Origin of the sequence: Microbacterium sp. zg.B48 (genome assembly GCF_024623505.1) — a bacterium.
In the GTDB taxonomy this organism is placed as follows: domain Bacteria; phylum Actinomycetota; class Actinomycetes; order Actinomycetales; family Microbacteriaceae; genus Microbacterium.
In genome coordinates, this window is sequence record NZ_JANJFE010000010.1 from 1 (window position 1) to 56194 (window position 56194).

Genomic DNA, 56194 nt, shown 5'->3' on the forward strand with positions numbered 1-56194 from the left:
AGCTAAGCCTCACAGCGCCGATGGTACTGCAGGGGGGACCCTGTGGGAGAGTAGGACACCGCCGGACTTCTTTCGTGAAATGGCCACCCATCGCTGGGTGGCCATTTCTCGTTAACGCACCGACCCGGGAGGATCAAGGACATGGCAGACGACGATCCGACCCGACGCTCACGCGAGGGCGAACCTCCGCAGCGCCGGCGCAGCACCCCAGACGGCTCGCGCCACGAATCGAGTGGCCGCGCCGAGCGCGCTCCGCGCGCCGGCGACAAGAAGCCGTACGTCAAGCGCGACGCCGATCGACCCGCGTATCCGAAGCGCGACGGCGAGAAGAAGCCTTACGCCGCCCGTGAGGGTGAGCGCAAGTCCTACCCACCGCGTGATGGTGAGCGGAAGCCGTACGTCAAGCGTGACGGCGACCGACCCGCGTATCCGAAGCGCGACGGCGAGAAGAAGCCTTACGCCGCCCGTGAGGGTGAGCGCAAGTCCTACCCGCCGCGTGATGGTGAGCGGAAGCCGTACGTCAAGCGCGACGGCGACCGACCCTCCTACCCGCCCCGCGACGGCGAGCGCAAGTCGTACCCGCCGCGTGATGGCGAGCGGAAGCCGTACGTCAAGCGCGACGGCGAGCGACCCTCGTACCCGCCGCGCGACAGCGAGCGCAAGTCGTACCCGCCCCGCGACGGTGAACGCAGGTCGTTCACCCCGCGCGACGGCAGTAGCCGACCGCCCCGCGCCGGCACCGGGCGCGACGAGCGACGAGACGATCGTCAGTCCCGTCCCGAAGAACTCCGTGCGGTCCGTTCCTCATTCGAGGAGCCCGTCGTTCCGGACGAGGTCGTGGCGACCGATCTGAACGCGGCCGCGCGCAACCAGCTGAAGACACTGAGCAAAGAGAATGCTGACGCCGTCGCCCGACACCTGGCGATGGCAGCCGAGGTGATCGACGCTGATCCGCAGCTGGCGCATCAGCACGCAATCGCCGCCACGCGCCGCGCGGGACGTATCGGAGTGGTCCGGGAGACGGCGGCGATCACTGCCTACGCGATCGGCGACTACGCCCTCGCGCTGCGCGAGCTGCGCACGTACCGTCGCATCTCGGGCAGTGACGATCAGATCGCGCTGATGGTCGACAGCGAGCGCGGTGTCGGGCGACCCGATCGTGCGCTCGAGGTCGGTCGCGCTGTCGACCGGGCTTCCCTCGCCCAGTCCGTCCGGGTCGAGCTCGCGATTGCGATGTCCGGCGCCCGCCTGGACCTCGGCGAGACCGAGCGCGCACTCCAGGAGCTGGACATTCCCGAGCTGGACCCGGATCGCGCGTTCGAGTGGAGCCCTGCGCTGTTCTCCGCACGCGCGACGGTTTTGGAAGATCTCGGCCGAGACGACGAAGCGCGCGAATGGCACCGACGGGCCGACGTGGCGCAGGCGGCGCTTGACGCGGCTGACGGATCCGACGACCTCGAGGTGCTGTATGTCGAAGAGGTGCTCGAGGACCCCCGCTTCGCCGAGGATGAGGGCACCACGCAGGGCCAGCTCGTCGAGGACGAGCCCGTCGAGGGGGACCTCTCGGTCGAGGATCTCGCCGAGGGTGAACTCCCCGCCGAGGAACCCTCTGTTGAGGACGAGCCCGTCGACGAGGAGCTTCCCGTCCCGGACGCTCGGAATGCCGCGTCCCCGGACGAGGAGGCAGCCGACTCCGAGAGCCAGGACTGATGGCGCTGTTCGCCCGCCGGTCGCCGGAGCGCACACCGCTTGACGGTGTCGACGTCGTCCTGGCAGATCTGGACGGCGTCGTCTATGCGGGCGACGGCGCACTGCCTCATGCGGTCGAGAGCCTGAATCTCAGTCGTCCCGGACGCCGCATCGGCTACATCACGAACAACGCGTCCCGCACCGACGTCTCCGTCGCAGCCCACCTCAGCGCCTTGGGCCTGGCCACAGCGCCCACCGACGTGGTGACCAGCCCACAGGCCGCGGTGCGGCTGCTCACCGACCGGGTGGCAGCCGGTTCCACCGTGCTCGTCGTCGGCGGCGACGGGCTGGTCGACGAACTTCAGAAGGCCGGCTTCGTGGTCACCCGCAGCTCCGCCGACGACCCCGCCGCGGTCATTCAGGGGTTCGCCCCCGAAGTGGGCTGGACGCAGCTCGCTGAAGCGTCCTACGCACTTGCTCTTCCTGAAGAGGAGGGCGGCATCCCCTGGATCGCGACGAACACGGACTGGACGATCCCGCAAGCACGGGGGATCGCCCCGGGAAACGGCACCCTGGTGTCGGCCGTCCACACCGCCGTCGGCCGACTGGCCACTGTCGCGGGCAAACCCGAAGTGCCGATCTTCGACGAGGCGGTGGCGCGCTTCGCCGCACAGCATCCGCTCTTCCTCGGAGACCGGCTGGACACGGACATCCTCGGAGCAAACCGTGCCGGCATCCCCTCCGCGCTCGTGCTGACCGGGATAGACCGGCCCAAGCACGTGCTGGCAGCACCGGCCGGGTCGCAGCCGACCTACATCCTCCGTGATCTGAGGGAGCTGCACGTGCCCTACCCTCACGCCGTGGTCAGCGACGGCGTCGTCACGGTCCGCGGCGCCAAGGTGCGGGTGGACGGCGCCGATGTGCGCATCCTCGCGGAGGGTGACGATCCCGTTGATCTGCTCCGCGCCGGAGCGAAGGCGATCTGGGACACCGGTCGGGCCATCTACGGGTTCCGAGTGCCGGAGCGGCTGTACGCGGATCCGTTCCGTCGTCCCTGACCTTCGCGGGATCTCCCGCTCCGGGACATATCCTGAGGGCATGGAACAGACCGCACCGCAGGACGAGGAGCAGGATGACCTGCTCTCGACGCTTGAGGTGATCGAGGCGCAACCTCTGGCGTCTCGCGCGGCCGCATACGAGGGTCTGCACGACGCGATCGCGCGCCGCCTCGAGTCCGGCCCGGCGGGCATCACCGCGCAGTCATGAGCACGCGCCTGGACGCTGCTCTGCCGGCGCGAGGTCTGGCCCGCTCGCGCACCCACGCGGCCACCCTCATCGCGGACGGACTCGTCAGCGTGGACGGACGAACGGTGGTCAAGGCGTCCACGCAGGTCGACGACGATGCGCTCATCGAAGTCGCGGCCACCGACCACTACGTCAGCCGGGCGGCGCACAAACTGATCGCGGCGCTCGACGCGTTCGCTCTGCCGGTGGCGGGGCGTCTCGCGCTGGACATGGGCGCATCGACCGGCGGGTTCACTCAGGTGCTTCGTGAACGAGGCGCCGACCCCGTGATCGCCGTCGATGTCGGTCACGGTCAGCTCGCAGCATCCGTGCGTGCCGATCCGGGCGTGATCGTGATCGAGGGATTCAACGTCCGCTACATGACTGCCGAGGACCTCGCGCAACAGAGCGGCATCCGCGAGCGCCCGCAGATCGTGACCGGTGATCTGTCCTTCATCTCCCTCACGCACGTTCTGCCTGCGGCGAAGGCCGTCGCGGCGCCGGATGCAGATCTCGTGCTGCTGATCAAGCCGCAGTTCGAGGTGGGCAGGACCGCGGTCAAGGGCGGCCTCGTGACGGATGCCGCGTCCCGAGCCGACGCGGTGGCGGGCGTGCTCTGGTCGGCGTGGGACGCGGGTCTCGGCACGTGCGGTGTGATCGCCTCGCCGATCGTCGGCACGCACGGCAACGCCGAGTACATCGCGCACTTCCGAGCAGTACCTGACGGCACGGGCCGGGGGGCGAATCCGACAGAATGGTTGAGCACCGTGAACCGACTGACGGGAAGTCCATGAACGAGGCAGAACGCAGCATCCTGGTCGTGGTGCACGCGCGCCGCGACGACACGGTCGCGGCGGCCGCGCGGGTGGTCTCTGCGCTTCGCGAGGCCGGCGCCCGACCCGTCCTGTCGATCGACGACCGCGAGGAGCTGGGCGACTCCCTGGCGCTGCTCGGCGACGTGGCGACGCTGGAGGTCGATGTGCCCGTGCAGGACATCGAGCTGGCGATCGTGCTGGGCGGGGACGGGTCGATTCTGCGCGCGGCCGAACTGGTCCGCGAGGGCACCGCGCCGGTGCTCGGCATCAATATGGGGCACGTCGGCTTCCTGGCCGAGATCGAGCGTGACGACATGGACTACGCGGTGCGCCGCGCCATCGATCGCGACTACGCGGTCGAGGAGCGTCTCGCCCTGCAGGTGCGCGTGAAGGATGCTTCGGACGAAGTGATCTTCGACACATGGGCGCTGAACGAAGCCACCGTCGAGAAGGCCAGCCGGGAACGGATGCTCGAAGTCGTCATCGAGATCGACGGCAGGCCGCTGTCCTCGTTCGGATGCGACGGAGTGGTGGTGTCCACGCCGACGGGGTCCACCGCGTACAACTTCTCCGCGGGGGGACCGGTGATCTGGCCGACGGTCCAGGCCATCGCGGTCGTCCCGCTGTCCGCGCATGCGCTGTTCGCCAAACCGCTGGTCGTCGGACCCGAGCACGCCGTTGCGATCGAAGTGCTCGAGCGCACGAACGGAACGGGCGTGCTGTGGTGCGACGGTCGGCGCTCCCACGATCTGCCCCCGGGCGCGCGCGTGGTCGTGCGGCGCTCGGAGCGCCCGGTTCGCCTCGCCCGACTGCACCCGGCGGCGTTCACCGACCGGCTCGTCCGCAAGTTCCGCCTCCCCGTCGAAGGATGGCGCGGACCGGCACCCTCCCACGGCGTGAACGGCCAGGCTCCGTGATCGAGGAGATGCGCCTCCGCGATCTCGGCGTCATCGCCGAGGCCACGCTGCCCATCGGGTCAGGGTTCACGGCGATCACCGGCGAGACCGGCGCGGGCAAGACGATGGTCGTCACCGGGCTCGGGCTGCTGCTCGGTCAGCGCGCGGACTCCGGAGCGGTGCGGGCCGGCGCGCCGCAGGCGTCGGTGGACGGCACCTGGATCGTGCCGGAGCGGGGACCTGTCGTCGATCGTGTCCGTGAGGCCGGCGGCGATGTCGAATCGATCGGCAGCGGCCTGGCCGAGCTCCTGGTCGGACGATCGCTCTCCAGCGAAGGCCGCAGCCGGGCGACGGTCGGCGGTCGTGCCGCTCCGGCCACGGTGCTGGCCGACCTCGCCGATCATCTCGTCGTCGTGCACGGGCAATCCGACCAGCTGCGCCTGCGCACCGCCGCAGCCCAGCGGGAGGCGCTCGACCGTTTTGGCGGCGCACCCGTGGACAGCGCGCTGCAGCAGTACCGCGTTGCGTACGAGCGTGTCCGCGAACTGGGCCGCGAGCTGACGATGCTCACCGACGACCGCGACGCCCGCATGCGCGAGGCCGAGGAACTTCGCGTCGCGCTCGCCGAGATCGAGCGGGTGGAGCCGCAGCCGGGCGAAGACGCCGAACTCTCGCTGCGCGCCGAGCGGCTCGCGAACGCCGAGGAGCTCCGTTCCGCGGCGGCCACGGCTCACGAGCTGCTGTCCGGTGAGCTGGACGCACCCGATGTCGGAATGCTGCTGGCCGAGGCGCGGCGCGCCCTCGAGCGAGGTCACGATCCCGCGCTGGACGACCTCGCCGCCCAGGTGGCCGACCTGGGCTATCGCTCCGCAGACCTGGCCCAATCCATCGCCGGCTACCTGGCCGACCTCGATGAGACCGGACCCCACGAGCTGGCCGCCGTCGAGGACCGACGAGCGGTGCTCGGAGGGCTGATCCGCGCCCACGGATCGCTGGACGCGGCGATCGAGCTGCTTCAGACCGGCTCCGCCCGCCTCGCCGAACTCGACGACGACGGCGCGCGGATCGAACGCCTGACCAGCGAACGGGATGCCGCGGCATCCGCCCTGGACGAGCGAGCCGCCGCACTCACCGCCGCCCGCAGCGAAGCCGCCGCCCGCCTCGGCGACGCGGTCACCGAGGAGCTGCACGCGCTCGCGATGCCGGATGCGCACGTCGTCGTCGCGGTCACGCCCGGCGCCGAATCGGCGACCGGTCGCGACGACGTCGCCATACTGCTCGCCCCCCACATCGGCGCCGACCCGCGTCCGGTGGCCAAGAGCGCCTCGGGTGGCGAACTCAGTCGCGTCATGCTGGCGATCGAAGTCGTGATCGCATCCGTCGATCCCGTGCCCACGTTCGTCTTCGACGAGGTGGATGCCGGGATCGGCGGCGCCGCCGCCATCGAGGTGGGCCGCCGCCTCGCACGGCTGGCCCGATCGTCGCAGGTCATCGCCGTCACACACCTCGCCCAAGTCGCCGCGTTCGCCAACAACCACCTGTCGGTCGTCAAAGCCAACGACGGGTCGGTCACCGCATCCGACGTGCGCAGGCTCGACGGGGCTGACCGCGAAGCCGAGATGGCACGGCTGCTCTCCGGTATGCCCGACTCGGCTGCCGCCCTCAGCCACGCCCGGGAGCTGCTCATGCTCGGGTCCAAGGCCGCATGATCCGGCGCCGGAAGAAGAAGCAGACCGACCCCGCCGCAGCACCCGAAGGAACACTCGAAGCGGACGAGCTGGACTCGGCCGCCATCCCGCCGCCCGAGGCGGTTCCCATCGAGAACCCTCGACCGACCCCGCTGTACGCCGCGCTGTCCGCTCTGCTGGTGCGGCTGGAGGGCTGGGTCCGCTCGCACGGATCCGTGCGCATCCGCACGGTGACCATCGCCTTCTGGGCCGTTGTCGCCGCGACCGGCGCCTTCCTGCTGCTCGGCCCTGTGCTGAACAAGCCGCTCTCCCTCGAGGACATCACCTCGTCGGCCTCCACCGCCACCGATACCTGGATCGCACGATCGTTCGCCGCCGAGTACACGCTCCTGCGCGACGACCACGGCCGGATGCGCATGGAGGTGGTCGAGCGCATCGAGGCGCACTTCCCCGACGACGTCGCAGAGTCCGGCGTGGAACGCGTGATCGCGAGCCAGTTCCAAGGTCATGACCTGGCACTGCAGATCACCGGCGCGCGGTGGGGCGGGGCCGAGATCCCCGTGACCGTCACGCGGGGCGCCACGTCCGCCACGGTCGGGATGGACACCGGCCAGACGCTCACCGGCGACCACGACGTCGAGCTGCGCTACACGCTGTTCGATGTCGCGTACCCGGCCGTGGACGATTCCACGCAGCTGCAGGAGGAGGTGCTGGACTGGAACGTGTTCGGGCCGGCGTGGCCGCACGCCGTCGGGCACAGCGCCTTGACGGTGACGCTGGCACCCGACCTGGTCGATGACTTCTCCCGGCAGCCGAGCGGGGGCATCGCGTGGTCGATTCTGAGCGACTCCGCAACCCTGACCCCGGACAGCCAGACCCCCGACGCTGTCACGTACACGCTCGAGAACGACCAGCGCATGCCGCCGCACGCCCAGTTCTGGTTCACGTTCCGCTTCGCGCCGGGCACCTTCCTGATGCCGCCGGAATCGGCGCTGTACTGGCTGCAGGTGATCGGACCGTTCGTTCCCCTGGTCATGCTCTCGGTCGCCGTCCTGTTCAGCCTCGCCGCCCGCGCCGTCGCATGGGGCGATGCCCGGGGGCGGGCATGGTTCGTCGCCCAGTACAGCCCGCAGAAGGACGTCTCCGCCGCCCTGGCGGCCCGCATCTCGCGTGCGGTCCTGGTCGCGCCGTTGGCAGCGGCGGTCGAGCGCTTCCAGGGCAACCCCGGTGATCCGGCGGCCCGCCGCGCGCTGGTACGGGAGACATCGCGTGCCGGCCGGCTGGGGAACGTGCCCTCGGCCTGGACGAAATACCTCACCGCACCCGCATGGCGGGAGCAGTTCACCCGCGGTCTGCGCCGCGTTCCCCGCGGCTTCGTCCGAGACAGCTTTCTCAGCGCCGCCGTCGCCCTCACCGTCCTGCAGTGGGGACTCGTGCGGCAGCTGTCCTACCAATTCGCGCTGAGCGTGTACTGGTGGCCGGTGGCGATCGTGTGCCTGACCACCGTTCTGGCTGCGGCCATCGCGGTGCTCGCACTGACCGCCCTGCCGTTGACACATCGGGGTGCGCTGGCCCGGGAACACCTGCTCGGTCTGGAGCTGTACCTGGACCAGACCGCGAGCGGCGAACGCACCTCGCTGCGCGACCCGCTCCTGCCGTATACGGTGCTGTTCTCACCGCCCCGCCGTGCCCGCCGGCTCCTGCACCGGCTGCTTGCCGAAGAGGGCATCGCCCGGCAGGTCCGCGATGACCCGGAGTTCATCACCGGGCCGCGACTGGTGGTGCGAGCGGCAGCGATCCTCTCCGTCGCCGCAGCGCTCGCTCTGAACGCCTGGGTGCCCGCCAGCAGCGCACGCCCAGACGACGACGCCGTCTACAGCGGCGACTTCGCGGGCGACTACGGCATGTTCGTGAACGTCTACGAGACGGATGCCACGCTGATCCCCGAGGGCGAGCGGGTCCGGATGGAGGTCTCGGAACGTCTGCAGGTGGTCGTCGGCTCGAACTACCGCGACGTGCCGCAGGTCCTGCGCCAGTGGCAGGACAAGGTCGATGGTCACGACACGCGTCTGACGATCACGTCGGTCACGATCGACGGCGCCGCGGTGCCGTTCGACCAGGGCCGCGTGCAGGGCATGGCGCTGCTGCAGACCCGGATCCCCGACGAATGGCCCGGTGAGCACGAGGTGATCATCCGGTATGAGATGGACGACGTCATCGGCGCCGCGTACCTCGACGGCGGCTGGCACGACCAGCTGCGGTGGACGGCGCTGAACCCCGGGTGGAAGTACGGCTGGAGCGGCGTCGAGGACGACGTCGAGCGGATCGACCTGACTCTGCGGATGCCGGCCCGATTCGCGGAGGCGATGACCGGTGCCAGCGGATGGCTGGACCATGCGCCGTGGGACGAGGGCGTCGCGGTCCGGGAATTCGGTGCGCCGGAGTCGGCCGCAGACACCGTGGTGTATCGAGCGGAACTGCAGCCGGACGATGACGGATGGTGGTCGGACTCGTCGTACCTGGGTGCTCGGATGCTGTTCCCCGACGGCACGTTCGCCGACGCGAACCGCGCCGAATGGATGCTGCACGTGCTGGCCGATGCGACCGTGGTGATCATCCCGGTGACGTTCGCGATGATCGCCGTGGCGGCGGCGATCATCGGACTCGTCCTCGCGTTCCGCGCGCCCCGGCGCGTCGAGGGTGGTCTCTGGCGAGACGTCGTCCGATGGCTGCCACCGTGGCTGAGCGCCGCGCAGGTGCTCACCCTGTTCTGGGCGACGGAGGACCTGGGCGGCGACGAACCGATCTTCGTGCTGCTCGTGGCATGCCTGCTGGTGAGCGCGATCATGTCGTTCGGGGTGCTCATGGCCACCCGCCGGCCACGCGCCCGCCCGCCTGTCCCGGCTCCCGCACCCCGGCGGCGTCCTTCGCGCCGGCGCTGACTGATAGGATAAAAGCCCGTGGCGGACACTCATACGGCGGATACTTTCAACGGCTCACTTTCTTCAAACGGCACCACCAGGCACATCTTCGTGACCGGCGGTGTCGTTTCCTCGTTGGGCAAGGGGCTCACCGCCGCCAGCTTGGGGAATCTGCTCACCGCGCGCGGCCTGCGCGTGGTCATGCAGAAGCTCGACCCCTACCTGAACGTCGACCCGGGGACGATGAATCCGTTCCAGCACGGCGAGGTCTTCGTGACCGACGACGGTGCCGAGACCGACCTCGACATCGGGCACTACGAGCGATTCCTGGACATCAACCTCAGCCAGGCGGCCAACGTCACCACCGGGCAGATCTACTCCGAGGTCATCGCGCGTGAGCGCCGCGGGGGCTACCTCGGAGACACCGTGCAGGTCATTCCGCACATCACCGACGAGATCAAGCGCCGCATGCGCCTGCAGGCGGGCGAGACGCCCAAGCCGGACGTGATCATCACCGAGATCGGCGGCACCGTCGGTGACATCGAGTCGCAGCCGTTCATCGAGGCGGCTCGTCAGATCCGTCACGAGCTCGGTCGGGCCAACGTGTTCTTCGTGCATGTCTCGCTGGTGCCTTTCATGGGCGCCTCGGGTGAGCAGAAGACCAAGCCCACCCAGCACTCGGTCGCGACTCTCCGCTCGATCGGCATCCAGCCCGACGCGCTGGTGCTGCGCAGCGACCGGCCCGTCACCGAGTCGAACAAGCGCAAGATCGCGCTCATGTGCGACGTCGACGAGGCCGCCGTCGTCAACGCGGTGGACGTGCCGAGCATCTACGACATCCCGACGATGCTGCATGACCAGCGCCTGGACGAGTACATCGTCCGCACGCTGGGTCTGGACCAGGCGGCGGAGGTCGACTGGTCGCGGTGGGAGCGGGTGCTGCAGGCCGTCCACAACCCGAAGCACGAGGTCACGATCGGGCTGGTCGGAAAGTACATCGACCTGCCGGATGCGTATCTGTCCGTCACCGAGGCGCTCAAGGCCGGCGGCTTCGCGCACGAGACGCACGTGTCCATCACCTGGATCCCGTCCGATCTGTGCGAGACGCCGGAGGGCGCGGCCAAGGCTCTCGGCGAACTCGATGGGATCATCGTGCCGGGCGGGTTCGGCATCCGAGGCATCGAAGGCAAGCTGGGGGCGCTGAAGTTCGCGCGCGAGCAGGGCATTCCCACCCTTGGCCTGTGTCTGGGTCTTCAGTGCATGGTCATCGAGTTCGCCCGCAATGTCGCCGGGATCGAGGACGCATCCTCCAGCGAATTCGACCCGGACACCCCCAATCCGGTCATCGCCACCATGGCGGAGCAGGTCGACATCATCGCAGGCGGCGATCTCGGCGGCACGATGCGCTTGGGCATGTACCCGGCGGAACTGGCAGAGGGGTCGCTCGCGCGCGAGGTCTACGGCGCCGCGCGCGTGGATGAGCGCCACCGGCACCGCTACGAGGTCAACAACGCCTATCGGGACACGCTCTCCAGCGCGGGTCTGTTCTTCTCCGGACTCTCGCCTGACCGCAACCTGGTCGAATACGTCGAGCTGCCCCGCGAGGTGCACCCGTACTACGTCGCCACCCAGGCGCACCCCGAGCTGCGCTCCCGCCCCACCGACCCGCACCCGTTGTTCCGCGGCCTCGTCGGCGCGGCGCTCGAGCGCCACCGTGCCAGCGAACTGTTCGATGTCGAGAATGACTGACGTCGCTCCGACAGGGGCCGGCCTGCGCGACGAGCCCGTCGACGCTGAGATCATCGACAGCCAGCTGGTCTACCAAGGCGCCGTGTGGGACGTGCGCAGCGATACCGTGCGCTACGGCGACGATGAGATGGTGCGTCAGTACGTCGATCACCCGGGTGCGTCGGCGATCGTGGCGATCGACGAGCAAGAACGGGTGCTGCTCATCCAGCAGTACCGCCACCCCATCCGCCGCCGCGACTGGGAGATCCCGGCCGGACTCCTCGACGTCGCGGGCGAGTCCCCGCTGCAGACCGCTCAACGCGAACTCATCGAGGAAGCGGATCTGACCGCCGCCGAGTGGCAGCCGCTGCTGAGCGTGTACACCACGCCCGGCGGCAATGACGAGGTGGTGCACGTCTTCCTGGCGCGGCACCTGTCGCCGGTGGGCGAAGCGCACCCCCGCGAGGCGGAGGAGGCGGACATCCGCGTCGAATGGGTGCCGCTGGCGGATGCCGTGACCGGCGTGATCGAAGGGCGACTGCGCAACGGCATCCTGGCGGTCGGTGTCCTCGCGGCTGCCGAGGCGATCCGACGGGGCCGCGGAGCCGCGGGCGAGTGACGTGCAGCTCGAACGAGCGGTGGATGCGTATCTGCGGCACGTCGCGATCGAACGCGGACTGTCTGCTCACACCGTGTCCGCCTACCGGCGGGATCTCGCCGGCTACGTGGAATGGCTCACGGCTCGGGGCGTCGCGGACTCGAACGAGGTGACCGGCGCTCTGGTGGCCAAGTTCGCGGGGGAGCGGGCTTCGGCCGAACCCCCGCCGGCGGCATCCAGCCTGGCCCGCCTGCAGTCCTCGGTCCGCGGCTTTCACCGGTTCCTCGCCCGAGAGGGCATCGAGACCGACGACCCGACTGGGCGGCTGCGGCCGCCGAAGGCCGCACGGCGGCTGCCGAAGGCGCTCACCGTGGATCAGATCGAACGGCTGCTGGATGCCTCGGGGCCGGAGGCAAGCCTGACCGGCGACGTCCTGCCCGCGACCGGAAGCGACGAGCTGATCGGCCTACGCGACCGGGCACTCCTCGAACTGCTCTACGCGACCGGCGCCCGCGTCTCCGAAGTCGTGCAGCTGGATGTGGACGACCTGGCCCACGGCGATGTGGTGCGAGTTCGCGGCAAGGGGTCCAAGGAGCGGATCGTCCCGGTCGGCTCCTACGCGCGGGCGGCGCTCGAGGCCTATCTGACGCGTTCCCGGCCGGAACTGTCGCGGCGGGGACGGGCCACCCCACGCCTGTTCCTCGGCGCCCGCGGCGCACCGCTTTCGCGCCAGAGCGCCTGGCTGGTCATCCAGCACGCGGCCGCGCGGGCGCAGCTGACCGCGCACGTGTCCCCGCACACGCTCCGGCACTCGTTCGCGACGCACCTGCTGCAGGGCGGCGCCGACGTGCGGGTCGTGCAGGAGCTGCTCGGCCACGCCTCGGTCGCCACCACCCAGATCTACACGCACGTCTCGGTCGACGCGCTCCGCGATGTCTATGCGACATCGCATCCGCGGGCGCGCTGAGGCAGCGGACCCGACCATCGCGCCGCGAGGCGCCGAGCACGCGCCGAGGCGGTCGCTACAATCGACCAAGCAAGAAGTAACGGCAGGAGACCGGGTGGCTGGCAGCGCGACCAGGGGCACGACCCCGCAGAAGACGGCACACGCGAAAACCTCACCGCGGCCGAAGAAGGACCAGGACGAACCGACGATGGGTCCGACGGGGCGCCCGTACCACGGCTTCCCGACCCCGCCGAAGCTCTCCAGCCACGGTCCTGCTCGGATCATCGCCCTCTGCAACCAGAAGGGCGGCGTGGGCAAGACGACGACGACGATCAATCTCGCCGCCGCACTGGCCCAGTACGGGCGCAAGGTGCTCGCCGTGGACTTCGATCCGCAGGGTGCTCTGTCGGCAGGTCTCGGCATCCAGACCCACGACGTGCCGACCATCTACGATCTGCTTCTGGACACCAAACGCGACCCGCGCGACGTGATCATCCACACCGCGGTCGAGGGGCTGGACATCCTCCCCGCGAACATCGACCTCTCGGCCGCCGAAGTGCATCTGGTCAACGAGGTCGCCCGCGAGACCATCCTCGCCCGCGTGCTGCGCAAGGTCACGCCCGACTACGACGTGATCCTGATCGACTGCCAGCCCTCGCTGGGACTGCTCACCGTCAACGCACTGACCGCGAGCCACGGCGTCGTCATCCCGCTCGAGTGCGAGTTCTTCGCCCTGCGCGGTGTCGCCCTGCTGATCGAGACGATCGACAAGGTGCGCGACCGGCTCAACCCGACCATCGAACTGGACGGCGTGCTGGCAACGATGTACGACCCGCGCACGCTGCATTCTCGCGAGGTGCTGGAACGCGTCGTCGAGGCGTTCGGAGACGACGTGCTGGAGACCGTCATCGGTCGCACGGTGAAATTCCCGGATGCCTCCGTGTCGGGTGTGCCGATCACCGAATTCGCGCCCGAGCACGCGGCCGCGCAGGCGTACCTGCGGCTGGCGCGAGAGCTGGTCGCCCGTGGTGCCGTCGCCTGACGAAGCCCTCACCGCCGACGGAAGCGCACCGACCGAGCCCGTCGAGGGGTTCCGCGTCTCGCTCGGAGTCTTCGACGGACCGTTCGATCTTCTCCTGACACTGATCACCAAGCACGAGCTGGACATCACCGAGGTCTCGCTGAGCCGGGTGACCGACGAGTTCATCTCGTACCTGCGCGGCCTGGACCCGGACGAGGAGATGGAACAGGCATCCGAGTTCCTGGTGGTCGCCGCGACGCTGCTGGACATGAAGGTGGCCGGCCTGCTCCCGCAAGGCGAGCTGGTGGACGCCGAAGCCGTCGCGCTCCTCGAGGCTCGTGACCTGCTGTTCGCACGACTGCTGCAGTACCGCGCGTTCAAAGAGATCTCCGGGTGGTTCGCCGGTCGCCTTCAGGCGGAGGACCGCCGCCACACCCGCGCCGTCCGCCTGGACGAGAAGTTCCGCCAGGCGGTGCCCGAGCTGGTCTGGACGCTGACACCGGACGACTTCGCCGCGCTGGCCATTCTCGCGATGACGCCGAAGGAGATCCCCCACGTCGGGCTCGACCATCTGCACGCCCCCCTGGTGAGCATCCGCGAGCAGGCGGCGATCGTGGTGACCCTGCTCCGGGATGCCGGCACCCTCAGCTTCCGCGAGCTGGTCGCCGGCGCCACACAGCCGGGCGTCGTCGTGGCCCGTTTCCTCTCCGTGCTGGAGCTGTACCGCCACGGAGCCCTGTCCTTCGAGCAGCTCGAGCCGCTCGGAGAGCTGACCCTGCGCTGGATCGCCGAACGGTGGTCCGATGAGAACCTTGCGAGCCTAGGAGCCGACTATGACCAATGACCCCGATACCGCCGGGGAGGCGAAGATGGCGTCACCGGCAGATGTCGCCCGGAGACTCGAGGCGATTCTGCTGGTCGTCGAGGAGCCGCAGAGCCTCGTGAGCCTCGCGACGGCCGTCGGCGCGCCGGTACCCGCGGTACGACAGGCGATCGAGGGGCTGGTCGAGGACTACGACGGGCTCACCGGCGGACCCCGCCGTGGATTCGAGCTGCGCGAGGTCGGCGGCGGCTGGCGGCTGTACGTGCGTGCCGAGCACGACGATCTGGTCACCGAGTTCGTCAACACGCAGGCGCCGTCCCGGCTGTCTCAAGCCGCGTTGGAAACCCTTGCCGTGATCGCCTACAAGCAGCCCGTCACACGCGGTCAGGTCGCATCGATCCGAGCGGTGAACGTGGATTCCGTCGTGCGCACGCTGCTCGCCCGCGGGCTGATCACCGAGCAGTTCACCGACGCGGAGACCGGCGCGATCCACTACGGCACCACCGATGCACTGCTGGTGAACCTCGGGATCAACTCGCTGGACGAGCTGCCGCACATCTCGCCGCTGCTGGATGACGGCGCTGACGGGTTCGAGGAGATGATCCGCGCATGAACGATGACCTCGAGTCGGCATCCGAGCAGGGAGCCGAGGGCCGCTCCACGGACGGTGTGCGCCTGCAGAAGGCGCTCGCCAACGCCGGTGTGGCCTCGCGGCGCGTGGCAGAGAACCTCATCGTCGAAGGCCGTGTGCGCGTGAACGGCGTCGTCGTCACCGAGCTCGGCTCGCGCATCGATCCCGAGGTCGACCTCGTCGACGTGGACGGGACGGCCATCCAGTTCGATGAGACCAAGCGCTACGTCGTCCTCAACAAGCCCCGCGGCGTGGTCAGCTCGATGCGCGACGAACGCGGTCGGCCCGACCTGCGCGAATTCGTCCAGGACTGGCCTGAGCGGCTGTACAACGTCGGACGGCTGGATGCCGACACCAGCGGACTGCTCGTCCTCACGAACGACGGCGAGCTGGCCCATGTCCTCGCGCACCCCTCCTTCGGCGTGACCAAGGTGTACGTCGCGAAGGTGGAGGGAAAGGTGAGCGCCCAAACGATCGCGACGCTGACGCGCGGGCTGGAGCTCGAGGACGGGACGATCGCCGCGGACCGGGCGCGACTGCTGTCGGCGTCGCCGAGCAGCTCTTCCGGGGGCAGAGGCGGCGAGTCACTGATCGAGCTGACCCTCCACTCCGGCCGCAACCGCATCGTGCGGCGGATGATGGCGGCCGTCGGGCATCCGGTCATCGAATTGGTGCGGCGGCAGTTCGGGCCGTTGCACCTGGGAACCCTCCCAGTGGGTCGCGCGCGCGAGTTGACTAAGGTTGAGCGGGGCGCCCTGTTGACACTTGCGCGTGGCGCGGCCGAAGAGCCGCCGCCCGCGAGCAGCGAGAGCGACTCCGACTAGCGGCACGACGCCGGGACAGCGGCACCGCGCCAGGAGCGGCACCGAGCATCGGCGCCGCGCAGAAGGATCACCAGGAGACCGAGTGAGCGAATCGACGAGCACGCCTACGCGTGCCGCCAGTCCGTTGGCTGCGCGCGTCCGCGGTACCGTGCGCATCGTCGGCGCCGGGCTGCTGGGCTCGAGCATCGGCCACGCGCTCACCGCCCGCGGGGTGGATGTCGCTCTGGATGACGCGTCGCCCTCTCAGCTGCGTCTGGCGGTCGATTACGGCGCGGGCCGCCGGCCCCGGGCGGACGACGAACCCTCCCTCATCGTCGTGGCGGTGCCCCCCGACGTCACCGCTGACGTCATCGAACGCGAACTCGCGGAGCATCCGAACGCCGTCGTCACGGACGTGGCCAGTGTGAAGCTCGACCCGCTCCGGACCCTTCAGGAACGCGGCATCGACCTCGCCCACTACATCGGCTCGCACCCCCTCGCGGGGCGCGAGCGCGGCGGCGCGATCTCGGCGCGCGCGGACATCTTCGTCGGCCGACCCTGGGTCGTCTGCCGCGACGAGGAGACCTCCGCCGAGGACCTCGCCCTCGTCGAGGGCCTGGCCCTGGAACTGGGCGCCACGCCGGTGGAGATGACCCCCGAGGATCATGATCGCGCCGTCGCGCTCGTGTCGCATGTCCCGCAGCTGGTGGCGAGCCTGCTCGCCGGTCGTTTCGTGGACGCGCCGGAGGGCTCGCTGCGACTGGCCGGTCAGGGTGTCCGCGACACGACGCGGATCGCCGCATCCGCCCCGGAACTGTGGGTGCAGATCCTCGGCGCCAACGCCGCGCCCGTCGTGGACGTGCTGGACGCGCTCGCCGCAGATCTGAGCTCGGTCGCGGCGGCGCTGCGCGACCCGGAGGCGCCGGGTTCCCGCCGCGCGGTCGCCGACACCATCCGACGGGGCAACGACGGGGTCGAACGACTCCCCGGAAAGCACGGGCAGAACCGGCGATTCGAGCAGGTCGTGGTGATGGTGGATGACACCCCCGGCCAGCTCGGCAGGCTGTTCGGTGAACTCGGCGAACTCCAGGTCAACGTCGAAGACCTGCGTCTCGAGCACTCGCCAGGAGCGCAGTTCGGACTCGCCGAGATCAGCGTCGTCCCGACCGCACTCCGTCACGCCGTCGACGGGCTCCAAGCCCGCGGCTGGAAGATCGCGAGCACCACCAATGACTAGCCACGATGTGACGGTCATCGCGATCGACGGCCCCGCCGGCAGCGGGAAGTCGAGCGTGTCCAAGCAGGTCGCCCGACGACTGGGCTACGGCTACCTCGACACCGGGGCGGCCTACCGCGCCCTCGCCTGGCACGCGCTGGCCCATGGCGCAGACACCTCCGTCGCGGCATCCGTGCTGGATGTGACCGGCGACTTCGCCTTCGCCATCTCATTGGATCCCGACCACTACTGGGTCCGCGTCGGCGCGACCGATGTCACCGACGCGATCCGCGAGCCGCGGGTCACCGACGCCGTCAGCGGCGTCGCGCGTGTGCCGGCCGTGCGACAGACGGTCAATGCGCTCTTCCGCGACCTCATCGCCGGATCCGGGCTGCCCGGCGTGGTCGTGGAGGGCAGGGACATCACCACCGTGGTCGCCCCTGACGCGCCCGTGCGGATCCTGCTCACCGCGGCGCCCGCCGTCCGCGCCGGGCGGCGCAGCGCGGAGCTGAGCGGGCACGATTCCGCCGCGGTCGCCGAAGCGCTGCACCGCCGTGACGCGTCCGATTCCACTGTCGTCGATTTCCTCACCGCCGCCCCCGGCGTCGAGGTGGTCGACTCATCCGATCTCGATTTCGAACAGACCGTGGATGCCGTCCTCGACGTCATCCTGAAGGTCGTACCCACACAGACGGGAGCGCACGATGGGCGCTGACGACGAATACGAAGGTGGCGACGACAAGATCGCCGAAGCCCTCGCCGACCTCGATGAGGACCTTGCCGAGGCACGCGCCGCGACACTGCGTGCGAGCCTCTCCGACTACGAGCTCGACGACGAGGACGCCGCGCTCCTCGAGGGCGTCGCCCTCGGCGACGACGGCATCCAGTACTTCCCGGCCCTGCCGGTGGTCGCCATCGTGGGTCGGCCGAACGTCGGCAAGTCCGCGCTGGTGAACCGCATCCTCGGTCGCCGCGAGGCCGTCGTGGAGGACACCCCCGGGGTGACCCGGGACCGTGTCACGTACAAGGCGGAGTGGATGGATCGCCGGTTCTCCCTCGTCGACACGGGCGGCTGGGAGCCGGACGCGCGAGGCATCGACCTCTCCGTGGCCGCACAGGCTGAGGTAGCGATCGAGCTCTGCGACGTCGTCCTGTTCGTCGTGGACGCCATGGTCGGTGCGACCTCGACGGACGAGCACGTCGTCAAGCTGCTGCGCAAGAGCGGCAAGCCGGTGTTCCTGGTCGCCAACAAGATCGACGACGCTCGCCACGAGCCGGAGGCCGCTCCGCTCTGGAGCCTCGGGCTCGGCCAGCCGTACCCGGTCTCGGCCATCCACGGACGGGGCGTAGCGGACCTGCTGGATGAGGTCATGAAGGTCCTCCCCGAGGTGTCCGCGGTCGCCAAGCAGGAGATCGGCGGCCCGCGCCGCGTCGCGATCCTCGGGCGCCCCAACGTCGGCAAGTCCTCGCTCCTGAACAAGGCGGCCGGCGAAGAGCGCGTGGTGGTCAACGAACTCGCCGGAACCACGCGCGACCCCGTCGATGAGATCGTCGAACTGGGTGGCAAGCTGTGGCGCTTCGTTGACACCGCCGGAATCCGCCGCCGCGTGCACCTGCAGCAGGGCGCGGACTTCTATGCGTCGCTGCGGACCTCCGCGGCGCTGGAGAAGGCCGAAGTCGCCGTCGTCGTGATCGACGTCAGCGAGCCGGTCAGCGAGCAGGATGTCCGCATCATCGATCTGGTCCTGGAGTCCGGCCGGGCTCTGGTGCTCGCGTTCAACAAGTGGGACCGTCTCAACGACGAAGACCTCGAGAACATCGAGCGGCGTCGGCACCTCGAGCGCGAGATCGAGCAGGATCTGGCCCACGTGGCCTGGGCTCCGCGAGTGAACATCTCCGCCCGCACGGGCCGCCACCTGGAGCGACTGGTACCGGCCCTGGAGACATCGCTGAACTCCTGGGACACCCGCATCCCGACCGGCAAGTTCAACGCGTTCCTGTCCGAACTGGTCGCCGAGCACCCGCACCCGCTGCGCGGCGGCAAGCAGCCGCGCATCCTGTTCGGCACCCAGGCCTCGACGCGTCCGCCGACGTTCGTGCTGTTCACGACCGGATTCCTCGACCCGGGCTACCGCCGGTTCATCCAGCGCCGCTTGCGCGAGATCTGGGGATTCGAGGGAACACCGATCGTGATCAACATGCGGGTGCGCGAGAAGCGGGCCCGCTAGCCGATCGGCGGGTTCTTCGGCGGTCGTACCATCGCCGTCGCGTCCGGTGCCGCGAAGCCGAACTGCTCGTACAGACCGTGGGCATCCGCGGTGAACAGCGACCAGCGGAACTCGGCTCCCGGACCCTCGTCGATCATGGTGCGGACGAGTCGCTTGCCCAGACCGTGGCCGCGGTGCGCGTCCAGGACGTACACGTCCGCGAGGTATGCGAATCCCACGCCGTCCGAGGCGGCTCGGGCGAAGCCGACCAGTTCGTCGGTGCCGGCGCGGTAGGCGCCGACGACCCGCCACGCATTCTCGATCTGGGCGTCCACGTCGGCGCGGGTGCGCCAGCGGCCCCAGTACGCCTGAGCGGACAGCCACGCCCAGACCGCATCGCGGGAGATGCGCACGGGTTCGTCGTCCAGCTCGTACTCGTCGTGTTCCATTCCCGTATTCTGGCCCGCGCCGACGAGTCCGACCGGTCCAGGATGCGGTCCGATCGACAGGCTGTGGCACGCGTGTGTGACAGGGTGGAGACGTGACCATCGAGCCCCCCGCACCCGGTGCACCGCGCCGCCCGTCCGGACCACGGGACCCCGGCGATGCCTGGGTCGTCGCACCGACCGGCGAGAAGTATTGGGGGCTCTTCGGCGCGGCGGGACTGCTCGCCCTGGACCCTGACCGTGGAGTGCTGCTGCAGCATCGGGTGTCGTGGTCCCATTACGGCGACACCTGGGCGCTGCCCGGTGGAGCGCGACACGAGGGCGAATCGGCGACCGACGCTGCGCTGCGCGAGGCCGCCGAAGAGGCCGGCGTACCGGAGTTCGCGATTCGCCCGCGGCTGCTCAGTGTTCTGGATCTGGGCTACTGGACGTACACGACACTGGTCGGGGACGTCACCGCCCCGTTCGAGCCGACGATCAGCGACCCGGAGAGTCGCGAACTGGCGTGGATCGCGCCGGACGCTGTCCAGGAGAAGCCGCTGCATCCGGCCTTCGCGCTGTCGTGGGCGCACCTGCGACCACTGCTGGATGTCCGCCCCGCGGTGGTGGTGGACGCCGCGAACGTGGTCGGCTCCGTCCCGGACGGGTGGTGGCACGACCGCCCGGCCGCCGCCCGCCGCTTGATCGCCCGGGTCGGAACCCTCGCCGCGACGGGCGTCCCCGCCGCGGACCTGGACCTGCCGGAGCACACCTGGTTCCCGGAGTGGGTGGTCGTGGTCGAAGGGCAGGCGCGCGCGGCGGGCGACGGCGCGGGCGGCATCCAGGTGGTTCGTGCCGAGGCATCCGGTGACGATGCCATCGTTCTCGAAACCGCGCGACTCCTGACCACCGGACGCACCGTGTTCGTGGTGACGAGTGATCGGGAACTGGCGCGCCGGGTGACGGATGCCGGTGCCGCGGTGCGCGGCACGCGCTGGCTGCTCGAGCGGCTTTCGTAGCAAGCACACCCGCGCGGACATGCGGCGTGACGCTATCGGTCGCCGCCGTCAACGTCCGGGTCGGCATCCCGACCGCGCAGGCGGTCGATGTCGCGGCGTTCGCGTTTGGTCGGACGCCCCGCACCGCGGTCTCGCAGCGGCACCAGAGCGCGTTCCTCGATCGGCGGGGGCGGGGGAGTCCTGTCCTCCACGGCCTCCGCGGCGAGAACCGCACCGACGCGTTTGGAGATCGGAAGCTTCACCACCAGCATCCGATCGAATCCCGAGATCCGCACCCGCAGCTCGTCGCCCTCGCGCACCGGCTGCGCGGCCTTGACCCGCTCGCCGTTGACGCGCACGTGTCCCGCACGGCACGCCGCCGTCGCCGCGGAGCGGGTCTTGTAGACCCGCACGGCCCAGAGCCATGCGTCCACGCGCGCGGTCCCGGTCATCCGGCCGTCCCCGCACGTTCGCGGCGTGCCGCGGTGCCGACGAGCCGGTCGGCGACCACGACGCCGCCGGCGATGAGCCCCTGTCCAGCGCAGTAGGTGAGCATGACCACCGGGCTGGCCCAGTCGGGGGTCGCGTCCGGAAGGAACAGACGGAACGCCAGAACGGTGTCGGAGGCGAGGAAGAAGGCGCCGCCCCAGGTCACCAGCGGATGACAGCGGGATGCCGCGACCGCGGTTCCGCCCAGCACGAGCCCGTAGACGGCGACGGGGATGAGAAGGCCTCCGAGGTGCGGCCAGAGCACCGCGAGAAGCGCGATCCACCACAGGCCGTACACCGCAGCCCATGCCGGTACACGGCGCACCGGAATCAGCCGCCAGAACAGCCAGATGTAGCAGAGGTGCGCGACGCCGAAGAAGAGGAGCATCATCGGCACGGTCGGCGCGGCGGCGAAGAAGGTTCCTGCGCCGTCGCCGAGCCACGAGAAGGCGATCGCCGCGAAGAGCAGCGTGTAGGGCAGACCCCAGCGCGACCCGCGGCCTCCCCAGAGCACCGCCGCCGCCAGCAGCGGCATCAGCAGGAGCTTCGTCGGACCGGCCAGCGCCGGGACGCCGGCGGCGAGCGCGCCGACATGGACGGCGGACACCAGGCCGAACGGTACGAATCCGATCCAGAGCCGGTTCATTGTTCTCCTCATCGAGCGGGCGGGCCCCATAATCGTCGCATGACCGACGCGCTCAGCAGGATCGGCCTTCGGCGCATGACGGGGCGTGATCCTGGCCAGCCGGGTCGCGTGGCCACCCCGCTCGAGCTGCTGTTCGACCTGGTGTTCGTCGTGGCGGTCTCACAGGCGTCGCAGAACCTGCACCACCTCATCCGCGACGGCCATGTCGGTCAGGGCGTGCTGGCCTACCTGATGGTGTTCTTCGCGATCTGGTGGGCGTGGATGAACTTCACCTGGTTCGCGTCGGCGTTCGACACGGACGACTGGCTCTACCGCGTCATGACGATCGTGCAGATGGCCGGGGTGCTCGTGCTCGCGGCCGGGGTGCACACCGCAATGGTCGAATTGGACTACCTGACCGTCACGTGGGGCTACGTGCTGATGCGACTGGCCATGGTGGGGCAGTGGCTGCGCGCCGCGGCATCCGATCCCGAATCCCGACCCACAGCGCTGCGGTTCGCCGTGGGGATCACGATCGTTCAGGTGCTCTGGATCGGACGCATCTACCTGCTCGATGAGGTCGCTCAGCTCTGGTCCTTCTTCGTGCTCGTCGCGGCCGAGTTCCTCGTGCCGGTGTGGGCGGAATCCCACCGGCGGACCAGCTGGCATCCGGTCCACATCGCCGAGCGTTTCGGGCTGTTCACCCTGCTGCTGCTCGGAGAGAGCCTGCTGGCCTCGGCCAACGCCATGATCGATGCGCTCGCCGGTGGCGAGCGCATCCCGCAGCTGCTCGCGCTTGCGGCATCCGGGGTCGTCGTCACCGCCGGGATGTGGTGGTTGTACTTCGCCCGAGAGCAGCACGGGCGGCTGCGCAGCCTGCGCGCCGGCTTCGCATTCGGGTATCTGCACTACCTGATCTTCGCGGCGGCGGGCGCGGTCTCCTCAGGCGTGGAGGTCGAGATCGATGAGATCACCGGCCACACCGAGATCGCCCATGCCACCGCCGGACTTGCACTCACGCTTCCCATCGCGCTGTTCGTGGTCAGCGCCTGGGCGATCCTCCTGCGACCGACGCTGGCGGGCGGCGCGTCCGCCGCGATCGTCGTCGCGGCTTCCCTGATCGCCGCGAGCGGCCTTCTGCCGGTGGGGGAGTACGCGGTGTCCGCGTTGCTGCTGAGCGGCATCGTCGTGCTGTTGGAGGTCGCGGCGATCAAAGAGACGCGTCCGACCGAGCGAGCGCGAACGCGCTGACCAGTCGGCACCGGCGGTCGCGGTCAGCCGCTCAGGTCGAGCGACACGATGGTCCGGTCGGGCTTCGGGCGCGCGACCTCGCGGAAGCCTGCCCGCTGGAACCCCGACAGGATGCCGTGGTACAGCTCGTTGGGGCGGTGCGTGGCCGCGGTCGTGTCGAGGGGGTACGCCTCGATCGATCGGGCACCCTGACTGCGGGCGAAGTCGATCGCGGCCGAGAGCAGCTTGCCGGTCAGGCCCCGACCGCGATACTCGCGTCGAACGACGAAGCAGCTGATCGCCCAGACGCCGAGGTCATCCAGCGGCACGTCGGTATTCGCCGCGATCGCCCGTGTCCGCAGCAGACGGATCTGCGCGGCCCGCGGTCCGACCCGAACCCAGCCCGCAGCCTCGTCATCGACATAGGCGATCAGCGCGGGCGGAGCGGCGTCCCGGTGGAGTTCTTCGCGGAGCAGCTCCCGCCGCTCGCTCTGGGTCGTATTGTCGAACTGCGCGCTCGTGATCATCCACCACTGACACTGACAGGCGCGGCCGTCGCCGCCCCCGGACAGGGCATACTCGGCATCGTCGAAGCGGTCGGGGGTCGCGGGGGAGATGACGATCTCAGCCATCATCCGACGGTAGCGACCGGGACCGACACGGGGAAGGGCAGGTTCGGGATGCCGGCTGCTCGGCTGCCGGGTCGTTCGCGGCGCTCGCGGGGAGCGGGTAGGATAGGGGAGTTGTCCGCGTGCGGGCATCGGGATGTGGCGCAGCTTGGTAGCGCACCTGACTGGGGGTCAGGGGGTCGCAGGTTCAAATCCTGTCATCCCGACTGGATGGTCCCGGGAACCTAAGGGTTCCCGGGACTTCTTAGTTTGCGAGATGTGACCACGTCATCGCAATGCCATCACTTTGACCTATCCCGCGCCGTGTCGCGGCGGAGGCCCTCGACTGGATGGACTTCGCTTCGGTTGCCTCCGAGTGGTGGGTGTCTGGGTGCGCACCTCTTCGGTATGGACGCAGTGGACAGCCTCACGCTCGAACTCTGGGGGTCGGAGCGACTCCTCAATGTCAACGAACTCGCGGCGTATCTCCGCGTCCCTGTGTCGGCCATCTACGAGGGGCGGACGAAGGGACAGGCGCCCCCCGCACACCACTACGGCACCAGCGGAGCATGCCGACCAACATCCTGATCCGCGCTACGCACACTCGCCGCGGACTCAAGTGGGGCGTACCCCCCGATGCTTCTCGCGGTCGTCTACATTGTGATCGCCGCCGCACTCGCGCAGTGGGTCGCTGCGGTGCGGCGGGATGGATCAACCTGCTCGTGCTGCAGTGCCCGTGGAACGCACCCAAGGTTCGCGGTCAACGGGCCGGTGACGGTCGTGCGAATGCTGCGTGTGCGGGGGAGGGAACGGGCGTACTGGGCGAGCGGTGCCGAGGCGCGACCCGCGGATGCTGTGCCGATCACAGAGCCGCGCTGACGTGGGTACGTTTCAGGGGCGCTGGTCGGGCATACCTGCGAGCGGGCCCAAAGAGCATCAGAGTTGCCTCGCGGCCAACCCCTTGCGCTCCGGACTTAATCGATGCGTGGAACGCCCCGAGGAGGACCGTCTCTCGGGCCGCGTCCGCGGGTGGGTCGAGTTGCTCCAGGCGAGGACTGCGAAGGACAGCTCATCCGTAGACGAGGTAATTGCCGGGCTTGCCCGGCTCACGCAGCTCGAAGTTCACCTGCAGTCCCGCAAGCTCGAGCAGTTGGACCTGTCGCTCGAACTGTTCGTTGGTAACGAACACGCTCCGCGCGAGCGACCAGTCCTCATCCATCCACGACCTGATCGCGGCAAGAAGTCGGACATCCATATCTGAGGAGATCCGCGACTCGCGGACCCAGAAGTAGACGACAGCGTCGATCTCCGCCCATTGGGCGCCCTCGAGCACGGAAGTCACTGCGGCTTTCGTGAGGAACGTCGCGGTTGTCGGGAAGATGTAGACGCAACCGAGGCACTCGGTGCCGCCCGGGTCGAGCACGGTGTAGGTGAATGCACGCCGGTCTACGTGTCGTCGCTCGAGATCCGCGAGGTCTTGGCGATTCGCCTCGACAGTGAAATCGTCGGCTGGCCAGGAAGACTGCTCCCACACGCGCAGATCAACCCGCGTCTCCATAACGGCTTCAAAATCACGCGCCGCGTCCGTAGCCAGGATGGGCCGCAGGGAGAACTCGCCGGTCTTCAGCTCGCCCGGAATGCTGCGCTCCGGATCACCCAACGACAGGCGTTCACCCTTCACGGTCGCCGGTTCCGTCGTTACCCCGCTGGTGGATGGGTTCGCCGCTGGCGTCCGCGACCGAGGTCTCCCGTCCTTGCGTCGTGACATGCGTCAATTCTCACCCCAACATCGGTCAGGGGGCGTGCAACTCGTTCAACCGCCCGCTCACCGACCCATCCGGCGGTGACCCACTCGACGTCGTCGATCGTGCGCAACGGCCCGGATCGGAAGGGTGAGCCGTCGCGGATCGCTTCGTTCTTGAACAGCCCGATCGACGGAGGCGCGCCGTTTGTGGCCGGGCACGGCACCGCGGCGGACGGACGGGTCTCGTCGTGGGGACAGCATGCTCTGCGTCTTTCTTTCTGTGACTGCTCGGGCGAGCAGCCGCAAAGAACGAAGAACCTATGTTGCCGGAATCGGGTCAAGCGTCGTCGGCGACCGCGCAGGTTTCTCCAGCATCGTGAGGATCGTCACCCCCGCGCGTCGAGGCGGAGGTCTCGGAGCTGCCTGCGCGAGGTGATGCCGAGCTTGCGAAAGATGTTTCGCAGGTGGGCCTCGATCGTGCGCGGGCTCAAGAACAGCTGCGTGCCCACCTCTCGTGATGTCGCACCGGCCGCCACCAGCCGAGCGATCTGCAGTTCTTGCGCCGTGAGGCCGTCGCTCTGCGCGGCGGAGCGCTGTCTCGCGCGCTCACCGGTGGCGTGCAGTTCGCGCGCGGCCCGTTGGGCGAAGGCAGCGGCGCCCATCTCCGACAGCGACTCATAGGCACTGCGCAGGGCTTGGCGTGCGTCGTGACGGCGTCCTTCGCGGCGCAGCCATTCGCCGTAGAGCAGATGGGCACGGGCCGTCTCGACGGCGATCTTGGAGGTGCTGAGCTGCCTGATGGCTTCGCGATACCCCTCCTCTGCGGCCGGTCCGCTGCTCGTCAGCGCGCGGGATCGCGCCTCCAGGCCTCGCGCCCAAGGCGTGTCGCTGGCTCTCACGCGCGCGCTGAGTCGTTCGAGCGCCCGCAGTGCGGTGTCTGTGTCACCGGTGCGAACGGATGCCTCGATCACTTCCGGCAGGCCCAGAGTGCTGAGCGAGAGTTCAGCCGACTCGCATGTCGCGGTTGCCGCATCAAGCGCGGTCGAGTACGCGCCGAGACCGTTGTGAAGAATGGCGCTCGCATAGTGCGCGAACGCGCTCTGCGCGCTCCCGACGAGGTTCCCGTCGGCCGTGAGGGCGAGGCTGTTCGACCGCTCGACCGTTGGGCGGTCGCCACGCCAGGCCGCGAGCATGGCCCGGGCGTGGCGCAGCGGAGCGACGCCCATCGACTCGGTGAGTGACTCCGCCTCGGCGACGAGCTCGCCTGCCCGCGTGAGCTCGCCGCTGATCGTAAGGATGTTGGCGTGCAGGTTGAGCGCTCTCGGGAGCGCTGCCAGGGCCCCCGTGGTGCGAGCCGCGCGCACATTGCGGTCGGCGATCTCGTGCGCGCGCTCGTCGTCGAGGATGCCGACGGCGACGCGTCCGGCGACCCACAGCCACGGTTCGCTGCCCTCCTCGCGCACCGCCTCCGGGCGCGTCGCCGCCGTGATCGCATCGAGCGCCACACGCACGGCCGGAACCCCCGCCGTGTACCCGTGCACCACCGTCACGGCGAGTCCGTCAAGGAGCAGGTCGACCGGCCGAGGACGCTCGGCCCGGACCGCGGCGAGCGCTGTGCGAGCGATGTCCACGATGTCGGGGCTTCCACCGACGATCGCCGCGTCGAGCGCGTGCAGAGTGGTCTCGCGTGACAGCAGCGGGTCGAATGGTGCCAGGGTCGCCGCGGCGTCGAGCAGCATCTGCGGCACGTCCGTTCCGCGCGTGCGGTGGAAGGCGATCTGGGCACGAAGAAGTGCGGCGCGTGCGCGTTGAAGCGGGTCGGGTGCGCCACGCTCTGCGATCGCAAGCAGCTCCACGGCCGTCTCGGACTCCCCCGCCGTGTGCAGCGCGTGCGCCGCGTCGAGGGCGCGACGGGTCTGGTCGGCGACGCCCGGGGTGAGTTCTGCCGACCGCCGCAGGAACGCGCCGGCCGCGGCGTACCCGCCGCGAGAGCGCGCCCGCCCGGCCAAGCGCTCCAACTCTGCGGCGACCGCTTCGTCGGCCCCACTCACGGCGTGAGCGCGGTGCCACGCGCGCCGGTCGGGATCATGCGCTGCATCGATGACGGCCGCCAATGCGCCGTGGACGCGGCGGCGATTCGGTGCGTCGGCCGACCGGTACACGACCGAGCGCACGAGTGGGTGGCGAAACCGCACCTTCGTTCCCAGGTCGATCAATCCGGCCATCTCCGCCGGCGCGGAGGATTCCGCCGAGACGCCGAGCTCTGCGGCGACGCGGTGCAGCAGCTCGGGATCGCCGGTGGGATCGGCTGCCGCCGCGAGCAGCAGGAGCTGCGTCGCCGCGGGGAGTTCGCGGTAGCGGCTCAGAAACCCGCGTTCGACCCGTTCCTGGACATCCGGCAGGTGCGGGAGGTCGAAGCCGCCCGCGAGCCGTGCCGCCGGAACGTGTGCCGGCAGTTCCAGGAGGGCGAGAGGGTTGCCGCGCGCTTCGGCGATGATCAGCTCGCGCACGGCCTCGTCGACGGGCGCTCGGAACGCGGTGCTCAGCAATGTCCGCGCGGCGGTGTGGTCGAGTCCGGTCAGCTGCAACTCCGGGAGGTGCGAGAAGGCGCCCGGTTGGCCTCCGCCGTCGGCATTGCGCAGGCCGAACACGATCGCCAGGCGCTCGGCGTCGATGCGCCGAGCGACGAAGGCGATGATCTCAGCCGATGCCTCGTCGAGCCACTGCACGTCGTCGACCACGCACAGCAGCGGCCCATGCTCGGCGGCTTCGGCGACGAGGTTGAGGGTGGCGAGGCCGATCAGGAACTTGTCGGGTGCGGGGCCGTTTCGACTCCCCAGGGCAGTGCCGAGAGCCCGCTGCTGAGGCTCGGGCAGAGCTGCGAGGCGATCCAGGAAAGGGGCGCAGAACTGGTGGAGTCCGGCGAAGGCGAACTGCATCTCGGCCTCGACACCCGTCGAGGTCTCGACCCGGAAGCGGGAGGCGATCGCCGCATCGCGCAGGTGTTCCAGCAGCGCCGTCTTGCCTATGCCCGCCGCGCCGCGCACCACCAGCGCCCTGCTGCGCCCGGCCTGCACCGCGACCAGCAGCTGCTCGACGATATGGCGCTCCCGCTCCCTACCCAGCAGCTGCGACACCATTGCCCCCGCTCTGCGACATGCAACCAAACTATGTGCTCACCACACTGAACCGTCCCCGGTTCTTGGCCGCTCCTGTGCGGGTTCCATCACCGGGTGGGATGGGGTTTCGAGGTCAGCGTAGTAGACGGCCTCGAACTCGTCGGGCGGGACGTTGCCGATGGTCGAGTGCAGCCGCCTGGCGTTGCACCAATCGACCCAGCCTGCGGTGACCCATTCGACGCCGTCGATGGCGAGGGCGTTGTCGTACGCGTCGCCGATCGATCCGATCGACGCGGCGATGCCCTCGAGGGCGAGTGTTTCGGCGAACGACACGCTCGTGAATTGCGAGCCAGCGTCGCTGTGATGGACCAGCCCGTCTACGCCCGGGTGCCCGGCGCAGTCGCGTCGCCACAGTGTCCATACTCGGGCAACCTGCTCGAAGCGGACGACGCCGATCCCACATCGCTCGCGTGGGGACCGACATCCGCGCGCCGGCGAACGGTCCGGCAGCCTGCGCCGGCCTGGTGCGCGGGCGGTCCCGTTCTCCATGTGCCACCCGATGACGAGTTGGGCGGGGGTTTCGCTATGGTCGACGGATGCTTCCGCCGAACACTCCGCGCCTGCGCTTTCGCGAGATGGCTCCAGCCGCTCTGCCCGCGATGGCCGGCCTTCTCGGAGACGCCGATGTCATGCGGTTCTATCCCGCCCCGAAGACGCGTGAGCAGGCGGCGTCGTGGATCGACTGGAACCTGAAGAACTATGTCCGGGACGGACACGGGCTCTGGATCATCGAGACAAGTGATGGGGAGTTCGTCGGGGATTGTGGCCTCACTTGGCAGGACGTCAACGGAGTCAAGCGCCTGGAGATCGGCTACCACGTCCTGCCCCGCTGGCAAGGGCTGGGACTCGCGACAGAGGCGGCCGCCGCGTGCCGCGACTTCGCGAGGGACCGACTCGGAGCCGAAGAAGTCATCGCGATCGTCCACCCCGACAATCGCGCGTCGATTCGGGTGGCGGAGAAGATCGGGATGCACCGGGAAGACGAGGATCGAGGCAACGACGGAACAGTGCGGCGGGTTCTGAGCATGCCCTTGTCGCCCGCCTAGGGACCGGTTGCGGGCTCCTACTCGGTCTGGTGTCCGATGGTCAGACCGTCCAGGGAAGTTTGTGATGCAAGGCATGCAGGGTCACGGCTCCGCCGTAAATGAGGGCGGTCCCGAGCTCAGAAAAACCCCAATGTCTATACATCTCTCGTGCCTGTGCAGCTTGGCCAAAAACACCCAGGACGGCATCGTGCTCAGTTCGGTTCGAGAGGAGTTCACGGACGCACTGTTTGGCTATCCCACGGCCTCGAAAGCTTTCGTCGACAGCAAGTTCCTGCACAATCACGGTTCGCGATGGTGTGATTGCCGCGTCCAGCGCTGGCCGCATTGCGTCTAGTCGTCGCTGCCAGGAGCTGTCCTGGTCAAGCCTCTGAGATAACGCGAAGCCGATCACGTGCCCATCGTGGCCCGCCGCGACAAGTCGCCCACCAGCACTGGCGAGTTGGTCGGGGCCCCATTGGTCGATGCTTTGGAGTTCGTCTGGCGATTCGTTGTAAGGAGGGGCCGCGAAGATTGAGATGAAGAGTTTCGCGATCTCAGCCCAAGTTTCGTCCGGGGCGACATGCTCGAACCGGACGTAACTGATTTCCCGCTGGACCACTTTCATAGCGGCTCAGACTATCTCCTGATTTCCCGCACGAAGCCTCGTTGGGGGGAAGACAAATACCCATTGCTACGGCACTCACCGCCCGGGAATCGGAGGCTGGGCGTGGAGATGTCGGCTGTGAGCGATCTGGCGAGGCTTCGTGGCGGGGTCGACGCACGATCGCTCAGCGATCCGCTTGCGCGACTCGGACTGTCTCACTGACGGACCGGCAATCGGTCGCATAATTAGTTTCGAAGTCCCGCGCCCTCTATCTGGTTGCGCCGCTGTGGACTTTATGCGGCTTGCTCGGGGCTGGCGGGTTCCGCGCCGTCTGGCCAGGCTGCCAGGCACACCTTGTTTCCCGACCGGTCGGCGAGGATCCATCCGCTGGGCGCCTCGACGGATTCAACCACCCGGCCCCCCGCGGCCACTGCCGCGGCGACGCGAGCCTCGATGTGCTCCTTGGCCAGCGAGACGTCGATGTGCATGGCGTGAGTGAGGGGCTTCGAAGGGTCCAACTCCTGCATCCATACCGTTGATCCCTGACCGAGCGGATCGATGCAGTTGTCCTCGTGCAACGGCGCGTATCCCAGCACCGCTCGCCAGAACGGCAGATCGATCGCGTCGGGCATTGCTGCGACAGCAACCTGCACCTCCTGTACCCGGGCCGTGTCGGCGACCGCACCGTGGTCGCGGGCGATGGTCGAGATCTTCCTAGCCACATCAAGGTGCGACCGTTCGGTTCCCCACATCTCGCGAGTCAGCTTTACCGTGAGACGGTCCGAGACCGCTGTCAGCAACGTGCGCGGGCCGAGCCCTGGGATCTCCGCCACGGCCGCCGCCAGCCGCGCAGCCTCCTGGAGCGAGCCCACCTTGAACACGGCGGTCGGGCCACCATGAAGAATCACCCAGTCATCGACGCCTTCGCCGGTGAGGAACGCACGCCACCCGTCTTCGCTCATGGCGATCACCCTACGCGCGCGGCGCCGCGCGCGGGAGCGCGCCCGCGGGCAGACCGCCCGTTCATCGACCGGGTTCCGCGCGCTGGGCGCGCCCGTCCTGGACGTCGGGAGAGCCGAAGGGCATGCCGGAACGGTCTCACCAAAATCTAACGGGCGTGGGGCTCAGCCCCGTAGCGAGGCGAGCATGTCGGCGATCGCATCGGCCACTGCGGCCGGGTTGCCGCCCATGATGTCGTGACCCGACTCCACGGCGATGGACACGGGCTTCGAGCTGCCTTTGAGCCACAGTGCCTGTTCTTCCTGGCTCGGCGACTGCCCGTGCGTCGCCCAGAGGACGGTGACCGGTATGGCGGGGATTGGCAGACGGTCGACTGCCAGCTGGTGCTCGAACAGTACATAGTCCATGTGCTCCGGGTTGTCGGGGCTGTCCCACGCGGGCACTTCCGTCGCGGGCATGTCTGCCTTGGGGGCCGGCACGTCGTCCATGACGATTCCCGCGACCTCATCGGGAAAGCGGCCGGCGTAGTGATACACGTCGAAGCCGCCGCTGGACGAGCCGACCAGCAGGTAGGGTCCAGAGACCTCCGCCGCGTCGAGGAGCGTGTGTAGGTCATCGGCAAGGTCATCAACCGTGCGTGCGCGGTCGGGCGGAGGGTCGCTCCTGCCTGTCCCTGCCCGATCGTACGTGCAGACACGCGTAGTCTTCGCGAGCGACTTGACGGCGGGCGCGAGCACAGAGGTGCCGCTGGCGCCGGTTCCGCGTCGTACACGACCGTCGGGGATTTATCGCCCACGCACAGTAGGGCAAGAGACCGGCCCGCCTCCACCTCGAAGCTGCCGTCGATCACGACGGTTGTCCGAGTCGGACTCGGCGATGGTGTCGGGTCGCCGGCGGGCGCGCACCACGCGAGCCCAAGCAAGCCGACAGCGAGCGGCGGAGGTCGCGCTTATAGCGAAGAGCAGTCGACGGACTCGCGCGCTCATGGCGGCCCCCAGCACGGTGGTTGCGCAGGCGATCCTGACGAGCAATGCACTCGGCGAGCCACATCGCGCGGAAAGAATACCGCGCGATGGGCGCCACCGGCTACGCGCCGGTGGCTGCCCAGAATGTGAGGATCGCCTGCGCAAGTGCATCGGGCTGCTCGAGCGGAATGAGCGTGCGCGCTCGGGTGACTGTGACGGATCTGGCGTGCGGCACGGATGCCGCCGCGCGCACAGCATCCTCGGGGCTCCAGTCTCCCCGGTCATCGGATGCGATGAACAGACTGGGGACGCCGATGCCCGAGAGGCGATCGGTCACGTCGGTTCGATCGATGATGAACGCGCGCAGCGCGTAACTCATGCTGGCTCGCGTGGGTCGGTTGAGACTTTCGACGATCACGTCGCGGATACCCGGAATCGCGGCCGAGGCATCCGTCAACATCGCCGAAATCACTGCCGCGCGTACCGGTCGGATCGCTCCGAAACAGCGCAGGACCGGATGAAGAACGGCGATCTGGCGCCGGAGGTGAGCAGGTATCGGCTCAGTAGGCGCGCTGATCGCAACGAAACTACGGATGATGGAGGGGTCGGTCGCGAGCTGATAGCCGATGTGCCCACCGAATGCGTTGCCCACCCAGTCGACAGGGGTGGTCGCACCGAGCCCGGCGAGGGCGTCCCGCGCGGCATCCGCTGCTTCGGCGATGCTGCTGCGCCGTGTAAGCGCATCGCTGAGACCCAGCCCGGGCGGGTCGATGAGGACGAACTCTCGTTCGGGGGCACCGGCCAGTAACAGGGGCAGCACGACGTCCCAGGTGTGGCTGTCGACAAACATCGATGACCACAGCACGGTCATGTCGCCCGCGCCGACGCGACGAACGGCGAGGGAGCCGAGGCGGGTATCGACACGCTCGGAGCGTTCGGAGGAGGTCTTCATGATTTCACGTTACCATGACTAACATGAAAGAGCGCAAGTACCGGATGTCGGCCCGAGCAGACGCTGCAGAGCTCACGGGTCAGCGGATCATCGACTGCATGCTCGAGCGCCTGCGCACCACCCCATACGAGCGGATCAGACTTGACGACGTCGCCGCGGACGCCGGCGTGACCTCGCAGACGGTGATCCGCCGGTTCGGCAGCAAACCGGTGCTGATGACCACAACAGTCGAACGCGAACTCGGACGCATCGCGGCGAAGCGCGAGGCAGCGCTGCGATCCGGCTCAGCTGAGACGATTCGAGCGCTGGTGGAGCACTACGACGAATACGGGCTGCTAATCCTCAAGACCTACTCCGAGGCCTCACTCGTGCCAGGGCTGCCGGACATCGTCGCGCGCGGCAGGGCGTATCACCTTGATTGGTGCCGACGCGCCTTTTCTGAGCACCTTTCGCCGCCCTCCGACGACGCGTCCCGACAGAGGCGGCTCGCCCAGATCGTGTCCATCTGCGACGCGACCACCTGGCGGATCCTGCGATTCGACGGCAACTTGTCCACGGCCCAGACCGAACTCGCGGTCACCGAACTGCTGACCCCGCTTCTGCGCTGAGCGACAGCGCTTCGGGTAGCGCGCCCTCCCTTTGCATCCCTCGTGAGCCCGGCCCGACTGCACGGAAGCGGATGGCATACGCACACTTCTACACGTCAGAGACCGAACGACGCACCGCGCTCCCCGGCTGGCTGCACTTTACAATCAGCACAGGCACCACTCCGCCATCGGAGCCGTACCGTTCAGCAGACTCCACAACCTGCCTGGACATCCCACCTAGGCCTGCGGCGCGAAAGACTCCTGCCCAGACTGGGATAAAGGCCAACGGCGGTGGCTCATTGGTGGGCGCCTCAGGTCAGTGGCCAAGATAGCGCAAGCTCCGGAGTCTCGCGGGCCGAGCTGGGCGTAGGGTTCTTAAGCATGAGCGATGCCAAGACCATGGTGCGAACGACCATCACCGTTGGCGAGTCCGTCTACCTTCTCGCGCAAACACAGGACTTCGAGGGCCTGCAGCGCCGTATCGAGAAGGCACTGGACGATGGTGGCAGGTTCGTGGAGTTCGTCGTGGTCGGGAACCGCACTGTCAGCACCCTGATCACGGGCTCTCAGTCCGTGACGTTCCTCGTCGAGACTGTTCCTTTCGACGATCGGGACACCGGAGATGTCGATTATCCCTTCGGTGGATTCCACGACACCTCGGTGGACGCATTCTGATGCCGAGGAGGATCACCAGGTAGGCGATGACTTTGCGGAGTTGAACGTCGCTTCCGCGGGGTCTTCCGGCAGAGGGCCTATGGTTTGTCCGTGGGCACTATCTACTACGGCGGGTCGGCAACTCCGATCCACATCGGCGATCGCGCTCTTGCGCACCTGAAAGTGGTCGTGGCGACCAAGCTGCGCCGCAACGAGAGCTTTACGGTCGGCTGGCGCCATCCTGACGACCAGCCGCGCGGCCGGAGCACGATCTGGCTGCACCCGTCGATCCCGCTGCGTTTCGTCTTCGACGACCCCGAGCCCACCCAGCTCAGCCGGGCGTGGATCGAGGAACTCGCCAACTCCGCCAACTCCTCCGGCGGAATCACCCTGATCGCCGAGCATTTCGACACCGGACCGGTTGAGGTCGTCACCGAGGAGGAGCCGCACCTGACCGTGGGCAAGGTCGACGTCGACGAACTCTCGATCGACAAGCTCACGGTCGCCGGCATCGAGATGATCCCCGGCGAGGTGTCCCCTGCGCCCGGCGTGATCGAGACCTCAGAGGTCGCTATTCAGCCTGAGGACTGATCACTCCCCGGGCGGGGTGTCCTCGGCCGGCTCGGGGGTGATCGTCAGCCCGCTAGGACCGCTCGCGGCCTGCATCAGGTCCTCGATCCACGCGCGGTTGATGCGCGGGTTCCGGCTGCCGAAGAAGTGGAACTGGATCGGCACCGACGGGTGCATCCAGAAGCTGCGACGACCACTGCCGTCGCCCACCACGACGTCGAACATGAACGGCTCGGTACGACGCAGCTTGTTCATCACCACGATCCGCAGATGTGCCAGCGTCCGGTCGTCGATGTCGACCGAATTCGCCATGCTGTCGTAAATGAACCTGCCCATACCGCCGAGCCTAGCCGCTGACTCATCCGCGGCTACCCGCGCTAGCTGCGTTGCAGCTCGTCGAATTCCAGATGTCCCTCCGCCCAGATAACCGCTTCCCCGTCCAGCACACACCCGGCCGGTATCGCGTGCGCTGCGGCTTCGCCTCACTCGGGGAACGCGACGGTGCGGGGTTTTCTTCGTGGTAGAGCCCCGTTGGTCGAACAAGTGGCGCGAGCAGGTCCCAGAAACGCACAGTGCCCGAACAGGGATCCTCGCCGCCCGGCGCACACAGTCTGCGGCGCGGGCTACTTACCACGCGCGGCTACGCGTTGCTAGCCAGGTGAAGTACGGAACCGCGGTCATCAGAAGCAGGCCCACGCCGACAGTGCCGAAGAAGAAGACCTCAGAATCCATCCAGCTGGGCTGCGCTTCTGTTTCAGCTTCAGCTTGGGCTTCGGCGTCTGTGGCCTCGGCGCGGGATTCTGCATCCGCAACAGCTTGATCCACCTGCGCATTGAAGAGGATTGCAGCCTGCTCTGGATTGTCCGGAGTCGGTACCGGGGTTGGCCACATCACGACTACCGAAGCAGGCGTGATGGGCTCTACGTCGGTGGACCCCGGCGACACGAACGGCCACGCCATACCGCAGACGGCGATGGCAAGGGCAATCACCGCGGCCTGGAGCATCCATACGCGACGCAACACGATGGTGCGCGTGTAGTCGACAAAGAACTGAACGCGGTTGTAGGCCTTGAGCGCCCACCCACCCTCTTCATCGACGTCCGCCACGCTTCCGCTGGCCGTGATGTAAGACATGTACGCGGTGGCCAGAGCAATTGCGAGGGCAAAGAATATCGGCGCGATGAGGGCGCGACTCGGAAGCTCCGTTCCGCCAGCACTGTAGACAAGTGCGAGGAGGCCCGCATAGATCGTGGCGATCGCGCTGGAGGCGGTGACAGTGGCCGTCGCTGCAGCTCGCGACCGATCGACGGATCCCGAGGCGAGCGAAATCAATCCCGCGTGAAGTGCGGCGAGGCTGGCGATGTCGGCCGCGCGTACGTCCTTTAGGACGGCGAGGTCTCCCTCTGTCAGGGCTGCCGGGTCAGGCGATGCGGCCTCCTTGGCTGGCTCAACAATCTCGATCTTCCCGTCAATCTGTATGGGAAGGCTTAGGAACTTGTCGCGCATCAGGCGCCGCCCCTGCGCAATTTTTTCACGGCCGGCAGGTGGAACTCAGGGCGCACCTGAACCCATTCTTGGCCGCGCTTCTCGTAACGAAGGCCCGTCTCTCGATGATGTCCAATCGGGGCGTCAGGCTCAGATAGATGAATGCGGGCGTCGGCGAAGTACTTGGCTTCGTAGCGCTTTCCTTCCTTGGTGCAGAGAAGCCAATCCTCGTCGCTCATAGGTTGCCCCCATCATTCCCAGATGCCGCGAAAACTAGTCCTCCAGGGGCTGGCTGTCTAGTCCCGTCCTTCGGCCTGCAGGAAGCTTCGTTCTGAGAGACAGATCGGCGTCGCACGGCCGCCTGATCGTTCAGTCTTGAGCACGCTACTCAACCATGAACGACGGGCGTGAGCTCGGCGGCGATGTTGAGTGGACGCAGGCAGGCACGTCCGCTTCGGTGCCATAGATGGCGCGATGCTGCCGAGGCGCAAAGACGGTTCCGCTCTCGCTCAATACTCCCGAAATGACACGGGCGGGGTGTGAACGGGGGTTGGAGCCCGGATGGGCTCGCTTGCTCGGGGAACGCCCGGAATCATCCGTGCCCGCAGGACGACCCCGCTACGAACGTGGCGGCTGGCAGGGCGCCATTCTAGCCGCGCGCGATAGCGTCGGAGTGAGCCGGGAGGTCAGATGCAATCCGAGCGGGACGAGTCGTTCTTCGAAGCGCAGCCGGAGGACGCATTCGTCTACTGGGTGTGCTTTTGGACTGGGGACGATGTTGAAACGCCGGCGCAGCACGACCCGCAACGAGTCTCTGACGCCGACTCGGTGGAGGAGGTCCTCGCCTGGATTTCCCGCGAGCGAGGCGAACGAGGGTTCGAGCTGTTCGTCGAAACGGTCGAGTACGCCGAGTCGCGTGACGTCGGCTCGACACCTCACCGCAAGCTTGTTCGTTTGGCCGGCCACTTTCGTCCTGCCGGGACCCAGGTGACGATCCCTTTGATTCGAGCGGACTGACGACCCTTGCCGTTGCGCCCGAAGCACGACCGGCCTCTGGGCGGCGTTGGAATGTCGAGTGCGATCGCTTGCGGCTGGCGACCGGCTACTCATCCATAGACGAGGTATGTTCCGGGCTTGCCAGGTTCGCGCAGCTCGAACATCACCTGCAGTCCGGCCGAGTCGAGGAGATCAACTTGCTGCGCGAACCGTTCGTTGGTCACGAACACGGTCCGTGTGAGCGCCCAGGTCTCGTCCAGCCAGGTCCTGAGCGCGGCAAGGAGTCGCACGTCCATAGCGGAAGCGATCCGCGACTGTCGGATCCAGAAGTAGACCACCGCGTCGATCTCCGCCCACTGAGCTTCCCCCGCGACGGGCGACACGGTGGCTCTTGTGAGGAAGGTCGCGGTGGTGGGGAAGATGTAGACGCAGCCCAGACAGGTGGTGCCATCCGGGGTGAGCAGCGTGTAGGTGAACGCGCGCCGCTCCACGTGACGTTGTTCGAGATCGGCGAGGTCTTTACGGTTCGCCTCGACGGTGAAGTCGTCGGCGGGCCAGGAGGACTGCTCCCATGTGCGCAGGTCAACCCGCGTCTCCATGATCGCCTCATGATCGCGCGGCGCGTCTGCGGCCGTGATCGGTCGCAAGAAGAACTCGTCGGTCTCCAGCCTGGAGGGGAGGCTGCGCCGTGGATCGCCGAGCGACATGCGTTCGGTCTTCGCATTCGCCTGCCCGCTCAGCGTCTCGCCCACGCGTTGCTCTGTTGCAGGCGTGACCGGCCGAGGTCTACCGTCCTTGCGTCGCGACATCTGACAATTCTCACGCCAAGACAGCGGGCGGTCGCGAATCAACTCTGGTTCTAACCTCCGCATGGGGACCCTTGAACGGACGGGCAACGTAGACTCCGTCGGAACGACGGGAGTTGCGATGACTGCGAAAGCGTCCCTCTGGCAGAGACTCGGCCGATTCTTCAGGCCGGAGCGAGAGACATACGAAACGCGTCGGAGCCGGCCCGACTCTCCGTCGGATACGCCGAACAACCAGTTCAACGAGCCGACAGATCAGCGTCGCAGCGCGTGGGGCGCGGGCGGATGAGTTCGCACGCGGACCCGCTTGCGCGCCGAGTGGTGCAACGCGGAAGACCGTTGGTCGCCGCGGGGATAAGCCAGCGCTCGAAAGTCGCCGAGTCTGGTGAGCGACTGTAGAATCCAGGCGTCGATCGTCGCCGTGGTGTTTGGGCGCAGACGTGGAGGAGACTCTGTCGCATGGGATTTGCTCGTTATGAGTTCGAGGGAGTCCTCGGTGTGGACTCGCCGGACCCGATGGACGCACAGCGAGAACGCATCGCGCAGTGGCCGGTCCCGGTGTTCGGGTTGGCTCCTCAGCCGACGATCGAAATGTTCGGCCCGTCCCCGATCGGCAATGGATCGGACGGCGCCGGCTTGCGTAACGCGCAGGTCGGGTTTTCGTACATCGTGATTCGTAACCCTGCAGATCGGGCTGACCCTGCCAACCTGGCGGATCTCGACGAAGAGGTCAAGCGCGCGCTGGACGAGGTCCCGCCGTGGCCGCTACCGAAATGGCTCATCGAACTGACCGAGCGGCAGCGTTACCCCATGCTGTGGGAGGCCGTGAGGACCAGCTGGTACCGCGACCCAGCGGAACGGCCCTCGATCGCCGAGGCGCTCGTCGATCACACAACCGAGGTGCTGAACACCAGCTTCCGGCGAGAACGAGGACTCGACGGCAGGGTCGGCAGCCTCCCCCCAGCACCCGACATCACCACCGCCGGCGTGCAACACGATGCCATCCTCCGGATCGATGGAATCGACCGCCCCGCGGTCCTGATCGATACAGATCCGCATGTCTTCGCCGTCGGAACCGAACTCGACGGCTCTGCCCTAGCTACTGTCGTCCTAACCCGCGACGAACTCCCCTTCGTCCGAGTCGAGCTGACAACTCACGCCAGCACCTAACCCGCGCGCTGCGGCACCCGCTTCAGGGCGGACCTGCGTAACCGCGCCAATGACGACAATCTCCTGACACGTCGGGCTTCCGAATGTGACGCGGTACGGTGTCGACATGAGCGCCACGCAGGAAGCCGCGCCGAACGTTAAGGGCAAGCGGGAGCTGCCCCCGGGGATCTATCTTGTCCTTGGGGTCGTCGTTGTGCCCGCGCTGATCGCGCTTCTCACACCCCGAGGCTTTGAACCCGGCACAGCAACGTTCGTGCACGTCGCCTTCGCGGTGGTCGCCGGCCAGACGATCGCGGTGCTCACTGCCGTCGGTGTGCTCGCCGCTGCCATCGTCCGCCGCAGCAGCCTCGGTCGCATCGTGATCTTTGCTGTGATCGCGGTGGTGGTGACCTCGATGTCCCTGAACACTGCCGGCACTTTCGCGGACCAGATCGTTCGAGCTTTTGCCTAATCGTCGCAACGGCTGAGACCTGTCAGCGGTATCGGCGTTGTTGCCGTGAGCGACCCGCTTAGGAGCGAGGTGTCAGCGATGTCGAGTGCGATCGCTAGCCTGGCGACATGACGAGCCCTTCTACCCCGGAGTGGAACGTCGTACTCGCTCAGCCAAGGCAACCGGCAAGCACCATACAGCGCGGCGATGTTCCTGACGGCCCCGGGGTGTACGCATGGTTCCGCGACGGCGACTGCGTCTATCTAGGGAAGGCTTCGAACCTCAGGTCGCGCCTCGGGACGCATCTTGGGACGTCCCTGGACCTCAGTCGAAGCACAGTCCGCTCCTGGGTAGCGGTGCGAGAGCTGAATCTCACCCGGGAACACACGCGACGTCGTCCGACAGTCATGACGGACGAGCAAGTCGCCATCGTCACGGAATGGATCCGAAGCTGCGACCTATCGTGGGTCACCAGCGCATCAAGCGAGGAAGCAGCCTCACTCGAAGCCAAGCTGCTCGCCGCCTGGCGTCCGCCGCTCAACGTGGCGTGAGTCGTCCCCCGCGCGGTCGATACACGACCGGGTAGCGGGACGCCTCTTAGTCAGTCTCGCTGTTCTCGCTGCGCCCTGAGGTACGCGACCTCGGCCGTGTTGGTAGCGAGCTTGATCGCGGCGTCGTACGCCTCGCGGGATGCCGCATCACGACCTAGCCGCCGAAGCAGTTTGGCGCGAGCGGCGTGGTACGCGTGGTAGTCCACCAGGTCGGACCCGAGCTCGTCGACGAGCGCAAGCCCTGCCTCCGCGCCGTCGCGCTCGCTCACCGCGATGGCGCGATTGAGCCGCACAATCGGCGAGGCGTCGAGTCGTATCAGCTGGTCGTAGAGCGCGACGACCTGCGTCCACTCAGTCGCATCGCCGTCAGTGTGCACGGCGTTGATCGCCGCCAGCAGCTGGTACCGGCCCGGCGGGATGCCGGAGGCAAGCCGTTCGCGGACGAGGGCGTGGCCCTCGGAGATCAGTGCCGCATCCCACAGCCGGCGATCCTGCTCGGCCAGGGGGACCAGGGCGCCTTGCGATGACACCCGCGCCGACCGGCGCGAGTCTGTGAGCAGCATGAGGCCCAGCATCCCGGTCACCTCGGCGTCGTCGGGCAGCAACTGGTGCAGTAACCGCGTCAGTCGGATCGCCTCTGCGGTCAATTCCCCGCGAACCGGTGCCGTGTCAGGTCCAGTCGCGAGATACCCCTCGTTGAAGATCAGTAGGAGCACCGCCAGAACTCCCGAGACGCGGCGCGGTAGGTCGTCAGCAGCGGGCACGCGATACGGGATGCCGGCAGCAGCGATCTTCGCCTTGGCGCGCGTGATACGGGCACCAATCGCGGTGTCTTGCGCGAGGAAGGCGCTCGCGATCTCGGTGACGGTCAGCCCGCCGACCATCCGGAGCGTCAATGCGACACGCGCCCCCATCGCAAGCGCCGGGTGGCAGCAGATGAAGACCAGCCGCAGTCGGTCGTCATCGATCGCGCCGAGGGGCTCGGTCTTAGTGCCGTACAAGAGCTCAGCCTCCCGGTGCCGGGCGTCGCGGCTGCTCTCGCGACGTATCCGGTCGATGGCTTTGCGGGTTGCGGTCGTAGTAAGCCACGCGCCGGGGTTGGGCGGGATGCCGACCCGCGGCCAACGCTCCGCGGCGGTCGCGAAGGCCTCCGCGGCCGCCTCCTCCGCGGTATCGAGACTCCCGAATCGCTTCGCGAGCGTCGCCACGACCCGCGCCCATTCCTCCCGGTGGGCGCGGGTCAGGGCCTCCTGGACGTCACTCAAGCAGGCGGCGCCAGCAAGGGACGCACCTCGAGGCGGCGATCGCAGGCCCTCGAGCCCTCGGCCATCAGCGCAAGCGCGACGTCGAGGTCGGGGGCTTCGATGATCCAGAAGCCGGCGGCCCACTCCTTGGCCTCAACATACGGGCCATCGGTGAAGATCGGCTCGTCGCCGCGGCCGTCAATCACGGTCGAGGTGGTCGGGTCGGCGAGCCCGGCCGCGAAGACCCAGTAGCCACCCGCGATCAGCTTTTTGTTGAAGACATCGATCGCGACCTGCTCCTCAGCGGTCCCCGATTCGCTGCGGTAGTCGATGACGTTGACCAGATAATGCATGGGTGGATCCTCTCCCTCAGGCGTACTCGGGACGACCAGCGACGCGGTAGGTGAGGCCGATTACTCCGGTGCCGAACACCTGCGAGTCGAGCAGCTCGAGCCTGATGTCGATACCGTCCTGCGGGAACAGGCGCTCGCCCTCGCCGACGATCACCGGGAACTGGACGAGGTTGAGCTCATCCACCAGCTCATTGTCAAGCAACCAGCGCGCGAGCCGAACGCTGCCGACTAGCAACAGTTCCCCGACGTGCTGCGCCTTGATCTCACGGATCTCGGCGACGACATCGCCCGAGATGACGGTGGACTGCTCCCAGGCCGGGTTGATCAGCGTGTTCGACACCACGTACTTCGGCTTCGAACTGATCGCCTCGCCGAATCCGCCGTCGTCGCTGCGCGCACCCCAAAAGGTCGCGAACATGTCGAACGTCTTGCGGCCCATCAGGAACCTGTCAGGACGTCGCCACGTGTCGAGAATGTACTGCACACTCTCGTCGTCGCCGAGCGGAAGCGCCCAGCCCCCGCGGGTGAAGCCGGGATCCAAGTCCTCGTTGTTGCCGCCGTTCGCTTGTGCGACGCCGTCGAGCGTCACCTGCAGGCTGATGGTGAGTTTCATGGGTGAGTTCCTCTCTCTCATCATCGCTACGAACGCTCCAGACCGAATTCGACAGGCTTCCCAGAATTCTTCTCGCGCGCTGGGGAACCGTGAAACCCGCTCGATAGAAGGATCCCATCTGATTCGTCACCTGCCGCGGTGAGGGATCGACTGCCGAACGGCTAGGAACTCGTACCCCGGGCGCCCGTACGCTTGCTATCCCGCGAATGTGGCGAATGTCCAGTGGTTGCCGTCGGGGTCAGAGATCGTGAACTCACGCGATGGATAATCCGTCTGGTTGACCAGTTCGTTCACGACGTTCGCTCCGATGATGCGCGCGCGGGCCATGACTGCGTCCGGGGTCGCAGTCACAACATGCAGTGAACTCGTGCCTGGCCTGCACGGCGTCGGGCGCTCACCAGTGCTTGAGAGCAGCACTCGACCCCCTTCGGGCCAGTCCAGCTGACAGTGGTGGATTTTGTCTGGGTCCTTACCCAGGATCAGCAGATCTTCGATGAACCCGAGCGCGGTCATCCAATCGCGAATCGCGTACGCGTGATCGCTGACGATAGTCGGCCAGACGCTGCGCTGCTGGCGACCGCTATCGGGAACAGTCATGGTCGTCAGCCTATGGTCCACCCGAATCGTTGCAAGGGCAGGCAACGTCCGCGAATCGACTAGGCAAACTTCCGCAGTTTGTCGACGGGCTAACGGCGTCGTGCGCGCTTATCCGCGAGACGAGCCCGCGGTCCGACCGGCACCCGTACGGTCAGGGACCGTCCAGCGAGCAGTGAGCGTACCTGGTGGAACGCGGAATCTCGCCAAGCTGAGGCGTCAGCGCTCGTTGCGTAGCCAGTCGAGTACGACGGCTGGAGCGGTCTCTGCCGCTTCCACGGCGAAAGCGACATGTGAGCCGTCCATCCAGTGCACGTCGCAGTCGGCGATGTGTGCGTCTGCGTACTGCGCGTTAGTGGGCGGCGCCATCTTGTCATAGCACCCATGGACGATGAGTGTCGGGCAGGTGATGTTTTCCAGCGGCGCCGGCACGAACACCGTGAAGTCGTTCCGCATGCCGGGCCGGCGCCGGGCGGAACCGAGCGACGCGGCGAGCACCGCCTCCAGCTGGGCCGTCCGACCGGGGGTGGCTGCAAGCGCTGTGGCGCGCTCGGTGGCCTCACGTTTCGTGTACGTCCCTGCTCCGCGCAGTAGCAGGCTAAGCGTCCACCTTGTCGCGTGGCGGAGTAGCCATAGTTCCAGCTTCGCTGTGGCGTCGCGCGCGGCGATGCTCGACATCCGGTTCGGGAGGGGGCCGGGGATACATACGCTGTCGATCTGCACGAGCTTGGAAACGCGACTTGGATGCCGCGCGGCTAGTTCGTAGCTGGCGGGTCCGCCGCCTGAGACGCCGAGCACGATGATGTCGTCGATGCTGAGCGAGTCCAGCAACGCCGCGAGGGCGTCGCCCTGCTCACGGAAGGTGCGTCCGGTGCTCAGTGGTGTGCCGAGGTATCCGGGTCTGCTCGGAGCGATGATTCGGTAGCCGTTCAGTCGCAGGAATTCTGCGCTGACCAATCCTTGATCCCAGCCGCCGAGCGTGCCGTGGACAGCGAGAACCGGTGAGCCGTCGCCGCGTTCGGCGTACTCGACGGGGCCTAAGGCCGTGGCGACGGTTCGCGGGGTTTCAGCCATGCATGCGCGAAAGTCTTCCGCAGTGGGGGCGGTGACCATGCTCCATTTTCGCAGCCGTATCTCGCGTCAACCAGTGGGCAGCCGACACGCGAGCAGAGCAGCCACTTGGTCCTCGTCGACGAGCCGCCGCCGAAGTCAGGCGGTGTGGCGTCAAGCCTCCTCATGACGCCGCGCGCGGTTGTGTCAGCTCTGGACAGTCGCCACAGCGAGTACCAGACTGTGGCCCATGAATCGGGCCACGCCGGGCCTCATCCGCACTCCCGATCAGCGTCTGCGGGTCTTCGTCAGTTCGACGTTGCGTGAACTCGCGCAAGAGCGGCGGGCGGCTCGCGCTGCGATCGAACGGCTCGCGCTCGCACCGGTCATGTTTGAGTTAGGCGCTCGCCCTCACCCGCCTCGTTCTCTGTATAGGGCGTACCTCGAGCAGAGTGATGTCTTCGTCGGCATCTACTGGGAGTCCTACGGCTGGATCGCACCCGGCGAAGCCGTGTCTGGACTCGAGGACGAGTACAACCTCGCACCGCAGATTCCGATGCTGATCTACATCAAGGAAAGCGCCCAGCGTGATCCGCGGTTGGAAGATCTGCTCGACCGCATCCGTGAGGATGACCGCGTTTCCTACGTGACGTTTGTCGGGGCACCAGAGTTGCGACGCCTCCTCACTTCCGACGTGGCTACGCTGCTCGCAGAGCGCTTCGAGTTGGGAACCGGCCGGTCTGCGCTTCCGGAACCGGCACGTGCCCCCGGCGCTACGACGCTGGTAGCGCCGCCACCGGTGCTCACGCCCTTGATCGGGCGGCAAGCGGAGCTGTCGATCTTGACACAGTTCCTCATCGATGACGGGCGTCGGCTGGTCACCGTCACCGGGCCAGGCGGTGTGGGCAAGACGAGGCTGGCTCTCGCCGCGGCGCGCGAAATGGGGCCGAGGTTTGACGGTGTGGCGTTCGTTGACCTCGCTCCGCTACGCGACCCGGCTCTTGTGCTTGACGCGGTTGCCTCCGCAGTCGGCGTTGTCGACAGCGGGAAGACGCCGTTAAACATCCAGTTGCAAACTGCGCTTGGGGATCGTCGCATGTTGCTGATCCTCGACAACGCAGAACAGGTCATTGGCGCCGCTCCAGAACTCGCTCGTCTGGCGTCGAACACCGCCGTATCGGTGCTGGTGACGAGCCGGACGCTCCTCCGGGTCGACGGCGAGCAAAATCTCGCACTCGGCAGCCTACCCAGCACTGCAGCCATCGAGCTGTTCGCCGAACGAGCCCGCGCGGTGAAGCCAGACTTCGAGATCAGCGACTCGAACGCCAGCCACGTCGCAAAGATCTGCCAAGCAGTTGACAATCTACCGTTGGCAATAGAACTTGCGGCGGCACGCGTCCGTGTCTTGAGCCCCTCGGAAATCGCCGACCGCCTTCAGCACACATTGCCGCTTCTCGTCGAGGGCGCAAGGGACCGGCCTGAGCGGCAGCAAACGCTCCGCTCCACGATCGACTGGAGCGCCGAACTCCTTCGCCCGGATCAGCATGCCCTGCTGCTGCGTCTAGGTGTCTTCCGCAGCGGCTTCGCCCTTGACGCCGCCGAGTGGATCAACGGGGAGGAGGCTGAATCCTCCACCCTGGATCTGCTGACCGCGCTGATCGACGGAAGCCTTGTCCAGGAGCACGACCGAGGAGACCGCACGTGGTTCACCATGTTGGCGACCGTTCGCGAATACGCACGCGACAACCTCACCGCCCTTGACCAATTCGCCCAGTACAGCGATCGCCATGCCGAGTTCTACATCCGCTTGGCCGCCGCTGCCGGCGCAGAGATCATCGGGCCACAACAGCAAGCATGGGCATCGCGCCTGGTCGACGAAAACAACGAACTAACCGCGGCGGTCGAGTATCTGCTCGAAAGCCGACGATGGGACGACGCAGTAACCCTGGTCTGGTCACTCGACTGGTTCTGGGGCATCACGGGACGTCTCGTCGAGGTCAGCTCATGGATGCAACGCGTCCTGGACGACGGTATCGAGGCGTCAGAACGAGCGCGGACCCTCGCACGAGTGGAGGTCGTGTTAATCGGCGTCTGGCGCAAACCCGATCGAGCGTCGATCGGCCCCCTCACCGAATGCGCCAACTACTTCGGTGCACACGGGGATGGGCGCAGCGAAGCGAAAGCACTGGCCGGGATCGCGTGGATCCACATCTACAGTTTCCCGCCCGACTTTGACGCCGCGGAGGAGTACCTGCAGCAATCGCTCGACCTCGTCGAGTCTCTCAACGATCCCTATGTCGCTGCCGGGGTTCGTATCATGATCGGGCATGCCCATATTCTTCGAGGCAATCTTCCCGGAGCGGTCGAAATTCTTGACGCGTTTCTAGCGGACAGCGGCGGCATCGGTGACAGCTTGCTCACAGGCTCCATGCTCAACGCCCGTGGATGGGCCGCTATCCTCGCGGGCGACCTCGACCAAGCCGAAGAGTGCTTCCGACAGCAGATACTGGTCGCATCAGCGATTGGACATGAGCAAGGCGTCGCTTATGCACTGGAAGGCTTCTTCGCCACTGCCGTGGCGGTCGGCGACGTAGAACGCGGAGGAAAACTGCTGGGAGCAGCAGAGACAATCCGCCAACGCAAGGGAAATGCCGACGCCGCCAAAATGTCGTTTCACGCGCCGGTCCTGCGAGACATCGAACAGACTTCTCCCGTGATGTTTCAGCAAGCGCGGACGATGGGGCGCACTCTAGACACAGCTGCCGCCGTCGAGGTCGCGCTGGAATCGATAGAACCCGTCGCCAGCTAACGGACACCCGCTGAGGCACCGGCTTTGCGGGCGTCCTCGTGGGGGTGCCGCGACCTCGATTCCTAGACTGTTGGGATGCCGGACGGGATGCATTTCGAGGGGCACGCTGAGGTGTACGGGGAAGCCCGGCCGCCGTATCCGGTGGAGTTGTGGAATACGGTGCGCGACCTGGGCGTGCTCGAGCCGGGATGCAGTGCCGTTGATCTCGGTGCGGGCACTGGGCAGGCGACCGGACCGTTGCTGGCGGCGGGGATGCGTGTCACGGCTGTGGAACCGGGGCCGCGGCTCGCCGCACGCATGAGAACGGCTTATCCCGCGGCGACCGTCATACAGGAGCGGGCCGAGACGGTGAGGGTGCCCGACCGATCCTTCGACCTAGCGGTTGCCGCGACCTCCATCCATTGGATGGATCTGGACCTCGTTCTCCCGAGGGTCCACCGCTGGCTTCGTCCGAGCGGTCTGCTCCTGGTGTGGCGGAACGTCTTCGGCGACCCAGCCGCCACCTTGACGCCATTCCGTCAGCGGATCGCGCAGATCGTGGCGGAGCGGGATGCACCTCCCCGCCCCGGCAACGCCGAGGACCTCGCGGAAGCAGCGCTCGCGCTCACCCGCGCGGGTCTGTTCTCACTAGAGTCCACCCACACATATCGATGGAGCATGGAACTGGATCAACGTCAGGTCCACCGCCTCTTCACCACATTCAGCGATTGGTCCCCCGAGGAGGTGGAGCGTGCAGCCGCCGCTGTGGCTGACCTCGGCGGACGGGTCGTAGAGAACTACGCCTCGTGGTTGATCGTCACGCGACGGCAAGAGCGCCCGGCGCAATAGACCGCGACCGCTGGCGAGTCCCGCCTTGGCCACTGATCGCGGGCGCGCAGCGACCGGCTTGCGAACGACCTTCTACCGGTCAGACTTGTCGAGCATTCGAAGGTGGACTGCAACCGCCTCGGCGATTACGCCAACCACGTCGTCCAAGCCTGGATGATCCGCCGTTCCGCTCCGTCCTGCGAGGCGGTCCATCAGCGCGACCTTCGCGTCAGGACGGGACACCGCGTCGGGCAATCCGAACGCCAGCACGTCGAAGTCTCGCTCGGTCGCGCTTGGAACGATCGCTCTTACCCGGCCAACCTCGTGATCATGGCTCGAGACGTGCAGGTACGCGCGCAGTTCGGGATCGAATCCGGTTCCGCCGATGTACTCCACCGAACTGGCATCGACATCGACCCACACGTACAGCCATGAGCCGGATGGCTCAACTCTGCCCTGCCGAACATGAATGACCCTCGGCGCGGGATGCTCCATGCACGCGAGCGTACCGCCCCGCTCCCTGCGCCCACCCAAGCGCGGCAAAATCTTGCCGCAGTGGTGGACGGCCTAACGGGCTTGGGTGAACAGCTTCGCCAGCAACGGTGCTCGTTGTTGAGTCATGTCCCGGACGGTGGAGCGAGAGCGTCATTGAGCCGCTTAGCTGGACCGCGGCGCAGTGGGTCCTCCAATCGCAGCGAAGAAACGTCACGTGGCGGGTGGGACGGCGAGCAGTGCGAGTTCAACGCGATTGGACGTGCCCGTCTTGGCCAGCAGGTGCGACACGTGGGAGCTGACGGTCTTCTCGCTGATGTACAGCGCCGCTGCCGTCTCGGCATATGTCTCGCCAGCCACGATGTGAGCGAGCACTTCTCGTTCGCGCACGGTGAGCGATTGAAGGCGGGGATGTGTCACACCCGGTGGCGATGGTGTTGGCGGGACGGGACCGGACGAAACTTCCACGTGAATGTGGGCGAGGGTGGCAAGTCGGCGAAGAGATGCAGCGACCGGCGCTGCGTGCAAGCGATCCGCTAGCGCAAGTCCTCGTCCGATCGCGGTGCGGGCACCGCCGAGGCGACGCGCACCCCCCGCGCCGCGCAGGAGGGATTCGGCCAGCCGTTGGCACGCATATGCCTCCTCCCAGGGGAGCTGTGCTTCCGCTAACGCGTCCACCGCGCCCGACCAGGCGCGGTGCTCGTCCGCGGAGCGTCGCGCGCGCGCCACCTCGCTCGCATAGAGCATCGTCAACGCGACCATCAAACTCTGCTCCAAGCCCTCGTCCTGCCGCGTCGCAGCGGGCCGCTGATCTCGTGGGGGGCCGAACTCGATCCGGGGGTGCGCTTCGAGGAGCCGATCGAGCCGCTCCAGAGCGGCGGCGGAACTCTGTCCCCGATCTCGCTCGATCTCGGCGAGGTCGGCCAATGCTCTCGCGGCGACAGGTGGCAGCCACTCGGCGAGGTCGGGCATCTCCTCGCGGTGAAGTCCCGCCATCGCCGCGAGGAACGCTCCCTCGGGATCGTGTGCGGCTAGCCGCACTTCTGCCCGGATCGTGTCCAGTCCCATCAACCAGAAGCGGTGATGCGTCTCGGACAGCTCCTCGATACGGGCAACGTGAGCCTCGGCCGCAGCCTGGTCGCCCTGAAGGACGGCCAGACGTGCCGCGGTCAGCCGTGCGGCCGCGTCACTGTAGGGACCCGGGTCGCGCCCGGCTACGAAACGCAGTACCTCGGCACACTCCTGCCACTCGCCGACGAACAACCACGCGATGGACTCGGACCCGGCAAGCCACGCCACATAGACATGGGGCGCCCCAGCGACGATGAGGTCATGGCGACGGGCCCGCATCATCCACGCCGACGCGGCGCTCCACCACACGCCGTTGGCGTCGGTCAGTCCGCCGGTTGCAGAGTTGAACGCAACCCACTCCCGAGAAGTCAGGGCGACGGGGATCGCCGCAGTGTAGGCCTCGGCTGCCGCTGCCCGATCGCCGAGAGCAAATCGCACCCTGCCTTCGGTCACCAAGGCGCACGCCAACGTCTGCGCGTCGCCCGCGCTACGGGCGATCGCGAGGGCCGACTCTGACGCGCGTTCAAGGGTGGCGAGTTCGAGCGGGAAGCCGGTTTCCAGCTTCGTGTCGACCCACATCGAGAGAGCTCGCGCGTGCTGCCAGCTCGAGGGATGACTCCCGGTCATCGCGAGGATCGCCTCGCACTGCGTGACGGGAGGTGACTCTCGCTGGGTGATCGCCCTAAGCCTCATTCGACGCATAAGGAACTCCGCGCGAACGAGGGAGGGCAGCTCTTCCGACGTAAGAATCTCGTCGATGATCGTGAGTTCGTCGTCCGAAGCACCGGCATCCTGGGCCGCGCGACGTGCGCAGCACAGAAGTTCGTACCGCGGGAGCGCGTTCAGGCCGATGGTCGGGCCTATCTCAAGCGCGCGCAACAACAGCAGAAGTTCCTGCGGGTAAGCGCCGGCATCCCGTGCCGATTCTGACGTCTCGACGGCCGACGCATAGGCTCGCTCGACGACGCCCGATCGATAGTGGTGATCGGCGATCCGCAGCGCATGGTCGAGTTCTGCACCCGACGTGGGCGTGACGGTCTCCTCGAACTGCGACAGGACCGTGTGCAAACGGTGTCTGTCGCTGAGCGAGAGCCCGGACTCGATGAGCTCCGCGGTGAGCGGATGCCGAAACCAGAAGCCGACGGACTGTTCCACGATGACGCCTGCGCGAAGCGACTCATCGATAAGTGAGCCGAGATCGGCATCGGCCTGGGGAACGGCGAAGCCGCCGCCTGCGATCACCCGCGCGAGCGCCGGCAAGTCCAACGGCCGCCCGGCGATGGCGAGGACGAGCATCACCACCTGCGCTTCATAGGGAAGCTGGCGGACGGCGTCGAGGACGGCAGACCTGAGTGTGCTCGGCAGGTCGCGAGGCAGGTGAGTGGCTCCGGGTGGAACGTTGGCCACGGTCAGTTCGGTGAGATACGGATGGCCCCTCGTCTTGTCATACACGTCCTCGACGAGCGACTGGTCCGCGGGCCAAGCGAGCAGGGCCGAGATCTGCTCGGCAGTGTCTTCCCGGGTGAGGTTCGCGAGATGAAGCACTTCGACCCGCGGCATGCGATAAAGCTCGGCCAACCATCGATCGATCGGACGTTCGTGGGCGCCGTCCGGCGAGCGTACGGTGCCGACCAGCGTCAGCGGGCGCCTATCGGGGCCGGCCGCGAGGTACATCAGAGCATCGAGGGTGTCATCGTCCGCCCACTGCAGGTCGTCGATCGTGATCACGACCCGCCGGCGGGCCGTGATCCGGTCGATCCACTCGTCGAAGAGCACCGGCACTCGTGTGGGCGCGCCATCAAGGTCCGGCGGGCAAGGCAAGAAATCGTCGTCGATGGGCGTCTGTGCCAGACCGCGAACGGCCGAGCGGATTCCGATGAACGGCACCGTGATCGAGGCGAGGGGCAGACATGCTCCTCGGAGCACCAGCGCATCCTCTGCGGTGCTGCAGAGATCTACTACTGCGGCCGAAACGAGAGTGGTCTTTCCTATGCCGGGTTCGCCCTCGACGATCACAGTGGATGAGACGGCACTTTCCCGTTCTTCGAGCGCTGCGCGCAGTAGCGCGAGCTCTCGGTCGCGTCCGACCAGAACGGAGTCGCTTCGGTAGCGTGCACCGGCCACCATGCGTCCAGTGTGTCATTTCGCCGAGCGGCGATGGTGAAACTGAGGGGTCGTACCCGCTTCTTAAGGAGTACCGCCCGATGCTCCCACGCCGGGCGATCGCGATCGTGGATGTCAAGAGCCGAAGCCGAAGGGCTTCGACGGAAGGGTCATCGTGAACACTTCACGTGGACGCCGGCTTTCAGCCGGCGTCGTACTCGCTTCCCTCGCGGGCGCTGTGCTGCTGACCGGGACACAGGCTGTCGCGATCACTGCGGCTCAGGACCCCGGTGAGCCGGCGGTAACCGTGTGCACAGCGGAATCGACGCTCGTCGTCGGTCCCGTAGATGGACGCGCTCGCCCGACGGGGGTCCCGCTTCCTGTGTAGGGACGCAGACGCGGACGCGAAGAGAAGAGATTGTTTCTGGCCCTCCGCCAGATCACCCGCGACGATGGCGTGAAGGAAATGAGGCTGCTGACGTGAAAAGCTCGTGGTGCGTAGCGATTCCAGTCATCGCTGTTCCTTACGGGTGCCGGCGGGAGCTTCCAACCCCAGTTAGCATCGCGGGATCCTGCCCGTCGCGCGGGGATCGATAGTCGCCCACTCAGCGACACGTTCGGCGGCCGTCACTGAACCCAGTGCCCGGGTAAGGACCGACTTTCGGACGCTGCTGCACCCGTTGGTTCGCGGGAGCGCGGCGGCCACTACGATTCGGTCATGTCGTCGGACCGACCACTCATCCCCCGGATGGCGCATGAGGGATTGCGCAACGTGGTCTCGCTCGGCCTCGCGGCCGCCGTCGCCGTGCTCGCACTGATCGGCTACGCCCTGATCGCACCGCTACACTTCACGCCCGACACCGTCGCGCTCACCACCTTCGTGTTCTGGATCGCGTACTCCCTGGGATTCCTGATCCTCACTCACACCACCTTCGGCAAGGCGGATGCGGCAACTCTTCGCAACTGGCTCACCGCGACGAATGCACAAAGCCGCAGTCTCGCAATCCCAGCCACCGCCGCCCAATGGGCAATCCTGGCTGTGCTCGCCGTCGCCCTCGTCCTGGTACTCCCCGGACTTCTCGACAGTCCGCTCGCCAACGCGCTGAGCTTCGCCGTTGTCATCACAGCATGGCTGGTGACCGTCACTGCTTACGCGGTGCATTACGCCCGCCTGAACACCCAGGAACCATCCCTTGCGTTCCCAGGGGAGCTTGGCGACCAAGAAGTGTTCGCCGACTACTACTACCTCGCTGCGCAGCTCGCGACCACCTTTTCATCCTCAGACGTCAGCATCCTGACCACTCGGGCACGCTCCGTCGTCACCGGCCAGACCTACATCGGGTTCGCGTTCAGCACCTTCATCATCGCGCTCCTCATCAGCGTTCTCTTCCTGAGCAACTAATCCCCAATCGAGAACGATGAGGGACCGGATGCGTGCGGGCCAATGGTTTGGGCATGATTGCGGTGACCGGACAGGAGCGCGGTCCGGTCCTCAAGATCGGCACCGGCGACGGGGCGCCGACCGTGCCCCTGGCAGCCCTCGGCCGCGACCTCACCGCGATCGACATCGACGAGCACCGTGTGCGCAGGCTCCGGCAGCTCCTGCCGACCGTGCGTGTCGGACGCGCTGACGCCCTGCGGCATCCTCTCGAGCATCCCGTTCTCGTCGGCAACGTGCCGTACCACCTGACCACACCGATTCTTCGACGACTTCTCGCTCGCTCGGCTGGCGCACCGCCATCCTCCTGACGCAGTGGGAGGTCGCACGCAAACGCGCCGGCGTCGGCGGCGCGACCATGATGACCGCTCAGTCGGCGCCGTGGTTCGAATTCGCGCTGCACGGTCGAGTGGCCGCCCGACACTTCCGTCCCGTGCCCAGTGTTGATGGCGGCATCCTGAGTAATAGCCGTCGTGAGTCGCCGCTTGTCAACCCGCGCGATCGCGGCCGGTACGACCGCGTCGTGCGGGACGCGGTCACCGGAGCGGGTGGCAAGCTCGCTGCAGTGGTCCCCACGGCGCTCTTCGCTCTCGGTGACGAGGAGGTCTCCGCTGCGAGGGGTGGGACGGCTCATCCGCGCTCAGCGGTGATGAGCTTCGCTGCGCCCCACAGCGAGCCGATGTTGGCCCGATCGGGTTGCTTCGCGAGCATCCGCTCGTAGAATCCCAATGGCTCGCCGGGTGTCGTCTCGGTGTCTTCCAGGTCCTCCAGATAGCGGATGGTCGCTTCGATGTCGGTCGGGCTGTCGGGCCGGTCGGGTTGCTTGTGCCCGCTCACCACGTGCTCCGGCTCCAGGTCACGGAGCCGCTCCAACACGGCGATCCAGTGGCGCCGCGTCTCGGGTGTGGTCTCGGCGATGTAGGGAGAGGTCGCGTTGTAGACGACGTCCCCCGCGACGATGAGCCGCGCGTCCGGCACCCACAGCGAGGTCGTTCCCACCGTGTCGGTGTGACCGGCCTCGATGATGTGCAGATCGTGGCCCGCGAAGGTGAAGCCGCCCTCGACCACGTCCGGGAAGGCGACCTCCGGGATCTGGCCGGGGAAGAGGCGGCCCCAGAAGTCGTCACGCCACTGGGGACGCGCCTGCTCCTGCAACTCCGCTAGCGTTCCGGCCGTGGCCAGCACCGCTGCGCGTTGGAATGCGGCACGCAGTTGCCCCACACCGTACGCGTGGTCACCATGACCGTGCGTCAGGTAGACGGCGGAGAGCTCGACGTCATGCCCGCGGATCCATGCGATGAGGCGTTCGTTCTGAGCGATGGTCGCGAATGTGTCGACGAGCACGGCCTCCCGCCCGCTGCGAATGAGCGTCGCGCTGTTCGCCACCCATCGCCACTGCTCGTTCCCGGGCGGGAGGTCGCGCGTCAGCCCCTCGCGTCGCTCGGTGTGCACCTCGTACTGAAGTCGTTCCAACATCCTGGTTCGTCCCTTCGTCGGGGCTTCCGTCAACGTCGGCGCAGCGCAGGGTCGATGAGCGCGGACGGCGTGGCGTGGTAGCTGTCGTCGTGGAGCTCGGTGCCGGGCGCGACGACCGCGTCGATGCGATCGAGCACGTCGTCCCCGAGCACGATGTCGACGGCGGCGAGCAGTCCGTCGAGTTGTTCCTGCGTCCGCGGGCCGATGATCGCCGAGGTGACCGCGGGATGCGTGGTGACGAACGCGATGGCCAGCTGCGGCATGGTGAGGCCCGCATCCGCCGCGATCCGCTGAAGATCCTCCACCGCACGCACCCGGCGTCGCCCCGCCTCGGATGTCGGATCGTGCAGTTCCGCCCGTCCCTGTGCGCGGTGGCTCTCCGTCCGTGGGCGCCCGGAAAGCCAGCCGCTGTGCAACGGGCTGTAGGTCAGGACGCCCATCTCGTACTGCTGCGCGACAGGGAAGACGGCACGCTCGGGCGTGCGCCCCAGGATCGAGTACTGCGGCTGCTCGCTCAGGAAGCGGTGAGTGCGGGTGCGCTCGGCCACCCACTGAGCCTCGACGATGTGCTCCGCTGCGAAGGTGGAGGTGCCCACGGCGAGCACTTTGCCCGCGCGGATCAGGTCGTCCAGCGCCGACAGGGTCTCGCTCAGATCTGTCCGGGGGTCGAACCGGTGCAGTTGATACAGGTCGATGCGGTCGGTTCTGAGCCGTCGCAGGCTACCTTCCACCGCCTGGATGATCCAGCGGCGCGAGGCACCGCTCCGGTTGGGGTCTACCCCCGTCGGCAGGCCGAACTTCGTCGCGAGCACCAGCTCGTCGCGCCGTTGTGCGATCGCGGCGCCGACGATCTTCTCGCACTCGCCCTCCGAGTAGACGTCGGCGGTGTCGACGAAGTTGAGGCCCGCGTCCAGTGCCCGATTAATGATCCGCGCGCTGTCCGCCTGGTCGGTGTTGCCCATTGCGCCGAACATCATCGTCCCCAGAGCGAGCTCGCTCACCGACCAGCCTGTCGCGCCGAACGTCCGTCGTCTCATGGTCTTCTGCTCCTTCGAACAGGTTCCCGTCCAGCCAACCTCCGGAGCGCTGGCGCCGCGATCACGATCGTGGCGACCAGATGCACGATCCTGTCGATCTCGGCGGGATCGCATACACGCATTGCCGCGGCTCGCGGGACGTGCTTCGCTACGACGTATGGACGGGCGCGAAGAGCTGCGCGAGCGCATTCTGCGGTACGTCGGTGACACGATCCGGCGTGATCTCACGGACGGCGTCAGCGTCGGCGTGGTCCGCTACGGCACCCGGCCGACCGCCACGATGGCGCGGCCCTCCATGACCCTGGTCGCGGGTGGGGTAAAACGCACCACCATGGGTGACCTCGAATTCGTGTACGGGCCCGGTCAGCTCTTCGTCGCATCGCTCGATCTGCCCGCGATCGGCCACGTTGCGGCTGCCTCGCCCGACGATCCGTTCGTGGTCTTCAGCTTCGCGCTCCGCCCCGCGGTCATCGCATCCCTGCTGCTGGACACGGTCGACGTCGCCGACCCGCCACCGTTCACCGGGATGGCCGTCGCAACGGCGTCGGACGAGCTGATCGACGCGGTCGTGCGGATGATGCGCCTCGCCGAAGACCCGGCAGGGATCGCGGCGCTGCGTGCACCGACGGAGCGCGAGATCGTCTGGCGCCTGCTCGCCGGCCCACTCGGCGGACTCGTGCGGCTGATCGGCTCGGCAGACAGCAACGTCGCGCACATCTCCCGCGCCACCACCTGGATGCGCGACAACCTCGCGGATCCGGTATCCGTGGAGATGCTCGCACGGCTGA

At 67.6% G+C, this 56194-nt stretch carries 54 protein-coding genes, 1 tRNA gene and 2 pseudogenes (1 of these 57 cut by a window edge); 33 read left to right on the forward strand and 24 right to left on the reverse strand.

Annotated elements, in window-relative coordinates:
• Positions 1-141 precede the first annotated feature (141 nt).
• The 17 genes from NQ152_RS07240 (at position 142) to der (ending at position 19287) form a co-directional block, all read left to right on the forward strand.
• Positions 142-1710, forward strand: a complete 1569-nt coding sequence (locus tag NQ152_RS07240; protein ID WP_257523515.1) for a primosomal protein — start codon at positions 142-144, stop codon at positions 1708-1710.
• Entirely contained in the window at positions 1710-2747 is a 1038-nt protein-coding gene (locus NQ152_RS07245) for an HAD-IIA family hydrolase (protein WP_257523516.1), read from the forward strand. Before NQ152_RS07240 ends, NQ152_RS07245 begins: the two co-directional genes overlap by 1 nt.
• Before the next feature lie 40 nt (positions 2748-2787).
• Positions 2788-2955, forward strand: coding sequence for a hypothetical protein (locus NQ152_RS07250; protein ID WP_257501688.1), 168 nt, complete (start codon positions 2788-2790; stop codon positions 2953-2955).
• Entirely contained in the window at positions 2952-3767 is an 816-nt protein-coding gene (locus NQ152_RS07255; protein ID WP_257523517.1) for a TlyA family RNA methyltransferase, read from the forward strand. Before NQ152_RS07250 ends, NQ152_RS07255 begins: the two co-directional genes overlap by 4 nt.
• Positions 3764-4705 carry an NAD kinase gene (locus NQ152_RS07260; RefSeq protein WP_257501690.1) on the forward strand — a complete coding sequence of 314 codons (942 nt, stop codon included), beginning with the start codon at positions 3764-3766 and terminating at the stop codon, positions 4703-4705. The genes NQ152_RS07255 and NQ152_RS07260 overlap by 4 nt, the downstream gene beginning before the upstream one ends.
• Positions 4702-6393, forward strand: coding sequence for a DNA repair protein RecN (recN, locus tag NQ152_RS07265; RefSeq protein WP_257523518.1), 1692 nt, complete (start codon positions 4702-4704; stop codon positions 6391-6393). The genes NQ152_RS07260 and recN overlap by 4 nt, the downstream gene beginning before the upstream one ends.
• Complete coding sequence (locus NQ152_RS07270) at positions 6390-9314, forward strand: hypothetical protein (RefSeq protein ID WP_257523519.1); 2925 nt, start codon at positions 6390-6392, stop codon at positions 9312-9314. Before recN ends, NQ152_RS07270 begins: the two co-directional genes overlap by 4 nt.
• A gap of 18 nt (positions 9315-9332) precedes the next feature.
• Positions 9333-11042, forward strand: a complete 1710-nt coding sequence (locus tag NQ152_RS07275; protein WP_257501693.1) for a CTP synthase — start codon at positions 9333-9335, stop codon at positions 11040-11042.
• Entirely contained in the window at positions 11035-11640 is a 606-nt protein-coding gene (locus tag NQ152_RS07280; RefSeq protein WP_257501694.1) for an NUDIX hydrolase, read from the forward strand. The genes NQ152_RS07275 and NQ152_RS07280 overlap by 8 nt, the downstream gene beginning before the upstream one ends.
• Before the next feature lies 1 nt (position 11641).
• A complete protein-coding gene (xerD, locus tag NQ152_RS07285; protein WP_257523520.1) occupies positions 11642-12586 on the forward strand; it encodes a site-specific tyrosine recombinase XerD in 945 nt (314 codons plus the stop codon).
• 187 nt (positions 12587-12773) lie between these two features.
• Positions 12774-13607, forward strand: coding sequence for a ParA family protein (locus NQ152_RS07290; RefSeq protein WP_257501925.1), 834 nt, complete (start codon positions 12774-12776; stop codon positions 13605-13607).
• The gene (locus NQ152_RS07295) at positions 13591-14430 is read left to right on the forward strand and encodes a ScpA family protein (protein WP_374113574.1); all 840 of its coding nucleotides are present in this window, start codon (positions 13591-13593) and stop codon (positions 14428-14430) included. Before NQ152_RS07290 ends, NQ152_RS07295 begins: the two co-directional genes overlap by 17 nt.
• A complete protein-coding gene (scpB, locus tag NQ152_RS07300; protein WP_257501696.1) occupies positions 14420-15022 on the forward strand; it encodes an SMC-Scp complex subunit ScpB in 603 nt (200 codons plus the stop codon). The genes NQ152_RS07295 and scpB overlap by 11 nt, the downstream gene beginning before the upstream one ends.
• A complete protein-coding gene (locus NQ152_RS07305) occupies positions 15019-15864 on the forward strand; it encodes a pseudouridine synthase (protein WP_257523521.1) in 846 nt (281 codons plus the stop codon). Before scpB ends, NQ152_RS07305 begins: the two co-directional genes overlap by 4 nt.
• Positions 15865-15946: 82 nt before the next feature.
• Positions 15947-17080 (forward strand): prephenate dehydrogenase, encoded by a 1134-nt coding sequence (locus NQ152_RS07310; RefSeq protein WP_257523522.1) that lies wholly within the window; start codon positions 15947-15949, stop codon positions 17078-17080.
• Positions 17073-17774, forward strand: coding sequence for a (d)CMP kinase (cmk, locus tag NQ152_RS07315; protein ID WP_257523523.1), 702 nt, complete (start codon positions 17073-17075; stop codon positions 17772-17774). The genes NQ152_RS07310 and cmk overlap by 8 nt, the downstream gene beginning before the upstream one ends.
• On the forward strand, positions 17764-19287 hold the full coding sequence (gene der, locus NQ152_RS07320) for a ribosome biogenesis GTPase Der (RefSeq protein WP_257501700.1): 1524 nt from the start codon (positions 17764-17766) through the stop codon (positions 19285-19287). The genes cmk and der overlap by 11 nt, the downstream gene beginning before the upstream one ends.
• Here der and NQ152_RS07325 read toward each other — a convergent pair.
• A complete protein-coding gene (locus NQ152_RS07325) occupies positions 19284-19715 on the reverse strand; it encodes a GNAT family N-acetyltransferase (RefSeq protein WP_257523524.1) in 432 nt (143 codons plus the stop codon). The two genes, der and NQ152_RS07325, sit on opposite strands and share 4 nt — an antisense overlap.
• Before the next feature lie 92 nt (positions 19716-19807).
• On the opposite strand from NQ152_RS07325, the gene NQ152_RS07330 reads away from it, so the two are divergent.
• Positions 19808-20710 carry an NUDIX domain-containing protein gene (locus tag NQ152_RS07330; protein ID WP_257501702.1) on the forward strand — a complete coding sequence of 301 codons (903 nt, stop codon included), beginning with the start codon at positions 19808-19810 and terminating at the stop codon, positions 20708-20710.
• Positions 20711-20742: 32 nt separating this feature from the next.
• On the opposite strand, the gene NQ152_RS07335 is transcribed toward NQ152_RS07330, so the two are convergent.
• Both NQ152_RS07335 and NQ152_RS07340 read right to left on the reverse strand, forming a co-directional pair.
• Positions 20743-21141 carry an RNA-binding S4 domain-containing protein gene (locus NQ152_RS07335; RefSeq protein WP_257523525.1) on the reverse strand — a complete coding sequence of 133 codons (399 nt, stop codon included), beginning with the start codon at positions 21139-21141 and terminating at the stop codon, positions 20743-20745.
• On the reverse strand, positions 21138-21824 hold the full coding sequence (locus NQ152_RS07340; RefSeq protein WP_257523526.1) for a lysoplasmalogenase: 687 nt from the start codon (positions 21822-21824) through the stop codon (positions 21138-21140). The genes NQ152_RS07335 and NQ152_RS07340 overlap by 4 nt, the downstream gene beginning before the upstream one ends.
• 39 nt (positions 21825-21863) lie before the next feature.
• Between NQ152_RS07340 and NQ152_RS07345 the strand changes: the two genes are divergently transcribed.
• Positions 21864-23054 carry a low temperature requirement protein A gene (locus tag NQ152_RS07345; protein WP_257523527.1) on the forward strand — a complete coding sequence of 397 codons (1191 nt, stop codon included), beginning with the start codon at positions 21864-21866 and terminating at the stop codon, positions 23052-23054.
• Positions 23055-23077: 23 nt separating this feature from the next.
• Here NQ152_RS07345 and NQ152_RS07350 read toward each other — a convergent pair whose 3' ends face one another.
• Positions 23078-23665, reverse strand: a complete 588-nt coding sequence (locus NQ152_RS07350; RefSeq protein ID WP_257501706.1) for a GNAT family N-acetyltransferase — start codon at positions 23663-23665, stop codon at positions 23078-23080.
• Between the two features lie 129 nt (positions 23666-23794).
• On the opposite strand from NQ152_RS07350, the gene NQ152_RS07355 reads away from it, so the two are divergent.
• Positions 23795-23868: transfer RNA gene (locus NQ152_RS07355), tRNA-Pro, on the forward strand.
• An 842-nt stretch (positions 23869-24710) separates the two neighbouring features.
• Here NQ152_RS07355 and NQ152_RS07360 read toward each other — a convergent pair.
• The 3 genes and pseudogenes from NQ152_RS07360 to NQ152_RS07370 form a co-directional block, all read right to left on the reverse strand.
• Positions 24711-25322, reverse strand: a complete 612-nt coding sequence (locus tag NQ152_RS07360; RefSeq protein ID WP_257523528.1) for an N-acetyltransferase — start codon at positions 25320-25322, stop codon at positions 24711-24713.
• A gap of 449 nt (positions 25323-25771) precedes the next feature.
• Positions 25772-28525, reverse strand: coding sequence for an AAA family ATPase (locus tag NQ152_RS07365; RefSeq protein WP_257523529.1), 2754 nt, complete (start codon positions 28523-28525; stop codon positions 25772-25774).
• Positions 28526-28561: 36 nt separating this feature from the next.
• Positions 28562-28918 (reverse strand): annotated as a pseudogene (locus NQ152_RS07370) (hypothetical protein); the annotation flags it as partial.
• Positions 28919-29100: 182 nt separating this feature from the next.
• Between NQ152_RS07370 and NQ152_RS07375 the strand changes: the two are divergent.
• On the forward strand, positions 29101-29610 hold the full coding sequence (locus tag NQ152_RS07375) for a GNAT family N-acetyltransferase (protein ID WP_257523530.1): 510 nt from the start codon (positions 29101-29103) through the stop codon (positions 29608-29610).
• A gap of 40 nt (positions 29611-29650) precedes the next feature.
• Here the strand turns inward: NQ152_RS07375 and NQ152_RS07380 are convergent, their stop codons facing one another.
• The 4 genes from NQ152_RS07380 to NQ152_RS07395 form a co-directional block, all read right to left on the reverse strand.
• The gene (locus tag NQ152_RS07380) at positions 29651-30214 is read right to left on the reverse strand and encodes a GNAT family N-acetyltransferase (RefSeq protein ID WP_257501710.1); all 564 of its coding nucleotides are present in this window, start codon (positions 30212-30214) and stop codon (positions 29651-29653) included.
• Positions 30215-30486: 272 nt separating this feature from the next.
• Positions 30487-31155 (reverse strand): VOC family protein, encoded by a 669-nt coding sequence (locus NQ152_RS07385; RefSeq protein ID WP_257496085.1) that lies wholly within the window; start codon positions 31153-31155, stop codon positions 30487-30489.
• A gap of 162 nt (positions 31156-31317) precedes the next feature.
• Entirely contained in the window at positions 31318-31890 is a 573-nt protein-coding gene (locus NQ152_RS07390) for an alpha/beta hydrolase (protein ID WP_257523531.1), read from the reverse strand.
• Positions 31891-32239: 349 nt separating this feature from the next.
• The gene (locus NQ152_RS07395; protein WP_257501712.1) at positions 32240-33070 is read right to left on the reverse strand and encodes an alpha/beta fold hydrolase; all 831 of its coding nucleotides are present in this window, start codon (positions 33068-33070) and stop codon (positions 32240-32242) included.
• A gap of 23 nt (positions 33071-33093) precedes the next feature.
• Here NQ152_RS07395 and NQ152_RS07400 point away from each other — a divergent pair, with 23 nt between their 5' ends.
• The 3 genes and pseudogenes from NQ152_RS07400 to NQ152_RS07415 form a co-directional block, all read left to right on the forward strand.
• Positions 33094-33678, forward strand: a complete 585-nt coding sequence (locus NQ152_RS07400) for a TetR/AcrR family transcriptional regulator (RefSeq protein WP_257501713.1) — start codon at positions 33094-33096, stop codon at positions 33676-33678.
• Between the two features lie 360 nt (positions 33679-34038).
• A complete protein-coding gene (locus tag NQ152_RS07410) occupies positions 34039-34332 on the forward strand; it encodes a hypothetical protein (protein ID WP_257523532.1) in 294 nt (97 codons plus the stop codon).
• A gap of 90 nt (positions 34333-34422) precedes the next feature.
• Positions 34423-34725: pseudogene (locus NQ152_RS07415) on the forward strand (hypothetical protein); the annotation flags it as partial.
• A 177-nt stretch (positions 34726-34902) separates the two neighbouring features.
• Here the strand turns inward: NQ152_RS07415 and NQ152_RS07420 are convergent.
• The 3 genes from NQ152_RS07420 to NQ152_RS07430 all read right to left on the reverse strand — a co-directional run bounded on the left by NQ152_RS07420 (position 34903) and on the right by NQ152_RS07430 (position 36605).
• Complete coding sequence (locus NQ152_RS07420) at positions 34903-35217, reverse strand: ATP-dependent DNA ligase (protein WP_257523533.1); 315 nt, start codon at positions 35215-35217, stop codon at positions 34903-34905.
• 291 nt (positions 35218-35508) lie between these two features.
• Positions 35509-36387, reverse strand: a complete 879-nt coding sequence (locus NQ152_RS07425) for a hypothetical protein (RefSeq protein WP_257523534.1) — start codon at positions 36385-36387, stop codon at positions 35509-35511.
• The gene (locus NQ152_RS07430) at positions 36387-36605 is read right to left on the reverse strand and encodes a hypothetical protein (RefSeq protein ID WP_257523535.1); all 219 of its coding nucleotides are present in this window, start codon (positions 36603-36605) and stop codon (positions 36387-36389) included. Before NQ152_RS07430 ends, NQ152_RS07425 begins: the two co-directional genes overlap by 1 nt.
• 451 nt (positions 36606-37056) lie before the next feature.
• On the opposite strand from NQ152_RS07430, the gene NQ152_RS07435 reads away from it, so the two are divergent.
• The gene (locus NQ152_RS07435) at positions 37057-37383 is read left to right on the forward strand and encodes a hypothetical protein (protein WP_257523536.1); all 327 of its coding nucleotides are present in this window, start codon (positions 37057-37059) and stop codon (positions 37381-37383) included.
• An 89-nt stretch (positions 37384-37472) separates the two neighbouring features.
• Here the strand turns inward: NQ152_RS07435 and NQ152_RS07440 are convergent, their stop codons facing one another.
• Positions 37473-38114, reverse strand: coding sequence for an N-acetyltransferase (locus NQ152_RS07440; protein WP_257523537.1), 642 nt, complete (start codon positions 38112-38114; stop codon positions 37473-37475).
• Between the two features lie 552 nt (positions 38115-38666).
• On the opposite strand from NQ152_RS07440, the gene NQ152_RS07445 reads away from it, so the two are divergent.
• From NQ152_RS07445 to NQ152_RS17350, 3 genes are all read left to right on the forward strand, one after another.
• A complete protein-coding gene (locus NQ152_RS07445) occupies positions 38667-39338 on the forward strand; it encodes a hypothetical protein (RefSeq protein ID WP_257523538.1) in 672 nt (223 codons plus the stop codon).
• 106 nt (positions 39339-39444) lie between these two features.
• Entirely contained in the window at positions 39445-39789 is a 345-nt protein-coding gene (locus NQ152_RS07450) for a hypothetical protein (protein WP_257501718.1), read from the forward strand.
• Between the two features lie 107 nt (positions 39790-39896).
• Positions 39897-40319 (forward strand): GIY-YIG nuclease family protein, encoded by a 423-nt coding sequence (locus NQ152_RS17350; RefSeq protein WP_374113575.1) that lies wholly within the window; start codon positions 39897-39899, stop codon positions 40317-40319.
• Between the two features lie 50 nt (positions 40320-40369).
• On the opposite strand, the gene NQ152_RS07455 is transcribed toward NQ152_RS17350, so the two are convergent.
• The 5 genes from NQ152_RS07455 to NQ152_RS07475 all read right to left on the reverse strand — a co-directional run bounded on the left by NQ152_RS07455 (position 40370) and on the right by NQ152_RS07475 (position 44197).
• Positions 40370-41584 carry an RNA polymerase sigma factor gene (locus NQ152_RS07455; protein ID WP_257523539.1) on the reverse strand — a complete coding sequence of 405 codons (1215 nt, stop codon included), beginning with the start codon at positions 41582-41584 and terminating at the stop codon, positions 40370-40372.
• On the reverse strand, positions 41581-41916 hold the full coding sequence (locus NQ152_RS07460) for a YciI family protein (protein WP_257501720.1): 336 nt from the start codon (positions 41914-41916) through the stop codon (positions 41581-41583). Before NQ152_RS07460 ends, NQ152_RS07455 begins: the two co-directional genes overlap by 4 nt.
• 16 nt (positions 41917-41932) lie before the next feature.
• A complete protein-coding gene (locus tag NQ152_RS07465; RefSeq protein ID WP_257523540.1) occupies positions 41933-42529 on the reverse strand; it encodes a dihydrofolate reductase family protein in 597 nt (198 codons plus the stop codon).
• Between the two features lie 195 nt (positions 42530-42724).
• A complete protein-coding gene (locus NQ152_RS07470) occupies positions 42725-43126 on the reverse strand; it encodes a glyoxalase (protein ID WP_257523541.1) in 402 nt (133 codons plus the stop codon).
• Positions 43127-43342: 216 nt separating this feature from the next.
• Complete coding sequence (locus NQ152_RS07475) at positions 43343-44197, reverse strand: alpha/beta fold hydrolase (RefSeq protein WP_257501723.1); 855 nt, start codon at positions 44195-44197, stop codon at positions 43343-43345.
• A 226-nt stretch (positions 44198-44423) separates the two neighbouring features.
• On the opposite strand from NQ152_RS07475, the gene NQ152_RS07480 reads away from it, so the two are divergent.
• Both NQ152_RS07480 and NQ152_RS07485 read left to right on the forward strand, forming a co-directional pair.
• Positions 44424-46982: a DUF4062 domain-containing protein gene (locus NQ152_RS07480; protein ID WP_257523542.1), complete on the forward strand. Its 2559-nt coding sequence runs from the start codon at positions 44424-44426 to the stop codon at positions 46980-46982.
• 75 nt (positions 46983-47057) lie between these two features.
• The gene (locus NQ152_RS07485) at positions 47058-47810 is read left to right on the forward strand and encodes a trans-aconitate 2-methyltransferase (protein WP_257523543.1); all 753 of its coding nucleotides are present in this window, start codon (positions 47058-47060) and stop codon (positions 47808-47810) included.
• Positions 47811-47882: 72 nt separating this feature from the next.
• Here NQ152_RS07485 and NQ152_RS07490 read toward each other — a convergent pair whose 3' ends face one another.
• Positions 47883-48284 carry a hypothetical protein gene (locus tag NQ152_RS07490; RefSeq protein WP_257523544.1) on the reverse strand — a complete coding sequence of 134 codons (402 nt, stop codon included), beginning with the start codon at positions 48282-48284 and terminating at the stop codon, positions 47883-47885.
• Positions 48285-48494: 210 nt separating this feature from the next.
• Positions 48495-51479, reverse strand: coding sequence for a LuxR family transcriptional regulator (locus tag NQ152_RS17065; RefSeq protein ID WP_306815757.1), 2985 nt, complete (start codon positions 51477-51479; stop codon positions 48495-48497).
• 694 nt (positions 51480-52173) lie between these two features.
• On the opposite strand from NQ152_RS17065, the gene NQ152_RS07505 reads away from it, so the two are divergent.
• Entirely contained in the window at positions 52174-52857 is a 684-nt protein-coding gene (locus NQ152_RS07505) for a DUF1345 domain-containing protein (RefSeq protein WP_257523545.1), read from the forward strand.
• A gap of 53 nt (positions 52858-52910) precedes the next feature.
• Entirely contained in the window at positions 52911-53204 is a 294-nt protein-coding gene (locus NQ152_RS07510; protein ID WP_257523546.1) for an rRNA adenine N-6-methyltransferase family protein, read from the forward strand.
• Between the two features lie 319 nt (positions 53205-53523).
• On the opposite strand, the gene NQ152_RS07515 is transcribed toward NQ152_RS07510, so the two are convergent.
• Both NQ152_RS07515 and NQ152_RS07520 read right to left on the reverse strand, forming a co-directional pair.
• Entirely contained in the window at positions 53524-54369 is an 846-nt protein-coding gene (locus NQ152_RS07515; protein WP_257523547.1) for an MBL fold metallo-hydrolase, read from the reverse strand.
• Positions 54370-54398: 29 nt separating this feature from the next.
• A complete protein-coding gene (locus tag NQ152_RS07520; RefSeq protein WP_257523548.1) occupies positions 54399-55406 on the reverse strand; it encodes an aldo/keto reductase in 1008 nt (335 codons plus the stop codon).
• Positions 55407-55563: 157 nt separating this feature from the next.
• On the opposite strand from NQ152_RS07520, the gene NQ152_RS07525 reads away from it, so the two are divergent.
• Positions 55564-56194, forward strand: partial view of an AraC family transcriptional regulator gene (locus NQ152_RS07525; RefSeq protein WP_257523549.1) — the 5' portion only. 350 nt of this gene lie beyond the right edge of the window; only the first 631 of its 981 coding nucleotides appear in the window; the start codon lies at positions 55564-55566; its stop codon lies beyond the right edge, outside the window.

Coding starts and splice junctions, on each gene's coding strand:
- NQ152_RS07240 (WP_257523515.1), top strand. CDS start 142: ATGGCAGACGACGATCCGACCCGACGCTCACGCGAGGGCGAACCTCCG.
- NQ152_RS07245 (WP_257523516.1), top strand. CDS start 1,710: ATGGCGCTGTTCGCCCGCCGGTCGCCGGAGCGCACACCGCTTGACGGT.
- NQ152_RS07250 (WP_257501688.1), top strand. CDS start 2,788: ATGGAACAGACCGCACCGCAGGACGAGGAGCAGGATGACCTGCTCTCG.
- NQ152_RS07255 (WP_257523517.1), top strand. CDS start 2,952: ATGAGCACGCGCCTGGACGCTGCTCTGCCGGCGCGAGGTCTGGCCCGC.
- NQ152_RS07260 (WP_257501690.1), top strand. CDS start 3,764: ATGAACGAGGCAGAACGCAGCATCCTGGTCGTGGTGCACGCGCGCCGC.
- NQ152_RS07270 (WP_257523519.1), top strand. CDS start 6,390: ATGATCCGGCGCCGGAAGAAGAAGCAGACCGACCCCGCCGCAGCACCC.
- NQ152_RS07280 (WP_257501694.1), top strand. CDS start 11,035: ATGACTGACGTCGCTCCGACAGGGGCCGGCCTGCGCGACGAGCCCGTC.
- NQ152_RS07290 (WP_257501925.1), top strand. CDS start 12,774: ATGGGTCCGACGGGGCGCCCGTACCACGGCTTCCCGACCCCGCCGAAG.
- scpB (WP_257501696.1), top strand. CDS start 14,420: ATGACCAATGACCCCGATACCGCCGGGGAGGCGAAGATGGCGTCACCG.
- NQ152_RS07305 (WP_257523521.1), top strand. CDS start 15,019: ATGAACGATGACCTCGAGTCGGCATCCGAGCAGGGAGCCGAGGGCCGC.
- cmk (WP_257523523.1), top strand. CDS start 17,073: ATGACTAGCCACGATGTGACGGTCATCGCGATCGACGGCCCCGCCGGC.
- der (WP_257501700.1), top strand. CDS start 17,764: ATGGGCGCTGACGACGAATACGAAGGTGGCGACGACAAGATCGCCGAA.
- NQ152_RS07325 (WP_257523524.1), bottom strand. CDS start 19,715: ATGGAACACGACGAGTACGAGCTGGACGACGAACCCGTGCGCATCTCC.
- NQ152_RS07335 (WP_257523525.1), bottom strand. CDS start 21,141: ATGACCGGGACCGCGCGCGTGGACGCATGGCTCTGGGCCGTGCGGGTC.
- NQ152_RS07340 (WP_257523526.1), bottom strand. CDS start 21,824: ATGAACCGGCTCTGGATCGGATTCGTACCGTTCGGCCTGGTGTCCGCC.
- NQ152_RS07345 (WP_257523527.1), top strand. CDS start 21,864: ATGACCGACGCGCTCAGCAGGATCGGCCTTCGGCGCATGACGGGGCGT.
- NQ152_RS07350 (WP_257501706.1), bottom strand. CDS start 23,665: ATGGCTGAGATCGTCATCTCCCCCGCGACCCCCGACCGCTTCGACGAT.
- NQ152_RS07365 (WP_257523529.1), bottom strand. CDS start 28,525: ATGGTGTCGCAGCTGCTGGGTAGGGAGCGGGAGCGCCATATCGTCGAG.
- NQ152_RS07375 (WP_257523530.1), top strand. CDS start 29,101: ATGCTTCCGCCGAACACTCCGCGCCTGCGCTTTCGCGAGATGGCTCCA.
- NQ152_RS07380 (WP_257501710.1), bottom strand. CDS start 30,214: ATGAAAGTGGTCCAGCGGGAAATCAGTTACGTCCGGTTCGAGCATGTC.
- NQ152_RS07385 (WP_257496085.1), bottom strand. CDS start 31,155: ATGAGCGAAGACGGGTGGCGTGCGTTCCTCACCGGCGAAGGCGTCGAT.
- NQ152_RS07395 (WP_257501712.1), bottom strand. CDS start 33,070: ATGAAGACCTCCTCCGAACGCTCCGAGCGTGTCGATACCCGCCTCGGC.
- NQ152_RS07400 (WP_257501713.1), top strand. CDS start 33,094: ATGAAAGAGCGCAAGTACCGGATGTCGGCCCGAGCAGACGCTGCAGAG.
- NQ152_RS07410 (WP_257523532.1), top strand. CDS start 34,039: ATGAGCGATGCCAAGACCATGGTGCGAACGACCATCACCGTTGGCGAG.
- NQ152_RS07420 (WP_257523533.1), bottom strand. CDS start 35,217: ATGGGCAGGTTCATTTACGACAGCATGGCGAATTCGGTCGACATCGAC.
- NQ152_RS07425 (WP_257523534.1), bottom strand. CDS start 36,387: ATGCGCGACAAGTTCCTAAGCCTTCCCATACAGATTGACGGGAAGATC.
- NQ152_RS07430 (WP_257523535.1), bottom strand. CDS start 36,605: ATGAGCGACGAGGATTGGCTTCTCTGCACCAAGGAAGGAAAGCGCTAC.
- NQ152_RS07435 (WP_257523536.1), top strand. CDS start 37,057: ATGCAATCCGAGCGGGACGAGTCGTTCTTCGAAGCGCAGCCGGAGGAC.
- NQ152_RS07450 (WP_257501718.1), top strand. CDS start 39,445: ATGAGCGCCACGCAGGAAGCCGCGCCGAACGTTAAGGGCAAGCGGGAG.
- NQ152_RS17350 (WP_374113575.1), top strand. CDS start 39,897: ATGACGAGCCCTTCTACCCCGGAGTGGAACGTCGTACTCGCTCAGCCA.
- NQ152_RS07460 (WP_257501720.1), bottom strand. CDS start 41,916: ATGCATTATCTGGTCAACGTCATCGACTACCGCAGCGAATCGGGGACC.
- NQ152_RS07465 (WP_257523540.1), bottom strand. CDS start 42,529: ATGAAACTCACCATCAGCCTGCAGGTGACGCTCGACGGCGTCGCACAA.
- NQ152_RS07470 (WP_257523541.1), bottom strand. CDS start 43,126: ATGACTGTTCCCGATAGCGGTCGCCAGCAGCGCAGCGTCTGGCCGACT.
- NQ152_RS07475 (WP_257501723.1), bottom strand. CDS start 44,197: ATGGCTGAAACCCCGCGAACCGTCGCCACGGCCTTAGGCCCCGTCGAG.
- NQ152_RS07480 (WP_257523542.1), top strand. CDS start 44,424: ATGAATCGGGCCACGCCGGGCCTCATCCGCACTCCCGATCAGCGTCTG.
- NQ152_RS07485 (WP_257523543.1), top strand. CDS start 47,058: ATGCCGGACGGGATGCATTTCGAGGGGCACGCTGAGGTGTACGGGGAA.
- NQ152_RS07490 (WP_257523544.1), bottom strand. CDS start 48,284: ATGGAGCATCCCGCGCCGAGGGTCATTCATGTTCGGCAGGGCAGAGTT.
- NQ152_RS17065 (WP_306815757.1), bottom strand. CDS start 51,479: ATGGTGGCCGGTGCACGCTACCGAAGCGACTCCGTTCTGGTCGGACGC.
- NQ152_RS07505 (WP_257523545.1), top strand. CDS start 52,174: ATGTCGTCGGACCGACCACTCATCCCCCGGATGGCGCATGAGGGATTG.
- NQ152_RS07510 (WP_257523546.1), top strand. CDS start 52,911: ATGATTGCGGTGACCGGACAGGAGCGCGGTCCGGTCCTCAAGATCGGC.
- NQ152_RS07515 (WP_257523547.1), bottom strand. CDS start 54,369: ATGTTGGAACGACTTCAGTACGAGGTGCACACCGAGCGACGCGAGGGG.
- NQ152_RS07520 (WP_257523548.1), bottom strand. CDS start 55,406: ATGAGACGACGGACGTTCGGCGCGACAGGCTGGTCGGTGAGCGAGCTC.